The 52,776-nt window shown below is 46.3% G+C and carries 78 protein-coding genes, 1 tRNA gene and 1 pseudogene (1 of these 80 only partly in view); 54 read left to right on the top strand and 26 right to left on the bottom strand.

All coding sequences use genetic code 11. The features are described from left to right. The 5 genes from ACO0K2_RS18070 to ACO0K2_RS18050 all read left to right on the top strand — a co-directional run. Positions 1–716 carry the 3' portion of a DUF4747 family protein gene (locus ACO0K2_RS18070; RefSeq protein ID WP_423021424.1) on the top strand. Its footprint begins 166 nt before the window's first position, so the window shows 716 of its 882 coding nt (coding positions 167–882); its start codon lies beyond the left edge, outside the window; it ends in the stop codon at positions 714–716. Positions 717–720: 4 nt separating this feature from the next. Beyond that, the gene (locus ACO0K2_RS18065; RefSeq protein WP_423021422.1) at positions 721–1,275 is read left to right on the top strand and encodes a hypothetical protein; all 555 of its coding nucleotides are present in this window, start codon (positions 721–723) and stop codon (positions 1,273–1,275) included. A 538-nt stretch (positions 1,276–1,813) separates the two neighbouring features. Further along, the gene (gene dusA / locus ACO0K2_RS18060; RefSeq protein ID WP_423021420.1) at positions 1,814–2,866 is read left to right on the top strand and encodes a tRNA dihydrouridine(20/20a) synthase DusA; all 1,053 of its coding nucleotides are present in this window, start codon (positions 1,814–1,816) and stop codon (positions 2,864–2,866) included. A gap of 334 nt (positions 2,867–3,200) precedes the next feature. After that, positions 3,201–3,788 (top strand): hypothetical protein, encoded by a 588-nt coding sequence (locus ACO0K2_RS18055; protein ID WP_423021418.1) that lies wholly within the window; start codon positions 3,201–3,203, stop codon positions 3,786–3,788. A 96-nt stretch (positions 3,789–3,884) separates the two neighbouring features. Further along, positions 3,885–3,960: transfer RNA gene (locus tag ACO0K2_RS18050), tRNA-His, on the top strand. An 89-nt stretch (positions 3,961–4,049) separates the two neighbouring features. Here ACO0K2_RS18050 and ACO0K2_RS18045 read toward each other — a convergent pair. The 18 genes from ACO0K2_RS18045 to ACO0K2_RS17960 all read right to left on the bottom strand — a co-directional run bounded on the left by ACO0K2_RS18045 (position 4,050) and on the right by ACO0K2_RS17960 (position 13,508). Continuing rightward, a complete protein-coding gene (locus tag ACO0K2_RS18045) occupies positions 4,050–5,195 on the bottom strand; it encodes a hypothetical protein (RefSeq protein WP_423021416.1) in 1,146 nt (381 codons plus the stop codon). Beyond that, the gene (locus ACO0K2_RS18040; protein ID WP_423021414.1) at positions 5,137–5,364 is read right to left on the bottom strand and encodes a DUF4224 domain-containing protein; all 228 of its coding nucleotides are present in this window, start codon (positions 5,362–5,364) and stop codon (positions 5,137–5,139) included. Before ACO0K2_RS18040 ends, ACO0K2_RS18045 begins: the two co-directional genes overlap by 59 nt. Further along, entirely contained in the window at positions 5,361–5,825 is a 465-nt protein-coding gene (locus tag ACO0K2_RS18035) for a DUF551 domain-containing protein (protein ID WP_423021412.1), read from the bottom strand. The genes ACO0K2_RS18040 and ACO0K2_RS18035 overlap by 4 nt, the downstream gene beginning before the upstream one ends. After that, positions 5,825–6,202 carry a DUF1566 domain-containing protein gene (locus tag ACO0K2_RS18030; RefSeq protein ID WP_423021410.1) on the bottom strand — a complete coding sequence of 126 codons (378 nt, stop codon included), beginning with the start codon at positions 6,200–6,202 and terminating at the stop codon, positions 5,825–5,827. Before ACO0K2_RS18030 ends, ACO0K2_RS18035 begins: the two co-directional genes overlap by 1 nt. 52 nt (positions 6,203–6,254) lie before the next feature. Then, positions 6,255–6,470, bottom strand: coding sequence for a DUF7446 family protein (locus ACO0K2_RS18025; protein WP_423021409.1), 216 nt, complete (start codon positions 6,468–6,470; stop codon positions 6,255–6,257). Further along, positions 6,467–7,117 carry a hypothetical protein gene (locus tag ACO0K2_RS18020; RefSeq protein WP_423021407.1) on the bottom strand — a complete coding sequence of 217 codons (651 nt, stop codon included), beginning with the start codon at positions 7,115–7,117 and terminating at the stop codon, positions 6,467–6,469. Before ACO0K2_RS18020 ends, ACO0K2_RS18025 begins: the two co-directional genes overlap by 4 nt. Beyond that, the gene (locus ACO0K2_RS18015; protein ID WP_423021405.1) at positions 7,114–7,383 is read right to left on the bottom strand and encodes a hypothetical protein; all 270 of its coding nucleotides are present in this window, start codon (positions 7,381–7,383) and stop codon (positions 7,114–7,116) included. The genes ACO0K2_RS18020 and ACO0K2_RS18015 overlap by 4 nt, the downstream gene beginning before the upstream one ends. Next, entirely contained in the window at positions 7,384–7,539 is a 156-nt protein-coding gene (locus tag ACO0K2_RS18010) for a hypothetical protein (RefSeq protein ID WP_423021403.1), read from the bottom strand. Positions 7,540–7,546: 7 nt separating this feature from the next. After that, positions 7,547–7,759 carry a hypothetical protein gene (locus tag ACO0K2_RS18005; protein WP_423021401.1) on the bottom strand — a complete coding sequence of 71 codons (213 nt, stop codon included), beginning with the start codon at positions 7,757–7,759 and terminating at the stop codon, positions 7,547–7,549. Continuing rightward, a complete protein-coding gene (locus ACO0K2_RS18000; RefSeq protein ID WP_423021399.1) occupies positions 7,759–8,022 on the bottom strand; it encodes a helix-turn-helix domain-containing protein in 264 nt (87 codons plus the stop codon). Before ACO0K2_RS18000 ends, ACO0K2_RS18005 begins: the two co-directional genes overlap by 1 nt. Further along, on the bottom strand, positions 8,019–8,264 hold the full coding sequence (locus tag ACO0K2_RS17995) for a hypothetical protein (RefSeq protein WP_423021397.1): 246 nt from the start codon (positions 8,262–8,264) through the stop codon (positions 8,019–8,021). The genes ACO0K2_RS18000 and ACO0K2_RS17995 overlap by 4 nt, the downstream gene beginning before the upstream one ends. Then, a complete protein-coding gene (locus ACO0K2_RS17990) occupies positions 8,261–8,587 on the bottom strand; it encodes a hypothetical protein (protein ID WP_423021395.1) in 327 nt (108 codons plus the stop codon). The genes ACO0K2_RS17995 and ACO0K2_RS17990 overlap by 4 nt, the downstream gene beginning before the upstream one ends. 145 nt (positions 8,588–8,732) lie before the next feature. Beyond that, a complete protein-coding gene (ssb, locus tag ACO0K2_RS17985) occupies positions 8,733–9,185 on the bottom strand; it encodes a single-stranded DNA-binding protein (protein ID WP_423021393.1) in 453 nt (150 codons plus the stop codon). Between the two features lie 2 nt (positions 9,186–9,187). Further along, on the bottom strand, positions 9,188–9,436 hold the full coding sequence (locus ACO0K2_RS17980) for a KTSC domain-containing protein (protein WP_423021391.1): 249 nt from the start codon (positions 9,434–9,436) through the stop codon (positions 9,188–9,190). A 28-nt stretch (positions 9,437–9,464) separates the two neighbouring features. Next, positions 9,465–11,078 carry a YqaJ viral recombinase family protein gene (locus tag ACO0K2_RS17975; protein WP_423021389.1) on the bottom strand — a complete coding sequence of 538 codons (1,614 nt, stop codon included), beginning with the start codon at positions 11,076–11,078 and terminating at the stop codon, positions 9,465–9,467. A 15-nt stretch (positions 11,079–11,093) separates the two neighbouring features. Beyond that, positions 11,094–12,086 (bottom strand): hypothetical protein, encoded by a 993-nt coding sequence (locus ACO0K2_RS17970; RefSeq protein ID WP_423021387.1) that lies wholly within the window; start codon positions 12,084–12,086, stop codon positions 11,094–11,096. 460 nt (positions 12,087–12,546) lie between these two features. After that, the gene (locus ACO0K2_RS17965) at positions 12,547–13,095 is read right to left on the bottom strand and encodes a hypothetical protein (protein ID WP_423021385.1); all 549 of its coding nucleotides are present in this window, start codon (positions 13,093–13,095) and stop codon (positions 12,547–12,549) included. A gap of 32 nt (positions 13,096–13,127) precedes the next feature. Beyond that, a complete protein-coding gene (locus ACO0K2_RS17960; protein WP_423021383.1) occupies positions 13,128–13,508 on the bottom strand; it encodes a hypothetical protein in 381 nt (126 codons plus the stop codon). Positions 13,509–13,805: 297 nt separating this feature from the next. Between ACO0K2_RS17960 and ACO0K2_RS17955 the strand changes: the two are divergent. The 5 genes and pseudogenes from ACO0K2_RS17955 to ACO0K2_RS17935 all read left to right on the top strand — a co-directional run. Further along, positions 13,806–13,877 (top strand): annotated as a pseudogene (locus ACO0K2_RS17955) (zinc-ribbon domain-containing protein); the annotation flags it as partial. Between the two features lie 114 nt (positions 13,878–13,991). After that, positions 13,992–14,192, top strand: a complete 201-nt coding sequence (locus tag ACO0K2_RS17950; RefSeq protein WP_423021518.1) for a hypothetical protein — start codon at positions 13,992–13,994, stop codon at positions 14,190–14,192. Then, positions 14,189–14,680, top strand: coding sequence for a hypothetical protein (locus ACO0K2_RS17945; RefSeq protein ID WP_423021381.1), 492 nt, complete (start codon positions 14,189–14,191; stop codon positions 14,678–14,680). The genes ACO0K2_RS17950 and ACO0K2_RS17945 overlap by 4 nt, the downstream gene beginning before the upstream one ends. Before the next feature lie 53 nt (positions 14,681–14,733). After that, positions 14,734–15,528, top strand: coding sequence for a tetratricopeptide repeat protein (locus ACO0K2_RS17940; protein WP_423021379.1), 795 nt, complete (start codon positions 14,734–14,736; stop codon positions 15,526–15,528). Then, entirely contained in the window at positions 15,525–15,917 is a 393-nt protein-coding gene (locus tag ACO0K2_RS17935; RefSeq protein ID WP_423021377.1) for a hypothetical protein, read from the top strand. The genes ACO0K2_RS17940 and ACO0K2_RS17935 overlap by 4 nt, the downstream gene beginning before the upstream one ends. A 38-nt stretch (positions 15,918–15,955) precedes the next feature. Here ACO0K2_RS17935 and ACO0K2_RS17930 read toward each other — a convergent pair whose 3' ends face one another. From ACO0K2_RS17930 to ACO0K2_RS17920, 3 genes are all read right to left on the bottom strand, one after another. Continuing rightward, entirely contained in the window at positions 15,956–16,909 is a 954-nt protein-coding gene (locus tag ACO0K2_RS17930) for a LysR family transcriptional regulator (RefSeq protein WP_423021375.1), read from the bottom strand. Positions 16,910–17,252: 343 nt separating this feature from the next. Continuing rightward, entirely contained in the window at positions 17,253–17,615 is a 363-nt protein-coding gene (locus ACO0K2_RS17925) for a helix-turn-helix domain-containing protein (RefSeq protein ID WP_423021373.1), read from the bottom strand. A 76-nt stretch (positions 17,616–17,691) separates the two neighbouring features. Beyond that, a complete protein-coding gene (locus ACO0K2_RS17920; RefSeq protein ID WP_423021371.1) occupies positions 17,692–18,219 on the bottom strand; it encodes a helix-turn-helix domain-containing protein in 528 nt (175 codons plus the stop codon). Positions 18,220–18,890: 671 nt separating this feature from the next. Here ACO0K2_RS17920 and ACO0K2_RS17915 point away from each other — a divergent pair. From ACO0K2_RS17915 to ACO0K2_RS17860, 12 genes are all read left to right on the top strand, one after another. Beyond that, positions 18,891–19,073 (top strand): hypothetical protein, encoded by a 183-nt coding sequence (locus tag ACO0K2_RS17915; RefSeq protein ID WP_423021369.1) that lies wholly within the window; start codon positions 18,891–18,893, stop codon positions 19,071–19,073. A 193-nt stretch (positions 19,074–19,266) separates the two neighbouring features. Further along, complete coding sequence (locus ACO0K2_RS17910; RefSeq protein ID WP_423021367.1) at positions 19,267–19,671, top strand: recombination protein NinB; 405 nt, start codon at positions 19,267–19,269, stop codon at positions 19,669–19,671. Next, positions 19,668–19,976: a Ref family recombination enhancement nuclease gene (locus ACO0K2_RS17905; RefSeq protein WP_423021365.1), complete on the top strand. Its 309-nt coding sequence runs from the start codon at positions 19,668–19,670 to the stop codon at positions 19,974–19,976. Before ACO0K2_RS17910 ends, ACO0K2_RS17905 begins: the two co-directional genes overlap by 4 nt. Next, positions 19,973–20,344, top strand: coding sequence for a RusA family crossover junction endodeoxyribonuclease (locus tag ACO0K2_RS17900; protein ID WP_423021363.1), 372 nt, complete (start codon positions 19,973–19,975; stop codon positions 20,342–20,344). Before ACO0K2_RS17905 ends, ACO0K2_RS17900 begins: the two co-directional genes overlap by 4 nt. A gap of 76 nt (positions 20,345–20,420) precedes the next feature. Further along, positions 20,421–21,185 carry a DNA methyltransferase gene (locus tag ACO0K2_RS17895; RefSeq protein ID WP_423021361.1) on the top strand — a complete coding sequence of 255 codons (765 nt, stop codon included), beginning with the start codon at positions 20,421–20,423 and terminating at the stop codon, positions 21,183–21,185. Continuing rightward, positions 21,182–21,349 carry a hypothetical protein gene (locus ACO0K2_RS17890; protein ID WP_423021359.1) on the top strand — a complete coding sequence of 56 codons (168 nt, stop codon included), beginning with the start codon at positions 21,182–21,184 and terminating at the stop codon, positions 21,347–21,349. Before ACO0K2_RS17895 ends, ACO0K2_RS17890 begins: the two co-directional genes overlap by 4 nt. After that, a complete protein-coding gene (locus ACO0K2_RS17885; protein ID WP_423021357.1) occupies positions 21,346–22,077 on the top strand; it encodes a phage antirepressor KilAC domain-containing protein in 732 nt (243 codons plus the stop codon). Before ACO0K2_RS17890 ends, ACO0K2_RS17885 begins: the two co-directional genes overlap by 4 nt. Positions 22,078–22,111: 34 nt before the next feature. Beyond that, positions 22,112–22,873, top strand: a complete 762-nt coding sequence (locus ACO0K2_RS17880; protein ID WP_423021355.1) for a YdaU family protein — start codon at positions 22,112–22,114, stop codon at positions 22,871–22,873. Between the two features lie 34 nt (positions 22,874–22,907). After that, the gene (locus ACO0K2_RS17875) at positions 22,908–23,645 is read left to right on the top strand and encodes an ATP-binding protein (protein ID WP_423021353.1); all 738 of its coding nucleotides are present in this window, start codon (positions 22,908–22,910) and stop codon (positions 23,643–23,645) included. A gap of 190 nt (positions 23,646–23,835) precedes the next feature. Beyond that, positions 23,836–24,117 (top strand): hypothetical protein, encoded by a 282-nt coding sequence (locus ACO0K2_RS17870; protein WP_423021351.1) that lies wholly within the window; start codon positions 23,836–23,838, stop codon positions 24,115–24,117. A gap of 165 nt (positions 24,118–24,282) precedes the next feature. Continuing rightward, positions 24,283–24,456 carry a hypothetical protein gene (locus tag ACO0K2_RS17865; protein ID WP_423021349.1) on the top strand — a complete coding sequence of 58 codons (174 nt, stop codon included), beginning with the start codon at positions 24,283–24,285 and terminating at the stop codon, positions 24,454–24,456. A gap of 1 nt (position 24,457) precedes the next feature. After that, positions 24,458–24,835, top strand: a complete 378-nt coding sequence (locus tag ACO0K2_RS17860) for a hypothetical protein (protein WP_423021347.1) — start codon at positions 24,458–24,460, stop codon at positions 24,833–24,835. A gap of 378 nt (positions 24,836–25,213) precedes the next feature. Here ACO0K2_RS17860 and ACO0K2_RS17855 read toward each other — a convergent pair whose 3' ends face one another. Then, on the bottom strand, positions 25,214–25,633 hold the full coding sequence (locus ACO0K2_RS17855) for a type II toxin-antitoxin system HicB family antitoxin (RefSeq protein ID WP_423021345.1): 420 nt from the start codon (positions 25,631–25,633) through the stop codon (positions 25,214–25,216). A 92-nt stretch (positions 25,634–25,725) separates the two neighbouring features. Beyond that, positions 25,726–25,905 (bottom strand): type II toxin-antitoxin system HicA family toxin, encoded by a 180-nt coding sequence (locus ACO0K2_RS17850; protein WP_423021343.1) that lies wholly within the window; start codon positions 25,903–25,905, stop codon positions 25,726–25,728. A gap of 238 nt (positions 25,906–26,143) precedes the next feature. Here ACO0K2_RS17850 and ACO0K2_RS17845 point away from each other — a divergent pair, with 238 nt between their 5' ends. The 17 genes from ACO0K2_RS17845 to ACO0K2_RS17765 all read left to right on the top strand — a co-directional run bounded on the left by ACO0K2_RS17845 (position 26,144) and on the right by ACO0K2_RS17765 (position 38,661). After that, positions 26,144–26,659 carry a KilA-N domain-containing protein gene (locus ACO0K2_RS17845; RefSeq protein ID WP_423021341.1) on the top strand — a complete coding sequence of 172 codons (516 nt, stop codon included), beginning with the start codon at positions 26,144–26,146 and terminating at the stop codon, positions 26,657–26,659. Positions 26,660–26,866: 207 nt separating this feature from the next. After that, a complete protein-coding gene (locus tag ACO0K2_RS17840) occupies positions 26,867–27,592 on the top strand; it encodes a terminase small subunit (RefSeq protein ID WP_423021339.1) in 726 nt (241 codons plus the stop codon). Between the two features lie 2 nt (positions 27,593–27,594). Further along, positions 27,595–28,986 (top strand): phage terminase large subunit, encoded by a 1,392-nt coding sequence (gene terL, locus ACO0K2_RS17835; protein WP_423021337.1) that lies wholly within the window; start codon positions 27,595–27,597, stop codon positions 28,984–28,986. Between the two features lie 7 nt (positions 28,987–28,993). After that, positions 28,994–30,379, top strand: coding sequence for a phage portal protein (locus tag ACO0K2_RS17830; RefSeq protein WP_423021335.1), 1,386 nt, complete (start codon positions 28,994–28,996; stop codon positions 30,377–30,379). A 47-nt stretch (positions 30,380–30,426) separates the two neighbouring features. Next, positions 30,427–30,732: a hypothetical protein gene (locus ACO0K2_RS17825; protein WP_423021333.1), complete on the top strand. Its 306-nt coding sequence runs from the start codon at positions 30,427–30,429 to the stop codon at positions 30,730–30,732. A gap of 10 nt (positions 30,733–30,742) precedes the next feature. Beyond that, the gene (locus ACO0K2_RS17820) at positions 30,743–30,964 is read left to right on the top strand and encodes a hypothetical protein (protein ID WP_423021331.1); all 222 of its coding nucleotides are present in this window, start codon (positions 30,743–30,745) and stop codon (positions 30,962–30,964) included. A 1-nt stretch (position 30,965) separates the two neighbouring features. Beyond that, complete coding sequence (locus ACO0K2_RS17815) at positions 30,966–31,370, top strand: hypothetical protein (protein WP_423021329.1); 405 nt, start codon at positions 30,966–30,968, stop codon at positions 31,368–31,370. 8 nt (positions 31,371–31,378) lie between these two features. Beyond that, positions 31,379–32,740, top strand: a complete 1,362-nt coding sequence (locus ACO0K2_RS17810; RefSeq protein ID WP_423021327.1) for a DUF6582 domain-containing protein — start codon at positions 31,379–31,381, stop codon at positions 32,738–32,740. A gap of 71 nt (positions 32,741–32,811) precedes the next feature. Beyond that, entirely contained in the window at positions 32,812–33,801 is a 990-nt protein-coding gene (locus ACO0K2_RS17805) for a hypothetical protein (RefSeq protein WP_423021325.1), read from the top strand. Positions 33,802–33,863: 62 nt separating this feature from the next. Then, the gene (locus tag ACO0K2_RS17800) at positions 33,864–34,076 is read left to right on the top strand and encodes a hypothetical protein (RefSeq protein WP_423021323.1); all 213 of its coding nucleotides are present in this window, start codon (positions 33,864–33,866) and stop codon (positions 34,074–34,076) included. Positions 34,077–34,078: 2 nt separating this feature from the next. Further along, positions 34,079–35,023 (top strand): hypothetical protein, encoded by a 945-nt coding sequence (locus ACO0K2_RS17795; RefSeq protein WP_423021321.1) that lies wholly within the window; start codon positions 34,079–34,081, stop codon positions 35,021–35,023. Beyond that, positions 35,020–35,358 (top strand): hypothetical protein, encoded by a 339-nt coding sequence (locus tag ACO0K2_RS17790; protein ID WP_423021319.1) that lies wholly within the window; start codon positions 35,020–35,022, stop codon positions 35,356–35,358. The genes ACO0K2_RS17795 and ACO0K2_RS17790 overlap by 4 nt, the downstream gene beginning before the upstream one ends. Then, positions 35,358–35,963, top strand: a complete 606-nt coding sequence (locus tag ACO0K2_RS17785; RefSeq protein WP_423021317.1) for a hypothetical protein — start codon at positions 35,358–35,360, stop codon at positions 35,961–35,963. Before ACO0K2_RS17790 ends, ACO0K2_RS17785 begins: the two co-directional genes overlap by 1 nt. Before the next feature lie 7 nt (positions 35,964–35,970). Continuing rightward, positions 35,971–36,126, top strand: coding sequence for a hypothetical protein (locus tag ACO0K2_RS17780; RefSeq protein ID WP_423021315.1), 156 nt, complete (start codon positions 35,971–35,973; stop codon positions 36,124–36,126). Between the two features lie 119 nt (positions 36,127–36,245). Continuing rightward, entirely contained in the window at positions 36,246–37,778 is a 1,533-nt protein-coding gene (locus tag ACO0K2_RS17775) for a phage tail protein (protein ID WP_423021313.1), read from the top strand. A 58-nt stretch (positions 37,779–37,836) separates the two neighbouring features. Then, entirely contained in the window at positions 37,837–38,271 is a 435-nt protein-coding gene (locus ACO0K2_RS17770) for a hypothetical protein (protein WP_423021311.1), read from the top strand. Between the two features lie 93 nt (positions 38,272–38,364). After that, positions 38,365–38,661, top strand: coding sequence for a hypothetical protein (locus ACO0K2_RS17765; protein ID WP_423021309.1), 297 nt, complete (start codon positions 38,365–38,367; stop codon positions 38,659–38,661). A gap of 41 nt (positions 38,662–38,702) precedes the next feature. On the opposite strand, the gene ACO0K2_RS17760 is transcribed toward ACO0K2_RS17765, so the two are convergent. After that, positions 38,703–39,650 carry an HNH endonuclease gene (locus tag ACO0K2_RS17760; RefSeq protein ID WP_423021307.1) on the bottom strand — a complete coding sequence of 316 codons (948 nt, stop codon included), beginning with the start codon at positions 39,648–39,650 and terminating at the stop codon, positions 38,703–38,705. A 32-nt stretch (positions 39,651–39,682) separates the two neighbouring features. Next, a complete protein-coding gene (locus tag ACO0K2_RS17755; RefSeq protein WP_423021305.1) occupies positions 39,683–39,970 on the bottom strand; it encodes an Arc family DNA-binding protein in 288 nt (95 codons plus the stop codon). Positions 39,971–40,075: 105 nt separating this feature from the next. Between ACO0K2_RS17755 and ACO0K2_RS17750 the strand changes: the two genes are divergently transcribed. The 4 genes from ACO0K2_RS17750 to ACO0K2_RS17735 all read left to right on the top strand — a co-directional run bounded on the left by ACO0K2_RS17750 (position 40,076) and on the right by ACO0K2_RS17735 (position 42,355). Further along, positions 40,076–40,246: an Arc family DNA-binding protein gene (locus ACO0K2_RS17750; RefSeq protein WP_423021303.1), complete on the top strand. Its 171-nt coding sequence runs from the start codon at positions 40,076–40,078 to the stop codon at positions 40,244–40,246. Between the two features lie 72 nt (positions 40,247–40,318). Beyond that, a complete protein-coding gene (locus ACO0K2_RS17745; protein ID WP_423021301.1) occupies positions 40,319–41,248 on the top strand; it encodes a phage antirepressor N-terminal domain-containing protein in 930 nt (309 codons plus the stop codon). Between the two features lie 53 nt (positions 41,249–41,301). Next, positions 41,302–41,706, top strand: a complete 405-nt coding sequence (locus ACO0K2_RS17740; RefSeq protein ID WP_423021299.1) for a hypothetical protein — start codon at positions 41,302–41,304, stop codon at positions 41,704–41,706. Between the two features lie 163 nt (positions 41,707–41,869). Continuing rightward, complete coding sequence (locus ACO0K2_RS17735) at positions 41,870–42,355, top strand: hypothetical protein (RefSeq protein ID WP_423021297.1); 486 nt, start codon at positions 41,870–41,872, stop codon at positions 42,353–42,355. Here ACO0K2_RS17735 and ACO0K2_RS17730 read toward each other — a convergent pair. Beyond that, positions 42,352–42,594, bottom strand: a complete 243-nt coding sequence (locus ACO0K2_RS17730) for a hypothetical protein (protein WP_423021295.1) — start codon at positions 42,592–42,594, stop codon at positions 42,352–42,354. The two genes, ACO0K2_RS17735 and ACO0K2_RS17730, sit on opposite strands and share 4 nt — an antisense overlap. Positions 42,595–42,634: 40 nt before the next feature. Here ACO0K2_RS17730 and ACO0K2_RS17725 point away from each other — a divergent pair, with 40 nt between their 5' ends. The 11 genes from ACO0K2_RS17725 to ACO0K2_RS17675 form a co-directional block, all read left to right on the top strand. Then, positions 42,635–44,491 (top strand): hypothetical protein, encoded by a 1,857-nt coding sequence (locus ACO0K2_RS17725; RefSeq protein WP_423021293.1) that lies wholly within the window; start codon positions 42,635–42,637, stop codon positions 44,489–44,491. Further along, complete coding sequence (locus ACO0K2_RS17720; RefSeq protein ID WP_423021291.1) at positions 44,491–45,501, top strand: LysM peptidoglycan-binding domain-containing protein; 1,011 nt, start codon at positions 44,491–44,493, stop codon at positions 45,499–45,501. The genes ACO0K2_RS17725 and ACO0K2_RS17720 overlap by 1 nt, the downstream gene beginning before the upstream one ends. Then, entirely contained in the window at positions 45,494–46,615 is a 1,122-nt protein-coding gene (locus tag ACO0K2_RS17715) for a hypothetical protein (RefSeq protein WP_423021289.1), read from the top strand. Before ACO0K2_RS17720 ends, ACO0K2_RS17715 begins: the two co-directional genes overlap by 8 nt. Continuing rightward, positions 46,612–47,211 (top strand): hypothetical protein, encoded by a 600-nt coding sequence (locus ACO0K2_RS17710; protein ID WP_423021287.1) that lies wholly within the window; start codon positions 46,612–46,614, stop codon positions 47,209–47,211. Before ACO0K2_RS17715 ends, ACO0K2_RS17710 begins: the two co-directional genes overlap by 4 nt. Further along, entirely contained in the window at positions 47,211–47,642 is a 432-nt protein-coding gene (locus tag ACO0K2_RS17705) for a phage tail protein (protein WP_423021285.1), read from the top strand. The genes ACO0K2_RS17710 and ACO0K2_RS17705 overlap by 1 nt, the downstream gene beginning before the upstream one ends. Then, the gene (locus tag ACO0K2_RS17700; RefSeq protein WP_423021283.1) at positions 47,639–48,766 is read left to right on the top strand and encodes a baseplate J/gp47 family protein; all 1,128 of its coding nucleotides are present in this window, start codon (positions 47,639–47,641) and stop codon (positions 48,764–48,766) included. The genes ACO0K2_RS17705 and ACO0K2_RS17700 overlap by 4 nt, the downstream gene beginning before the upstream one ends. Beyond that, positions 48,766–49,497: a hypothetical protein gene (locus ACO0K2_RS17695; RefSeq protein ID WP_423021281.1), complete on the top strand. Its 732-nt coding sequence runs from the start codon at positions 48,766–48,768 to the stop codon at positions 49,495–49,497. Before ACO0K2_RS17700 ends, ACO0K2_RS17695 begins: the two co-directional genes overlap by 1 nt. Before the next feature lie 63 nt (positions 49,498–49,560). After that, complete coding sequence (locus tag ACO0K2_RS17690; protein WP_423021279.1) at positions 49,561–50,640, top strand: gp53-like domain-containing protein; 1,080 nt, start codon at positions 49,561–49,563, stop codon at positions 50,638–50,640. A gap of 10 nt (positions 50,641–50,650) precedes the next feature. Further along, positions 50,651–51,004, top strand: a complete 354-nt coding sequence (locus ACO0K2_RS17685) for a hypothetical protein (RefSeq protein ID WP_423021277.1) — start codon at positions 50,651–50,653, stop codon at positions 51,002–51,004. Between the two features lie 88 nt (positions 51,005–51,092). Further along, positions 51,093–51,353 (top strand): hypothetical protein, encoded by a 261-nt coding sequence (locus tag ACO0K2_RS17680; RefSeq protein ID WP_423021275.1) that lies wholly within the window; start codon positions 51,093–51,095, stop codon positions 51,351–51,353. Beyond that, positions 51,350–52,776, top strand: a 1,427-nt coding sequence (locus ACO0K2_RS17675) for a hypothetical protein (protein WP_423021273.1), incomplete at its 3' end; no start/stop codon positions are given. The genes ACO0K2_RS17680 and ACO0K2_RS17675, both read left to right, overlap by 4 nt.

Genomic DNA, 52,776 nt, shown 5'->3' with positions numbered 1-52,776 from the left:
TTAAAGATGAGCCATGGAAGGGACTAACAGGTGAGTTTTATCAATTTATCCAGTTGGATTCGAACGAGCCTTGGTTTGATTTGGATAGTAAAGATGAGGCTTCGACCGATGATCTGAAAAAAATTGTTATTCCGGAAAAATTAAAGCCACACTTAGCTCGGTTTGTGTTTATTTTTTTTCCGCGTGAGCACCGATTGTTTGTGCAGGTAAAAAGTGGTAGCCGGAGTCTTGGCCCCGCAACTGTCAAAGCAGTTATGGAGAGGTTGTTGGCTGATGATAATCTTGAAGAGTTTGGAACTATTGAAGTCACAGTTATTCCTGAATTTGATTCTGTGGACAAGATATTTGCACTTCCTTATCTTCGTACAATTAAAATCGAATTGGTTCGCCCAAACCCCGATGACCATGACGAAGCTGAAAGATTGCTATTAGAGCGATTGATAAGTCAAAACGCAAAAAAAATGACAGTGGAGCTAAATTCTAATAGAACTATGCAATTGACCCCGGATGATCAAACGAAGGTGCTCGCAAAGGTTGCGAGCACAAATGGTAGTGTGGTCGCAACTGGAAAAGATAATCACGGAAAGTCCGTTAAAATCTCAACCGTAGATACGCCGCTTCTTGAACGAATTTACTATAGCACCGCTATTCAAACGATGCATGCCGCTTTTTACGAGGCCGCAGATCGAATCAATAGACACCTTGTCAGAAAATAGAAAAATGTATCACGGCGTAGGGCAAATTTTAAAGCGATATTGGACAGCATATGGGGGATGGTCTGCATTCCTTCGATCCCCATATCTTCATTTTTCATTCGTCTTAACGATTTTGACCGCACATTTTTGGTTGACAGAAAAATGGTGGGATCAACCTATATCGGTAATACCCAATTTGCTTGGTTTTTCGCTCGGTGGTTTGGCGATGTTTTTAAGTTTTGGTGATGAAAAATTTCGATCCGAATTAATGGAACATAAAGATGGCGAAATTTCTTCTTATTTAGGTTTGTCCTCTACTTTTGTCCATTTTATTATTCTTCAGGTATTAGCACTTTCTCTCGCAATAGTTGCTAAAGGATTGGATTTCTACTTCTACTGGCCAACCTGCATTAGATCGATAATTGATATTTCTACAAAAATATTTTCTGGATTTGGATATTTAATATTTCTCTACTCTGTTATTTCAATGGTTGCTGCAACTCTAGGGATTTTTCGAGCTTGTTCTTGGTATCAGTTGATTCAAAATTCCAATAGAAATTCTCCCGATAAGAAAAATTAATAATTTATAAATCTGCGATCAATAGTAGGATTTATCTTCAACTCGTAACTGCCTTATTTTATTTAAGTATTTAGTTGCATCCCTAATGTCTACGTGCAGGGGGGGCTTCCGTCGTAGGGAGATAGGAGTTGCCATTACAGCGTTGAACTTGTACTGAGTTTCTTCCCGCGCCAATAATTTCGCAAATTTCTTGCACTGACAACACAGGTTTATTTTGGATAAATTCCCGACGGGAGCTACTGACGCAATCTCTGTGAGATAACCTTCGATCAATTTTTCAGATGAAATTCCGGTTCAGCTCCTGATACCTTTAAGTGCCAATATGTCAGTACTGGCTTCGATTTCGCGTGCCCACGCTAATGCTACAGACTTCGATTTATAGAATTTACTGATAGACTTACGCCCTTTGCGGCGAATATCCTCGTCTGATGAACCGTTGCATTGTCGACTTGATGCCATGACTTTCCCAATTTTCCATAATGGGACCGTATAAGACACCAATATTAATTAAGTTTAAATAAAATTGTAATTTTTAAAAATGAAACCTGTCATTGAGAAACTCCAAGTATTGCCAGCTAGACGGGTCTCCGTTGCTCCAATGCTCGATTGGACGGATCGCCATTGCCGTGAATTTCATCGCCATATTACCCGTCATACGTGGTTGTACACCGAGATGGTGACGACAGGTTCTTTGATGCATGGCGATGTACAGCGTCATTTAGAATTTAACCCGGGAGAGCATCCTGTTGCGTTGCAGTTAGGAGGGAGTGAGCCTGCTGATTTGGCACTCTGCGCAAAAATGGGAGAAGAGTGGGGCTACGATGAGATTAATCTCAATTGTGGCTGTCCTTCAGAGCGCGTTCAAAAAGGCGCGTTTGGTGCTTGTTTGATGGCGGAGCCGCAATTGGTCGCCGATTGCGTGAAGGCGATGAAAGATGCGGTCAGTATTGATGTGACCGTCAAGCACCGTATCGGTATCAATGATGTCGATTCGTATGAGTTTATGCGTGACTTTGTGGGGCAGATTGCGGAGGCGGGGAGCAAGACGTTTATCGTTCATGCCCGCACTGCCATTTTGAAAGGCTTGAGTCCACGCGAGAATCGTGAAATTCCTCCTTTGAAGTACGACTATGCGTATCGCCTTAAAAAAGAGTTTCCTGAACTCGAAATCATTATCAACGGCGGTATCAAAACCACGGAAGAGATGTCCCAACACCTCGCCCATGTCGACGGTGTCATGATCGGACGTGAGGCCTACCATAATCCCTATTTTATGGCGACGTTTGATGCACTGTTTTATGGTGATGATCGTCCCGTCAAAACGCGCGAAGAAATTCTTCACGCCATGATTCCGTACATTCATCGCCAACTCGAACTCTATGGTAACGGCGGCAAAGGCTTACGCGTCAATAGCATCATTCGGCATATGCTCGGCTTGATGATGGGGATGATCGGTGCGCGTGCGTTTCGCCAGACTTTGTCAGACAGTAAAAAACTAGCACTCGGTGACCCAGCTATTTTGCTTGAAGCTTTTGAGCGCATGCAAACCATCACCGCGTATGATCGCAGTGCACAGGAAGTCACAAGTTAATTCATTACTCATTCAATGACGATCATCTGAAGTGCTTCGTTCACTTGTGTCACATGATGCGTTTGAGTAAAAAAATGTAAAAAATGCATGGATTCGCAGTGGCTGCGGTTATAGTTCACCCGCTTCACTGCACACTCCTCTACTCACTTCACCGTGAGTTTGAACCCGCACTATCTGATAGTGTGGGTTTTTTTCTTTGGGCGTTAGTGGCAGATGGGGCGCGATGACGTTATGCAATAGTTCTATGCGCTTCGTTACGTCTAGTGGGATGCGGTGTCGCTTATGATGAGTGGAATCGCATTTTTGTTTTATTCGTCGTTTTAACGGGTTTTTTATGCAATTGCGCTATCTCAAAAAAATCATCCTTGCAGTTGGTACGGTCTTTGTTTTTTCAGCTGGAACAGCACATGCCATGTCTGCGATGGAATTTAGTCTCGATACGTTGTTACTGAATTCAGCACAAGTGAAAGCGTCGCTGAATCTCACCAAGAACCAAGCACTGCTATGGCAGCAAACAGAATCCAAACTTCGTGCCCTGGCGCATCAGCGAGGCGTAAGGCGAGAACACCTGCAGTTTGACATTCAAAAAAGTCTCAAACAGCCCAATCTCGAATTGCGTGATCTCGAAAAACAGATTGCCCAGGAAGAACAACTTTCCATCCAAGAGAATCAACAAATCCGTGAATGGTGCCTCACGTTCAACGATGCACTGGATGATAATCAGCGGCAACAAGTTCAAGCGTTTATATCCGAGCAATTATTGATGCAGGCCGATATGAAGAGGGATGCCCCAGAGGGTCGAGGCGACCGCCCCGCAGGTAATTCCGGCGGTCACTCGCGTGGTGGAGGTGGTGGCATGGGAGGGATGGGCGGCGGCGCGTCAGGCAGCATTGGCGCGAATGGCGGTAACGTCCAGTTCTAAGCAAATGCCTAACAAGGCTGGACTGTTGCTAAAAGCGGGAAAGCCTTGTATAATGCGTAGCTCTCTTGGTGCAGTATTGATCCAAGCGTTTCAGTGGTGGTCGTAGCTCAGTTGGTAGAGTCCAGGATTGTGATTCCTGTTGTCGTGGGTTCGAGCCCCATCGTCCACCCCACCGAATATGTAGTAGAAACAAGGACTTAGCGATTAATTTCACTAAGTCCTTTTTTTATTTTCCAACGAAAAGTAGGCATTTTCCAACGGCTATTCTGTTGCCTTCGCTTTTTTCTCTTTCCTTCGGTCATAGTTTTTGTGCGTCGTACTTGGGTTTGCGTGTGCCGCAAAATCATATGCATCGCTACTTCTTTGGCGCAATTTTGTTGTAATCGCCGCTGGACGAACATCAAGCAGTGAAAAATAAAGAGGGTGATCGATCAGCGTTTTGGCATCCACAGCGCTATCATTTGACTTCACCCAAGCAAGCATAGCATCCTGCCACACAGAACCCCATCCGCTGCGGCTATATGGCGACCCTAAGCGATTGGCGAATAAATAAAGACGATCAACTTGATGCGTCTGCTTTGCGCGCGCAACAACTACGCGTAGCCGTGTTGACCACTCCCTCACCTTCACAATCTCCTGCTCTCCCTTCTTTCTCTTGGCATTGATCACCTTTACGCCGTCTGCAGTCAATCCGCTCACATGGAACGGTCGTACTTCTGCAGCGCGAAAACCAGTTAAATACGTGAACATCGCCGCGCAGCCTAAATTCCTGAATGTTTGATGCTGCTTCAACGACCAGAGATAAAACCTAAGAATCTGACTTCTCGAAATGGTCCTAACGTCTTTTTCTGTTTTATTCTGCATCATGCCTACAAACGGGTTTGCTTCGATAACACCCCAACGTACAGCGTAATGACAGATAGTCGACAGCAAAGACAGCTCTTTATTTGCCTTGGCTGGAGCGCCTGCTTTTGCGCGAGCATCAAGGAATTGATATCCATGCACGGTTTTAAGTGAAGCAGGGGACATTTTACCGAAGAACCTAACAAGGTTGTCGTATGCTCCTTGCCTCACTGCTAGCCCATCCTTGGACTGATCTCGATAATGTGTGGGGGCGATATCTTTTTTGAATCGCTCGATCATGTCTGCCACCGAGCCTGAAATTATTTGACCTTCATTGATATCAAGGGCTTTGCGTTTTGCGGTGCGTTCTGCCTCGGCAATTTCCTGTCTGTTTCCAACCTCTGCAGTGGCTAACGTTTCACTTGAACCGTCTGCATACTGGTAGTAAAAAGAAACTTTTTTTACACCAGTGCGCTTGTATAGACGATCAATTCCCGTTCTCTCCTTACGCGAAAGCACCGAGGTTTGGAACTTCTGCGAACTTTTGTTTTTGGTGATCATCATTTATTCCCATTTTTCGATCATGGTAGGCTCTTGCCACCTTTGGGAGTCCCGATTTATCCAGCTCAAATCGCCACCGTCTAGTTTCCAGCCAAGCTTGCATTGTACGTTTTTGATTAGATTTGCATCCCACCAGCTCTGCTAGTTCGGATGCTGTTAAATATGGACTCATACCCCCTCCGGTGCTGTTGGTAATGGCATCCAATGCAAAATTTCATGCGAAGATATTGCTTCATAGTAACAATCATAATCATGATGTTCTTTTGCGCTGTGCCAGCCAGTGAATGGCCTTTCATAACCTTCCTCAGAGTCGTCTAACTCCATCTCATTAAGATACATAGCTGCAAAAACACGTGCCTTCCCACCATTTATTGATCGAGCATGAACAATAAATTCTTCACAATTGCCAGCTTTAACATCTGGCAGCCTATCTTTAGCATTTATCCACGAGGAACCGCTAAACTCTGGCGCGGATTCAATTGCACAGCGATAAATAGTTTCATTATCAGCTGAGCAGCATGAGCCAGACAAAGATTCAAAATCAGCAATATTTGCTAATTTAAAAAATTCTTCTGTCGGCTCAATCGGTACTACTTTATGCGTCTCAGTGTTGATTGTGATTGTCTTAATCATTATTCCTCCAGATAAATTCTGCGGACTGCGCGAGCGCGGTACTCGTACGACTTGTGGAGGATGTCCTGGAAGCCGTCGTCGAAATACTGCATCCAGGCATAGTCGGTGTAGTGGGCGGTCTGCGTATTTGACCAGTACCAGGCGCTGTCAAAATGCTCTTTACAGTTGGCGAATAAAAGTGATTGTTCGTTGCGTGTTGGAAGATCACCATCGACCGATTTTGCCCAATCCATTGCATCCGACCATGCCATGTTCTTGTTTGGCTTTGATGGTAGAAGTGCCAGGTGATAGTCGAGCTCGCCGTCTTTGCCTAAAATTAGGCCGGCATATATTTCATTGGGCTTCAGATTTTCTGCTAAAAATTGTGCTTTGCTCATTTTGCCCGCTCCCTTGCCAGTTTCATTTCGTCTGTAATTACGTATTCAGGCATTATTCCTCCGCTATTTTTGTCACGGTAATTTCGTACTTAACAACACCATTAACAGTGACTTGATGAGTTTGATTATCTCCAATCATTTCAATAATTGATCCGACACATTCAGATGTCACATCACGCAGCTTACCGACATACATCGTTCCAGCTTTGTTGAGTGTCCCTATGCGAATCCTTTTTGTTAATGGAGAGCAGCTTATTGCTTGTGTCATTTTAATAACTCCCTTGCAACATAAACAGCAGTTCCGTATGCTAGATATCCGTTTTCAATCATGCATGAATGGTCGTATTCATCTAACACTTGACGCAAACTTTCCTTCAGCTCCGCTACTTGCTTTTTCATCACATCAATTTCATTAAGTGCATCGCACACTTTATCTGCTAAATCGGTACATGCAATTTGGTCTTGCCCTTCTGGAGTTTCTGGTATTTCTACCATGCATTGAATTTCATATTTGTGGTCATGCGAATGAACTTCTCCCATGCCTGGTGAATGCCATTTAAGGCCATTATGAAATCTCCCATCAATTCGCAATTGAAGTTCGACTACTAGCTTTTCCAGTGACTCAACTGTCAAGTAATCATTGACAGTTTGTTCGCCTGTACTAATTGATGGCGGGGCGGCGTAAAGCGGGATATCAAAATCCTCCAGAGTTACACCTGGTATTTTTAAATCAGCCGCGACTATTGCTTTTGATGTTGGGTTCATCCATGCTAATGGCTCTTGCTCTGGTAGCTGTATAGCTCGGATATCTTCTGCGCACCACATAGCTTTGGTAGCGCCAACTAATGTTGCTGATTTATCGCGATGGGTATCGCAAATTTTTGCGCACATCTCGCGCAGTTCAATGAGTGTCATTTGTCGCTTCCTTTCAATTTTTCGCGCAACTTTGTTTCAACGCAGTACAACTGCAAGAACTCATCAACTACCGAAATGTCACCAGAGTAGAAACGCTTTCCCAATTCCGTCATGTGTTCACTGAGCTGTCTCAACATTTCAGCGTTTGCTGGATCAGATCTCTTTAGCACATTGACCGATTGCCCGAGTAGCCCGCTGTAATCTACGCGCATTCCTTTGTGATCTGGTGCCAGTTTCAGCGCTTCGAGTTCTTCGTTTGTCATCATTTACTCCATTTTTTCTATTTCTTCGTAAAGCTCTTCAAGATAATCAAAGCCACCTTGGTGATAAGTTTCTTTCTTCTTATCGTAATTTTTGTGAGCCATGTCGATCAAGTATTCACATGCAAGGAGTATTTCTTGTTTCAATTCTTCTTTTGTCATATCATCCTCACTTAGGTTTCTCAGCTAACCCGCGCCAAGGTAGGTTTTGGAAAAATGCGTCAGATGTAGCTAAATCTGCTTCTTTAATTGATCTTTTTCCAGCAAAAAAATATTTACCATCCCACTTACAATAAGCAAATCCGGCACTCCCATAATTACGCTCATAAACACCCACGCGAACAGGTTTAATGTCTCCGTCAATCCATGGTGTTAGTTTCATCACACCTCCCGCATATCTGCCAATACATCGCCAGACAAAACACTTTTTATGTACTCAATGCTCAAGCCCGTTGCATCGTAAATTTTCAAAATCATGTGAGCGCTAAATTGCAATTTTCCGGTGCGAATTAAGCTCATTGTTTTTGGGCTAATATCAAGCAATTTTGAAAGTGCTGAATCTGTTCTCACTCCCGCCTGCATCTGGATTAAATCAATCAGGCGAGCGTTATTTTGCGTATTCCGCGTGACTTCCAATGCTTTCACAATCCCTCCGACAGTATTTTTTTCATGTGACAGATACTAATGTCGGACAGCAGGTGAAGACGCACAAGCATGTTTGGACCGAGCTTGAGATTCCCCGTTCTGATCTTGCTAATTACCGGCGGCGCGACTTCGACAGCGCGCGCAAGGGCTGCATCGTTCTTCAGTCCTGTGACGTTAATCACTTCGGAGATCAGCTTTGAGTTACGCTCGGCGCTTTGTTTGATTTTGTGGAATGGGGTCATTTTGATCTCGCTTTTATCATTGCGTCGGCGCATTTATACGCATAGTGTGCATAATCATCGACGTTGCCAGCATACTCACTGTCAGCCAGCATTCCCGTCAAAGCCGCCATTGCGAATTCGTCTCGCAATGTTTTTTCTTGCGGTTTTTGCTCTTCTTCAGCAAGTGCGTATTCCAAAATATATCCAGGATGGGCGTCGTTATTCCAATCGTAAAAACTTGCTTCGTTAGATAAATGGGAAATATTTTTGCTTCTTGTTTTAATAAAAACCTGCGTATTCCCGCTTACAGGCATTTCATTGCCTACGTGCTTAATCCATTTCATTTTATTTCTCCAATAGCCTCTAAAACCTGCTGTTCACTAATCCCGAATCTTCCTGCCGTCCATTTGATAGCATTGATTCGAGATTCCATTTTTAAGTGGCGCTCATATTCGCGCCGAATTGCGACTTTGCTGATGATCATTTGCTTTAAAACGGAATATCGTCATCCATATCGGAAAAGTTCGGCGCGGAGTTCGACGCTGATGCCGGGCGTTGATCCTGGGCTGACGACTGACGTGAAGCTGGTGCTGCGCTACCTGCATCCGATCTTCCACCAAGCATCTGCATGCTGTCGGCTTTGATGTCGGTAGCGTATTTTTCAACGCCGTCTTTGTCGGTGTATTTGCGTGTCCGCAGACTGCCTTCGACATAGACCTGAGATCCTTTTTTTAGGTACTGGCCAGCGATTTCAGCGAGCTTGCCGAAGAATGTGATGCGGTGCCACTCAGTCTGTTCTCGTTTTTCTCCAGTTGCCTTATCTTTCCAGCTATCAGTCGTGGCGACAGTGATATTGGTCATTGCGTCGCCGCTTGGTGTGTAGCGGGTCTCTGGGTCTTTCCCCAAATTCCCGACTATGATGACTTTATTGACGGATGCCATGATTACGCAACCTTCACGAACGGAAACACGTCGCTCGCTGGCTTGATAACCTTGCCAAAGTGCGCACCGATAGACTCTGCGCCCTGAAACTCTGCAAACTGCTCAGGCGTGAAGTTTGAATAGTGGTAGATGCTTCCCGCTCCAGATTTCGACTTAAACTGTATCGCCAGAGTGTTTGTCTCTGCACAGTGACCGATTGCGTGGATCTGGGAGGACTCAACTTCAGTGAGTGGAATAGTGTTAGTTATCATGATCGTCTTTCGTGGTTTGTAAAATTGATTACGCTGCTTGCTGGTGGTTACGTGCGCCCTCGATATGAGCAATCAGCGTTGAACAAATATTTGTCCAGTCGCTTTCGCGGTAGAGAGTTGCGCCACGTTCACGGGCTGCAGGTTCAAAGCCGATGCCCCGGAGGAAGTCAGCAGTTAGAGCAAAGCCAAGACGTGCGCCGATCTTGCCCAGGGTGAGGGTAGGGACTTCGTTTTTAGCTTCGGCAATGTTCACTACCTCAGCGGCGGCGAATTTGACTGGCTGAACTGGCAGAGCAGGTGCTTCTTGCTTGGCTTGCTCAAGGCCCGTTTGATCCGCCGAAAGTTTTTCTGCTGCAAGTCGTTGCGCTTCGGCTTCTTTGTAGCGAGTAATGCGCAAATCAATCAAAGCCTTGAAGTCGTCTTCTTGCTTAAATATAATTTGTTGCAAATCGTTGAATAGAAAATCAAAATCGACAGTGTTTAATTTGAACCAGGCTAATTTCTTGCGAACGTCAGCAGCGATGCTATCGGCTGAAATTTTTGCGTTTGCCAAGGTCGTATCAACTGCCTCATGTAGTGATGCCAAAGTGCGTTTGTTTTTCATTGCAGCGGCAAAGTCAGGCTGCGTCAGATTTAATCGAATAGGCGCTGTTTCCTGCTCAAGGCTTGTCATATGCTCATGAAAACGTTCGCGGCCATTCATTAAAATTTCAGTCTTAATCTGTTCTTTTTTATTTTTGACGATAGCCGTCAGATCAAGGCGCTTGCGGCGCAATTGCTCTTTGATGTTGTCAACTGTACGCATTAATTCATCGATGCTAGATGTTTGTGCAATTGCCGCCGATTTCGCTAACTCAAGAGAACTCTCGGCTTTCTCGCAGAACTTGATCGTTTCTTCCGCATTAGCAAAATCTTCATCGGTAGTTGGGTCTGTTTTGATCGATGCGATGAAGAGTTCAGCTTTATTTTTGAACTCAGGCAAATTACTCAGCACAACTTCGCCACGAATTTGAACAGCCAGAGCAGGAAGTGCCATTATTGCTTCCGCTTGTGGCTTAACAGGCAGATCACGCGGAATGAAGTCGATTAAGTCTTTTTCAAACTGAATCCAGCCATTCAGGATACGTTCGAACCAGGACACATTAGGATAGATGTACATATGGACCATATTTTCTTCCGTTCCGTCTGAAACGACGAAGATTAGTCTTTTGGCGCGCGTCACCATTAAAACCTGTTGACATTGCGGCATGTACTCTTCAGGCAGGATGCCGTTTTTTACTGACTCTGCTAGCTCTCGATTCCACTGCTTATGCTCGAATGCTTCAGCCTCAGACATTGTTAAGCCATCGCATGATGCGGACATGCTGCCTTCAGAGCAGGTAACTGGATATAAATCATCCCCAATGATTTTTTCAACGATTGGACGAGCCAATGCCTCGACCTCGTGACCATGATCAAGAATGTTTTCCTGAACCCATTCGCTAAACTCTTTTGCTGTTCCGGTCGCTTTCATATGCAACAGTTCGTTGCGTTTTACTTTAGTGGAAAGCCCCAGCATGGCAGCGGCTTCACTTGCACCCCAATGATTGGCGCGGAACTCGTGCCACTCTTGAGTGCCTTGAATAAGTTCATGTATTTGCATGATGATTCCTTTGAATTAGTCGTTTTCGTGCGCCCAACTGTCGATCGTCAACTTCTGATTTTCAGTAAGCTTCGTTTTTGTTTCGATCATGGAAATCAGCGCTTTTACAGTCTTATTGCCGCCAATGATCTGATCGCGCCAATCCGCCTTTTTCTTGTTGAATTCTTCTTCAGTGCAAGTAGGAATGACTTTTGGCTCCGCTTTTGTGGCTGGTGCGGACTCTTGCCCTTGTTCGATTTCAAACCAATCCGAAGGAAGGCTCATTTCGTCGCTCAGGCTTGCATAAATGCGACGCAAAGAGACGACTTGAGCTGGTTGAATCGTGTCAAGACGGCGCTGGATACGTTTCTCAATCATTTCTTTGGTAACTTGGAATTCACTAAATTTGTCCAACATTCGTTGCATTGCTTCAGGACTTGTATCTGCGGTAGTCTTTAAAGTCACCGCAGCCTGATCCATAGCTGCGTCGACAACATCGCCAGGAATAAGGGCAAGAATGCATGCACGTGTCCGGCGTTGCGCTTGGTTAGCAATTAATTCATAGATGTCGCGTTCGTCAGTCAGCTTGTAGCCACCTTTTTTCGTGTCACGCCAGTGACGGACGATGAATTGCATAGGACGACGGGTTCGGTTTTCTAAATCAGTGCAGAATGACTCAACCTCGCTGAATGGAACACCGTCCGCACCTACACCTCTTGAAAGTTCACGGAAACCAAATTCAAGATTGCCCCATTGTTGAGCAATTGCTTCTGCTGCGCGAATACTTGGTCCGCAAATATCTGTGCCGCCACGCGCAAACTGATACTGCGCTTTTTCTGCCAGCGAAGGGCGAGTGAACGCATTCAGAATTTTGTCCATGTTGGCAACCACATTGCGAGGGAAGTGCTGCGCCATCATGTACTTGGATTGTGTCTCAGCCATTTCTCGATGCATGTTTTGCTTCGCTCCGGCTGTATCTGCAACCATTGTGCCTGGGCGACCAAATGGTGAACTGACTAAATCATTCATTTCCAACTCCGTTAAATAGTGTTCTTTGCCAGCTTCATTGCCGTGCGCCAGCTAAACCCGCGCTTCCGATACCAGATCAAATCCCGAATGAATTTCATTTGATCGGCGCTCCCCATTTTATAGTCAAGAAGAGGGCGTTTTTCACTGAGAAACCGGATGATCTCCAGTGCTTGTATGCTGCTAGCGGTTTGCGTCGTGTCATTTCAATCTCCAGTTTTTCGGCAATCAACAATCACTTCAAAGCTTCTGATCACATCGGTTTCTCCAGTAGTTCAATTCACCACAGTTAGCCAGCCTCACCTTTAAGATTAATTGGGTGTGAGTTGAAGGATGGCAAAGCTAGCTAACTGTGGTCTCTCACTTAAAAACTACGCTGGCAGAGAGTTACCAGCCGGATTTGACGGACACCGGAGTCGGAACAAGGCAGTTGTGAAGACTCCCCGTTCAAGGCGAGATCGAATTAAGTTTTTAAACTGAGCGCACTTGAATTTTCAACAATCAACGCGGTCAATTTGTCAGCAACCTGTGTCTTAATTTTTTCGGTAACTAAATGTTCGATATTTTTATGAACTTCAGTTGCGTGTTTTGTGACGTGTGCATCAACGAGCTTTTCAATATTTTTAAAGGCCATGAACTCAAACATTGAATATTTCGCGCCATATCCGTTAGCTGCACTACCATTTTCATTGAGAGTTTTTCGCGTTAATGCCGAATCAATAATTTCAATCAACTTTGATTCAAGGCTAAAATCTGCTTTCAATACACGTCCGTTTTCATCGGTTACAACGCGCTTCTCAAGCATTAATTCGGCAACGCGATTACTTACTTCTTTTGTTGCCGTTTCAAGAACCGCTGTTTCGATGCGCTGTTTAGCGCTTTCAATGATCATTTTTTGAAGATTGCCAGTAACATTTTTTTCAACATTACTGATGATTTGACGCTTTACCTCTTCGTCAATTGAGTTATCTTCTTCAATCCAATCAAGATCAATTTCAACGTTAAATTTCATGACTGCTCCAAGTAAAACCACTTAAAAAATAATTAAAAATCTTCTTCAGGAATAAAATTTTCGACGTTGCGCTCGGCTTTGCGCTTAATTGAATCGTCAAAAAGTCTTTTCATTACTCGCATCAATCCCGCTTCGTCATTCATTAACACGGCCTTAGCCATCATCGCTTCAGGAGGCTCGTTAGATGTCTCATTAATATTTCCCGTTGCATCGCAAAACAGATCAATGAGTAACTCTTGTGATTGAGCCCAAACTGTCGACGAGACTTTTAAGTCATAATTTGCAAACACAACGGCAGCAGAGCTATATTTCTGCGTGAGATCGTTTATTTCATCCACAACCGCACGCTCAAACATCAGCGCAATCGTGTCCTCGTCTTTTTTCCTCAAATGCGATGGCAATGTAAAAGTCATTTCAGCTCCAATCATTTAAAAAAAACAAAAACAAACTAGTTGTTGCTGCTGTTCGTTCTTTGTTTTGCTGCGATGGAGTAATAATATCCCGTAAATGGGATATATGCAATCCCGAAAATGGGATTTAGTAAAAAAACTATATATTCCTTAGTAATTAAGAATTTTGAATTTGCTTTTATTCGGAATAAGTCAATCAGGGCGGGGCTTTTATGTGTGATATACGCATTTTGTTTACATTGATGTAAACAATAGATAGCGTGATAATTGATTAAAGATTAATTAACTGATAGGTGCGCTATGGCTTTACAAAAGTGCCACGAATGTGGAAATGATGTTAGTTCGGAAGCTAAGAGTTGTCCGAAATGCGGTGCTGCCGTTAAATCCAAGTCAAATTCATTTAAGGCGGTTGTCACAGTCTTAATATTTGCTTGCTTTATTGCGTACTTCTATGGGGGAGGAGTAGAGAAAGACGCATCGAGGCAAATGGCAAATATTGAAGCAACGGTTGCTCAAGACGCTATCAAGCAGTACCAAATCGCCAAACGTAATGGCTCTCCCGCTGACGCTTGCGCATACGCCACCATGGTCTCTGCGGCCTTTCTTCAGGCTAAAGACGAGGCGTCGTACAAGCAATGGAAGGATGTTGAAAAATCCGATTGCGCAGCTGCTGGAGTTCCGCAGTGAAAATAAAGTGCTTATTATTTCTCGCTGTAGCTCCACTTCTTGCACTCGCAGGCGATCTACCAGATCCGCGACTAACGCCAGGATCGATCAATCCAGATGTAACTCAGGAGAACATCCAGCAGACCGTGTGCGTAAAGGGCTACACGAAGACGATCAGGCCACCAGCAAGTTATACGAACCGGATAAAAAAGAGCCAGATTCGGCAGTACGGCTACGCGGATACGAACCCGAAAGACTATGAGGAAGATCATCTGATCGCGCTATCGATTGGCGGCAATCCTACGGACCCGGCTAATCTCTGGCCACAGCCGCGCAAGAGTGAGTGGGGCGCCGACAAGAAAGATCAGCTTGAGTTCGTACTGTACAAGAGGGTCTGCGCAGGGGAGGTCAGCTTACAGGATGCGCAGCACGACATGGCTATGGACTGGATTAACGCCTGGAAGAAGTATGTATCAGGCAGCAATATAAAATTTCGGAGTGTTAATTAAGATTGGTGTATTGTTAACATTGGAATGAATCAGTTTATCTCGAGCGTTTATATATGATACAAATAAAACCAAAATTAAAAATTGAAAATCTTGTGCCTGAGATTTTGGAGATGTTTCAAAATCGAGTGCTTAATGAAATAAAAATTCAACGACATCGATCATCCGTATTAAAATTAATCAAGGATAGCGCTCCCGATCAAGCTTCTAATTATGTTGCCTTGGGTGTTCTGGACGCATTGCAAAACAAGAAAGACAATGCATACAAAAACCTTGAAAATGCAATATCACTCTCGCCGAGAGAGCATAGAGTCAGGTTGGTCTATTCGGATGTTTGCTCAAAATTTGGAGACTCCAGAAGGGCTATGGAATTAATTATGGAGTGCAGCCCCGCAAGCACAGGACAGAAGACTTTGCTTGAATGTGCTATCATTCGATGCAATCTCGCAGCACATCACTCATTATCTCTTGAGTTGATTCAGCAATACCAAGCAATCACAGTCAATGAACCTCATCATTTTAAACCAGCTATGATCGAACAACTTAAGCTAGTTCGAGAGCGCATTCAATCTTCTGGATACAGTGAAGAGGATATGTTGTTGCGTCTTGAGGTTGCAGTGGATGCGGTTTCCTCTGAATACGTCGTTGAGCAAACAAGTAAGCTTATATTGCGAAACGGGACATATATTCATCAAATCTATATTGATGCTGATGTCGATGTTTGTGCCGAAATGAATTTCAAAATTGCCGACGCAATCGTGGAGAAATTTCCAAGCGACGCCTCTGACATTGCTACATTTATGTGTAGACCTATCGCTTTTTTGGATAATTTGCAAAAGGTGATGCAATGAGCGTAACGCATCAAGATTTTGATAAATTCTCGCAGTCCGTTTCTAGCAGTAACGCTGAGTTTGATTGGCGAAATGCATGCTCTAGATCCTATTACGGCGCTTATCATTTAGCACTGAGCTACGCGCACATCTGTCCAGATCAGAATTTTAATTTCAAAATGGGATCTCATGAGCGTCTCAGCGAAAGATTTAAATCACATAAATCAATCAAAGCCAGATCTATAGCGACAATGTTGGAATGTATGAAAAAATATAGGCATATGGCAGATTACGAGATAGCTGACGGTTTCGATAGGAATTTTGTGTTAGAGCAGAACGCCACCTACAAGCGACTGGTTCAAAAACTCGATGAGTTGGCGCAATCTGAAAGTCAAGCCAAAGCAGTCTAAAAAATAAAAAAGACCCGCTTCGGCGGGTTTTTTGTTGTCTAAGCACTTCGCCCCTTCGTTGTTTTAAATTTCCTATGACGCTCACGTATTAGCCCGATGAACTGCGTTGCAAGCTGAGATGTGTTTGCGGGATCTGGAGTAACCAGGTAAAGGTCACGCTTCGCCCACTCTTCATTCAGAGTCACGATTTTAATTGACTGTGATAGCTGCGAGCTGTCACCGACGATCAAGTGTTCACGCTCAAACCTTCGGGCTACGCTCTCGAAGATAATTCCAACAGCCAGATCATTGTGAGCAATGATGTTCGCCTGCAGGTCAAAGTTACTGACTATCATCGCGTAATTCAGAACTAAATCTTGTTTTTTTGACATTGCCAAAAGCAGCGAAGATATTTGCCGACCTTCATGCGTCCCGATTAGTTTATATTTGGCAACCTCAGCGAGTGTTGCGCTCGCTTGGTGTGCTAATGGGTGTGAAATCGGAGCGAAGATACATAGCCGATCGGATCTGTATTTATGGAACGTGATACCGTGAATCTTGGATTTTTCCGGCACAATTCCAACATCAGCATCATTTTCTTGAATTTTTTTTAAAATTTCCGTCATTGAACCGCTATTTACAGTGATGAAAATATCGGGATTTCTGTCTCTTAAAATTTCCAATACTTGCGGAACATCTGAAAACATGATAGACGAATTACCAATAATTCTTAGGTAATTCTTTCCTTTTTTGATCAGCTCAATGTCTCTTTGAAAGTCGTCGTGCTCCTTCAGCACCGCGCTTGCCATCGCTAAAAATCTTTTTCCAGCCGCAGTGAGACCAAATTTACCACGCCGATAAATCACCGGAAGCCCAATGATTGTCTCGACCTTCTTTACTCTACGCGAGACGGTGCTGTCCTCAACGCCAAGCTTAGTGGCGGCAGCAGACATGCTTACGCTGGCGTCTAGCGCCTGCACTAAATAGAGATCGTCAATATCAAATTTGATCATTTCGCACATTCTCGTTGAATGCGCCAATATTGATCTATGGCAATAAATGTTGAAATGAAGAAATATTATTTTTAACAATTGTTGTATTTTAAGTTGCGCAATCGTCATCTAGAGATGCGCGTTGCGCAATGGCATTTCACAAAAATTAACGTATATTAGTAATTCGGATAGACATTGCTGCAACTAATTGAATAAGGACGTTGTATGGAAGTTGATACTGATCTAAAGCACCAAGAGGAAATACTTTTGAGGGATTTTCGATTGATGAACAGCAAGGGGAGGGAGTTTGTGGCTGGCTACGCAGCGAGCATGAAAATGAAGTTTCCAGCGAAACAGGGGAATATTATTCCTCTATCGGACCATCGCAAGGAGAAGTTTGCATAGCGACTTCTGCCGCTGTAAATATGGACAACTTGCCATCGGAGTCACACTGTCGGTACATGCTCAAAAGCTTTGCCTCTGTGCTCGTAATGTAAGCGAGTGCAACACTAATTTTTTCCGGTTCCTCGCCGGATACCAACCATTCGACTGACACTTTACAAGCCCTCGCAAGACTGTACAACGAGAGGACGTCAGGATGCTTAGCACGCCCACTGAGAATTCGATTTGTCGTTGATTGGGAAATGCCCGCAGCTCTTGCCATCTCGCTTTGATCGCGAAACCCAGCAGCGTGCATTGCCATATCTAATCGTGTTGAAATATCCATGCGCGAATTATGCATTTGCGCATATTTATTGCATATCGGTTATTCAGTTTAGCGTACTTTATGCTTTATTGCATAGCTATCCTGTTTTTCTGCCTGCGGAAGCATCACTGTTTTGTGTTGAATTTCTTACAATTTCAAGAGCGGATTCCAATGACGCCCGAATATCTGGATTTTTCACTCGAGCAATAGCGATATCAATATCCTGATCGCCATTGTCAATAATTCTCTTATTTAAAGAATATTGCGCCATCGCGTCTTCTACCGCATACCGCGCCCGCACTTTTCCCTGATCATCTGTTTTTAGCATCAAAGAGACGACAGTTTCAATTTCTGGGTGATGCGCTGGACGCTCTTGAATCGCCCCTTTCGTAATCAAGCTCGTCACCGACACATTAAATGCATCAGCAAGCGCTTCTAGGTTGGATATTGATGTAGAAACCTGATTCTTGCTAATTCTTTCTACGGTGCCCTTCCCAATTCCAGATCGCTTTGCGACTTTTTCATACGTGTTAAGCGTGCTGCTGCCTGCCATTAACTGGCTCAGATTTTCCGCGAGTATTTCGCCGATTAGTTGCTTATTTTCCATATCAGCACTATGAATCATAATAAATCCCATTTGTGGGCTTGTGCAAATCCCACTTATGGGATATTATCAAGCCATGAATACTCAAAATGAATCTAGAACAGCTTTCGTCGTGCGCAGATTGCGATCCGCAATGCCTAGCGCGTGGCAACGTATCGCCGATGAGTCAAAGGTTCCTTATAAGACCATTTACAAAATCGCATACCGATCAACCAAAGATCCACGCGAAAGCACGATTGAAAAACTTTATAGCTATTTCATGACCATCAAGGAGTAACACCCATGTGATCCCAAATCATTTCCATTCAACAAAACAATTTTTAAACGCTCCTGCAACACATTTTAAGGACGAAGAAATCATGAAAACTGGACACGACGTAATTGTAAAAAGCTATTTAGATGCAGACCTTTTTCTGGCAATGGAAGCATTGCGAACAAAGCGCCATGCATCCCAATCCGGATTGATCCGCGATTTATTAATCCGTGAGATTGAACTTGATTCAAAGCCATGTCCGCTTCCCGCCTTATCGCGACATGTTGATCATAGTCGATCAAGCATAAACAGAAACAGACCTAGAGTGGCACGGAAACGGGCCCAAGAGTTGCCAGCACGAAGCCGACCGCCCATCGCTTTTCATACGAGGCAATGAATCAGGCTGGGGTAGTTAACATTAACCAAGAGAAGGGTAGCAATGGAACGTAATGAAGAAAATTTAATTCAGTTCGCTGCGCTGCAAGCCAAAAATGTAACAGAAAAAAAGCGCAGCGTAATTGAGCTTAAGCGCCAATTAAAAGAAGCGGAAAGTGAACTTGTAATTGCGGAAAATATCATGTTCGCGGCAGTAGATCGCGTTAAGTCAGGGTGCCAGCCATGACATATTTTACATCACCCGCTGTCGTAGCCTCGCAGCACATCAAAAACCAAAAACTCCACATTACGCACGTGATATCCGCGACACGTTCGTGCCATGGACATCGTTGTAATGGTCGCCGCCGTTCGATTGCGCAGTTTTATGATCAGGACGGCAATCCGACCGAATCGCTTTGCAAGCTTTGCCGAGGTGTCAAATGATAAAAACGTTTGTCCTCGCGCACGATATTGCACGTTCCCGAGCTATCGAAGCGGTTAAGGCTGCTCCTCATGGCTTTGCGGTTCAAATTAAAGAACCAAATCGCTCTCTCGATCAAAACGCGGCGCAGTGGCCTATCCTGCAAGCATTTGCCTCCCAACTGTTGTGGCCTGTCAACGGGCAGATGGTCAAAATGTCCGACGAAGAATGGAAGGACGTTTTGTCCGCTGCATTCAAACGTGAGAGTGCTCGTATCGCCACGGGTATTGATGGTGGCGTGGTTATGCTCGGAAAAAGAACAAGCAAATTCACCAAGAAAGAATTTAGTGAATGGCTTGAGTTTCTTCATGCAATCGCCGCTGATCGTGGTGTCGTTGTTTATCCTGACGAGAGGGCCGCATGAAAGGCTCAACTCCAACAAAAGCAGAAAAGTTGCTGTGGTCGCAAATGGCTGCACTGGGCTGCATCGCTTGCGCACAGGACGGAATCAAAAACACGCATGTGTCCATTCATCATATCGATGGTCGCACAAAGCCTGGCGCACATAAAAAAGTACTTCCGTTATGCGCTCCACACCATCAACAAGATGACACCGACCCGATGCAACGTGTCGCCGTTCATCCGAACAAGGCCAGATTTGAACAGCAATACGGCACTCAGATCGAGCTTTTGCATCAGGTAATGCTCTTGATCGGGAGTGCAGCATGATTTCTTTTACGCTGCCATTCCCGCCGACCATTAATCACTACTACGGCATACGTGGCAAATCCCGCTTTATTCGTCCAGCTGGCGTGAAGTTTCGCGCTGTTGTGGCTGAGATTGTCGCTCAAGCCGGGCATAAAACGCTTGAGGGAAATGTAGGCGTCTTTATTCGCATATTCCCGCCAGATCGCCGCAAACGTGATCTTGACAACTTGTTAAAGGCATTGCAGGACTCTTTAACGCATGCCGGAGTTTGGCTTGATGACAGCCAGATTCAGGATCTACATATCGTCAGCGATGTAGTCATCAAAGGCGGTCAGACAAAAATAGTAATTACTGATTTAAAAGCAAAAAGCCCACTGCGCGAACAGTGAGCTTCTCTAACCACGTACTAAAGGAGTAGGAAATGGCTTGTCGAATTATAGGGCAAAAACAAATTGAGGTGAAATTATGACCCCAATCATTATTGGAAATGCAACGCTTTTTCACGCCGATTGCATGGATTTGATGCACCAATATCCTGATGGGCACTTTGATCTGGCTATTGTTGATCCTCCCTACGGAATCAATGCGCCAAGTATGAGCATGGGTCAAAATCTAAATCGCAATGATGGATTTTCCAGGGGTGAATCCACTGCAGTAAAGGCTAAAAAAGGTCGCCTCAATTCTGGTTCTGGAAAATTAAAAAATCGCCTTCTCAATACTTCAGATATTGATTGGGATGATGAGGTTCCACCCCCAGAGTATTTTGCAGAATTGTTCAGAGTATCAAAAAACCAAATTATTTTTGGTGGGAACTACTTTGATCTTCCTCCGACTCGCTGCGTAGTGTGCTGGGATAAATGCCAGCCATGGGAAAACTTTTCTCAATGGGAAATGGCATGGACTTCATTTGATAGGCCAGCGGCGCTGTTTTCATACTCAAACACTGGGGGCGCAAATAGCGAAACAAAAATTCATCCTACGCAGAAGCCTATCAAGCTTTACGAATGGGTATTAATGAAGTTTGCCAAGGATGGCGATTTGATTCTTGATACTCACCTCGGAAGCGGATCGATAGCGGTTGCTGCAAATAATCTTGGCTTTGAAATAGTAGCTAGCGAACTAAAGCAAAGCTATTTTGAGAATGCTGTTAAGCGCATTGATTCAGCATCTAAACAAACTAGCTTCCTTGTATCGCATCCTATTTCCCAAATTCAGGAGGTATTGTTATGACCCGCCGAAAAGCTCTCACGCGCGACCAAGTAAAGCAAATCCGCGCAGATCACGCAAGTCAACGCGGTCAAGGCTATTCATCACTGGCGAAGCGCTTTAACGTTGGTACGTCCACCATTCGCGATGTTGTTAAGTATTACACCTATGCAGGAGTGGGGCGATGACGACATCAATCATCACTCAAGACATGCTTACAATGAACAGTCGTGAGATTGCGGAACTGGTTGATTCCCGGCATGACCACGTTAAAACATCAATCGAGCGATTAGCAAAAACAACCTACAGCGAAGACGGAACTGTAAAAAGAAAAGCGGTAATCGGTATTCCCGCAATGGAGGAATACCTCGACACACTGGGGAGGAGGGCCACTCAGTATCGAATATGCAAGCGAGATACGTTCATCATTGTCGCTCAGCTTTGCCCTGAATTTACAGCTCGCCTGGTTGACCGATGGCAGGAACTCGAAGCCCGTCAATATCCCGCATTGCCTGATTTTACAAATCCAGCTATCGCCGCGCGCGCCTGGGCTGATCAGGTTGAGGAAAAACAGGTTATAGCCGCTCAGCTCGCCGCAGCAGCCCCAGCCGTCGAGTTCGTTGAAAAGTACGTCGATTCAACGGGCCTGAAATCATTCCGTCAGGTTTGCAAGCTTCTGAACGTCAAAGAAAATGACTTCAGAGCCTTCCTCATGGCTCGCAACATCATGTATCGCCTCGGTGGTGAATGGGTTCCCTATGCGTGTCACATCGACGCTGGTCGCTTCGTCGTCAAAGCTGGCACTTCTGAATCTGGCCATGCATTCAATAGCGCGAAATTCACAGCTAAGGGTGTCGAGTGGGTTGCGGGAGAGTATGCGAAATTTCAGATTCGTGATTGTGAGGTGGCGGCATGAATTCATATTTTATTAGTCGCGGGGATTTTCACTGATGCATTACTACGAACACAATATCGGTGATTACCGCAGAGATACAGGGCATCTGAGTCTTTTGGAGCATGGTATTTATCGCAGCCTAATTGACACATATTACCTGACGCAGCAGCCGCTTTGCTCGGACATTGCAAAGCTTATGCGGGCGCATTGCGTTCGCACTGCGGACGAACAAAAAGCGCTTGAAAACGTGCTTTCTGACTTCTTTGTTCTCACTGATCGCGGCTATGAGCACAGGCGCTGTGAGGCTGTTATTGCCGAATATGCAGAGAAATCAGCCAAATCCAAGAAGGCAGCAGAGGCTAGATGGGCTAAAAACAGCACAAACGATGCAGAAAGCATGCAGACGCAATGCGAACGCATACCGGACGCAATGCCAACCATAAACCATAAACCAATAACCATAAACCATAAACCATTAAAAACAACTACTAGCGCCGAAGCGCAAAAATTTGATTTTGCAAAATCCGTTATCGAACTCGGCGCAGATCCCAAAACCGTATCGGACTGGATGAAGGTTCGAAAAGCGAAGAAGGGCGCGAATACGGAAACCGCGCTTGCTGGCTTTGTCCGTGAAGCCGCCGCCTCGGGACTGAGTGTTGCCGACGCCGTTTTGCTCTGTGCAGAACGCAGTTGGGTGGGTATCAATGCCGACTGGCTCAAGCCGAAATCCCAAGCATCCCCCGTCAAGTCCTCAACGCATGTTGGCTTTGACAAAATCGATTACAGGGCAGGGGTGAATCATGACGGAAGTTTCTGAAAGCAACGTTTTTCAAAGAATCGGTGGGTTGGTCATGCCAAGCGAAATGCGCGTTTGCGGTTCCCATGGCGAATTTAAGGCTCACCAGTTCAGATCGCATTGGTCGGGCTGCCCAAAATGCCTCGAAGAAATCGATTTAAGGCACCGCCAAGCCGAAATCGAACGATTTGAGATGGAGCGTAAGGATCGTATGTGGAAATCGATTCTAGGGCGTTCTGCGATACCTGAGCGATTTTCGGAAAAGACCTTGGAAAACTATTTTCCGAAAACTGAGGGCGCAGAAAGTGCGCTTCAGATTTGCAGGGAATATGCCGCGAACTTTGAGGGAATTTTAAAAATCGGTCGTTCATTGATTCTTTGTGGTGGTGTCGGCACAGGTAAAACGCACCTGGCGGTCGGCATTGCAAACGCAATCATGAAGGAGGGAAAGCAGCCTGTTTTTAGCTCTGTATCGAAGGCCATTCGAAAAATCAAAGAAACCTACGCTCGGGACTCTGTAAAAACTGAGGACGAAGCGATTCAAGATTTTATCAAGCCTGACCTTTTGATTCTGGATGAAGTCGGCGTTCAGTTTGGTAGCGAAACGGAAAAGATGTATCTGTTCGAGATCATCAACGGACGTTACGAATTGCTTAAGCCTACGATTCTGATTAGCAACTTGGGCAGGGCTGAGTTGGAAAAATTCATTGGCACCCGCGTGATCGATAGGCTGCGAGAAGGTGGTGGTCGGATGGTTGTTTTTGATTGGGGCTCTTACCGGAGGGAGGCATGAAATGCGCCCACTGCACCCATTTGGACATAGACCAGCACCCAAGGCATTTCAAAGTTGGATTGGCACTATGCACCGGAGTTAAGCAGATCAGAGCTCGATTCGTATCGATCAGAAAAGACTCAGATTGTACCAAGTTTAAGCAAGTTGACGCGGCGGTTATTGAAAAACGGAGACAGAAATGGAGAAGCAAATGAACGTAGAAACTCAAGAAATTGATGAAAAGAAGGCATGCACGTGTTTGTTTCTCGCCGAAGACTTGACCGCGATTGTCGCCAGTCAATCAGAAGAAATAGCAATATTAAAAGAAATTAGTGTTAGGCAGGTAGAGATTATTTTTAAAAACAATCGGCTACTTGAGGACAAGGACGATCTAATTGAGCGCATGAAAGATTTAATGAAAAGCAAAGACGATCTGATCGAACGATTGAATATCGACCTCGCAGCGGAGAGGGGGAAATTACATGGTTTTTGAATCGGGACGGTATCGAGATCCGCTAGACCAAATGATCAGGCAGGAGGAAAAGACCTGTAAGGGCTGCCGGAATGAAGGGTGGGTTGAGGTAGGTGAGAGGCGGATTAAGGTCTGCAAACTTAACAAGAAATATGGGCGACGTTGTAAAAATTACGAGGAGCGGGAATGATTAAATATTTTAATATTTTTGTTGTGGTGCTACTGGTTTTGATTGGCGTCTTGGATTTCATGCTTTACGTAGTGAATGCAAAGCCCCCGACTTCTAGCTGGTTTTTTGAGAGCTTCTTGGCATTTTTGGGAGCATTGTTTTATTGGGCATTTATTGTGAAAGGGGAGTGACGTGAAAAGAGATATCCCAATCCATTACCACCAAACAACGCCGCTTGATATTTGCCTCGATCTCTGGGTTCAATGGTTACGCCGTGATGATAATGTGGGGTCAATGGGATTTAAGGGGCGCGATTCAATTTTGCGCGCTGATACCACTAAAAACTCAGAACAGCTTTACGATTCGCAAGACATGGAAACAGCTGAAGCCGTGGATGCGTGCGTAAGCAGTTTGAAGGCGCAGTATGCTTGGGCGATCAAGAAGCGCTGCAACGTTGCAAGCGTCTGGAAGTTTCCGCAATTAAACTTTTCTGACGTGCTGCCCGAAGCGGAAAGGGAGCTCGAAAAAAAGTTAAAAAATAACCTTGCAACTTGGTCTTATTTTACGTAATATAGTCGTCAGCCGGACTTCGCACGTCCAAACAAAAGCCCTAGACTAAAAATCCGGGGCTTTTTTACGTTTACACTCAATTTTTCGTGAGGCGCTTATGAAGTAATTCATTCCGTAATCTCACTCCCTGTCTGACACGTTCAGGCCGTCAAAAGGTCGGGCTTAGGCGCGGGCGTTTCGCGCATAGCATGGGTCTGGCAAACCCTTAATCGAGTCAATTAGCCTGATAAATGCGCAAGAGGATGAATTCCAGCCATAATCAGCTCAAATGGCTCCGGACGCTGTAACCGGAATTAATGCGCATGATGATTGCTCCGCTGATTCGTTGGCGGTAATCGACTTGCAAGTAGCAATCATCAGTCGTATTAAACTTTGCCGTTAAGCCAAAGAGACCGATAAATGCTTCCCGAGCGCCTGCGCAGCTTGTTCCACGAACTCCAATTTAGACGAATGGTGAATATCAAAAAGCCTATCAATCTGCGGCATGTGTACGTTTAATTTGCGCGCAAGATCTGACTTTCGGAGATTCTGAGAAAGCATTTCGTTCCAGACTAGAACTTTTGCGGAATCAAGCGCAGGAAGTGCAACGGTTTTTTGATTCTTCGCTGCCTTCGATGGCATCGGCACTGGACGTCTTTCATCGAAATAAATCTCTAGTGCGGTTTCTAGCGCATCAATGGCATTGATTAATGCCTCACTTTCGTCGTCGCCCACTGAGTTGGCTTCTGGAAAGTCTGGAAAGCTCACTAAAAGAGAGCCGTTAGTGTCCTGCGTTAAAGTTACTGGGTAGTTCAACATATATTGTCCTTAAAGTCATGATGCAAGTATTGCTTCCTGCTGGATATTTACGATACTTCGAAGTTCCCTAGAAAACCCCTTTCGGGGCTTCCTTATTTCAATCCAAGGTCTTTCTTAATTTTCTCTACTAGCCCCGTTCCTATTTCTTTTGCTCCGTGATCGGGGAAGACTGTAGATTTTCCATTAAGAGTTACCTTGTGATGGCTGCCTTTTCCGGGGGTGATTGAAGCACCTTGTTTAAGCAGCCACCTTCGGAACTCGCTGTATTTCATAAACCTCCTAATGTTTGTTGGTGTGAAAGTATTATGCAACAAATATGTTGTGTTAGCAAGGATTGATTGCAACAAATATGTTGTTTTTTGATTGTTTGATTATCGCCTCGCTATGCGGGGCTTTTTTATTTCATGACACGCTTAAATTGGCAGACGCCGAGCCGCAAGGTGCGAGTTTTGAGCTTTCAATGCAGGGCGATCTCTTAATTGGGGTCGCCCTTTTTTATTGGAGCTTCCGATGGATTCAATCGTTGTTTCAAATATTTTGGTCAAGCAAGATAAAAACGGTCGATTTTGCCTGAATGACTTACACCGAGCTGCAATGGGGCAAGGTAAAGCTACAAAATCGCATCGCCCTGGGTCATTCCTCAAGCGACCTGAAACAATTGCTTTGATTAACGCAATCAAAAAGAGATGCACTGCTGAGTGCATCACTCCAGTATTAACGGTCAAAGGTAACAAATCTGGCATCGAGCAAGGAACGTTTGTCTCGAAAACATTGGTTTATGCCTATGCCATGTGGATTGATGCAGATTTTCACTTGGATGTTATCGAGGCTTTTGATTCTTCCCATGAAGCACAAAAAAACCTTTGGCAGCAGATGCAAGCGCTGATCACCAAGGAAGTTAGCTCTCAGGTTCGTGCGTCGTTCGGGTCAAAACTCATGCTTAGCCGGAAGAAAGAAATTCCAAGACTCAAGAGCGAGCGCGATTTGATTGAGTCGAAGATTCAGCCAAGCTTATTGACGCACTAATCCTTTTTAGTTTCAAACGCGAAGGAGGTGATCTATCTGACCCGCTCAATAAGCGGAGACTAGAAGATGCTCGTTCGAATTTGCCCCGCCATGTGCGGGTTTTTTTACTTCTGCCGATTGATAAAAGACCATGATTGGGAACTGCCAAGGCGGGACAGTCAGCAGAAGTAATGAATAACCGTTTTCGCCATGGAGGGCGAGTGCCCTATGGGAAATAATCTTAATAAAAAGCAAAATGAATTCGTAAAGCAATATTTAATTGATTTGAACGGAACCCAAGCAGCAATCAGGGCTGGATATAGTGCCAATACTGCAAACGAGCAGTCATCGAGACTGTTAGCAAATGTTAATGTTCAAAGGGCCATTCAGGTTGCAATGCAAGAGCGGTCTGAGCGCACGAATATTACCGCTGATCAAGTCTTGAAGCTTTGGTGGGAGACTGCGACCCTTGACGTTAATCAGTTGATTGAGTATCGCCGAACTAATTGCCGCCACTGCTGGGGCATTGATCATCAATATCAGTGGGATGAGTCTGAATACCTAGAGGCCGTGAATGATGCTGAGTCCAAGGGTAAAAATCCTCCTAATTGCATTGGTGGGCTTGGCTTTGCGCAAAACGCTGACGCAAATCCAGATTGTCCGAAATGCTTTGGTGAGGGGCGAGGGCATATTCATGTTCACGATACCCGCAAGCTAAGAGGCGCAGCAAGACGCGCTTATGCTGGGGTCCAGATGTCGAAAGAGGGGCTTAAGGTGAATGTTGCGGATCGAGACAAAGCTTTAGAAAATGTTGCGCGACATCTTGGGATGTTCAACGACAAAGTATCGCTAACCATTCCGCAGGGCGTGAGCGTCTCCGCGACTTCAGCCATGGATCCTGGGCAAATGGAAGAACTTAGAAAGGCAATTAAGGATATTGCAGACAAGGTTTAGTTATGTCGCAATTTACTGCAGCCGAATTAGAGGCGGCAAAAATTTCTGCGCGCGAAGATTTTTATTTCTTCTGTCGCTGGATGTTTTTGCGTCAACGTAAGTATCAATGGATGAGGGCGCCGCATCACAAGATTATTTGCGATGCCCTTATGAGAGTGTTTAACGGGGAGATTAAGAGATTAATCGTCAACATTCCCCCTCGCTACTCAAAAACACAGATCGCTGTTGTCTACTTCATTGCTTGGGCGCTAGGGAAGGCGCCCGACTCCGAGTTTATTCACACTTGCTATTCAAGCGTTCTAGCCTCGAACAACTCGGGGCAAATTCGAGAAATTGTCCGCTCAGTCGAGTATCAAGAAATATTTCCACGTGTGGCTTTGCGTGACGATTCCCAAGCCAAAAATGAATGGAGAACTACTGACGGCGGCGTCATGTACGCGGTCGGCTCTGGGGGCACCATCACAGGCTTTGGTGCGGGCAAAGTGCGCAAGGGATTTGGCGGTGCAATTGTCATTGATGACCCGCACAAAGCCGACGAAGCGCGTTCTGATGTAGTTCGGTCTAGTGTTATTGAGTGGTTTCAAAATACACTTGAATCTCGCTGCAATAGTCCGCATACGCCGATCATCTGCATTATGCAGCGGTTGCATGAAAAAGATCTGGCCGGATGGCTGGCAGATGGTGGTAACGGCGAGGAGTGGGAGGTAATTAAACTTCCCGCGCTACGAGAAGACGGTACGGCTTTATGGCCTGAGAAGCATTCCGTTGAGCGTCTTAAGCAGATGCAGAGGGCAAGTCCATACACGTTTGCTGGACAATATCAACAAGAGCCAAGCCCGGGTGAGGGTAATATTTTTAGACCGGACAGCATCCCGATCATTAATGCCATCCCGCACGGCACAACTTTTGTTCGTGGCTGGGACTTGGCGGCAACGGTACCTGTGCCTGGTAAAGATCCAGATTATACGGTCGGCTTTAAGATTGGGAAGTTGCTCGATGGGCGCTTTGTTATTGCTGACATTGTTCGGCTGCGAGGTTTGCCGCACGAGGTCGAGGCAGCTATTTTAAACACTGCTTGTCGCGATGGTTTTGACGTAAAGATCAGTTTGCCGCAAGACCCCGGACAGGCAGGAAAATCTCAGGTTGCATCTTTTGCTCGTTTGCTAGCTGGTTTTAACTTCGGATCTTCACCGGAGTCTGGTGACAAGGTCACACGAGCGGAGTCGTTTGCAGCTCAATGCAACGTTGGCAACGTCTTGATGTTAAAAGCGCCTTGGAATGATGAATTAATAAGCGAAATGCGAGTCTTCCCGAACGGCGCTCATGATGATCAGGTTGATAGTGGTTCACGAGCGTTTAATGAAGCGGCAGGCGGCGCACAATGGGCATTCTAGGGAAAAAATGGAACAAAGAAAAAAGAGCTTATTTGCCAGAGTCGGGGATTGGGCGGGTTTAAAGGTTGCCCAATCAATCTGGGCTGGAAGAGCGCGAAAGGTGCCTGATCGCGAGACCACTGCTTACGCTCGAATTCAGAACGTAGGCGGCTGGAATCAAGGGAAAGACCGCCCGCTAATCAAGCCAACGCCTGCGAATCTACGGCGATTCTCGCGCAATCCATACGCACGAAAAGCGATTAATCGAATCAAAAACGCGATTGTGATGCGCGATTGGGAGATTCGAACGAAGGCTGGAGTTGAGTTGAATAGCGAGCTGAAACGGCAGATTGAGGTTGCGACCGCATGTTTTAAGCGACCCAATAACGACGATTCCGCGAGAACGCTGTTTGAGCAAGTGATCGAGGATTACCTCGTTGGCGGGGCTGGTTGTATTGAAAAAGAGATTAGCTCTGATAAAGACCGCCCGCTTTGGATGTGGCCCGTTGACTGCCTGTCTATTCAAATTTATGCAGGCTGGAATGGTTCAAATAAAACACCAAGATACATTCAGTCTCTTGGTTACGGAAATGTTGGCACAACGAACGGCATTAAGCTATTTAATGACCAGCTGATTTACATTCGCAAAGACCCGACAACCAACGATCCGTTTGGCTACGGGTGCTTAGAAGTCGCTTTCAACAGCATTAACCGGCTAATGACAACGGCTGAATACGCTGGCAACGTCGCTGGGAACGGTCAGCCTGAAAACATGCTGCAGTTTATCGACATGGAGCAGGCATCGCTTGATCGCATGAGGGCATGGTGGCGTAACGACATTGAGGGACAGGGGCAGACGCCTATCATCAGCGGCAAAGAAGCCAAGGTTCATAAGCTGCGCGGCACTAGCGACGAAGCGCTTTATCTGAAATATCAAGAGTTTTTGATTCGTGAGATTGCCACGGCATTTGAATTGAGTCCTCAAAACCTAGGCGTCGAAGCGGATGTGAATCGCAACACCTCGGAAGTCGCTGATGACCGCGACTATGAGGGCTGCATCATTCCCACCGCAAAGAATGTCGCGGCTTATTTGACCCGCGAGGCGATCGAATCAGGGCTGGGCTTCTCGCAACTTGAGTTTGCATTCCGCGGCTTAGAGCGTGACGATGAGCTGAATCTCGCGAACGTCTACGAAAAAGAGTACAAAAACAATGCCATCACACCTGATGAGTACCGAGCAAAACGTGGCTTACCTCCGATGCAGGGGCAGTGGGGTGGTATGACTGCAGCTGACGTGGCTATCGCTACTAATGCTGCACGAAGTCTCGAGGCTGATCTCGATCCTGATTTGCCCGATGATAATAGTAGCACCCCAACCCCGAGCGCCAAAAAGCGCGATACGAAAAACAAATGACCTGCTTCGGCAGGTTTTTTTATGGGCGATTGCCCGAAAGGAAGAAGATGTCCAATCCAATTCATACGATCGACGCAGTGAATAGCGGCTTCAGTCGTAAAGACAAAATTTTTATGGGCTTGGGAGCAAGCGTTGCCAATGCCGCGGGCGCAGGTGCTGGTGCCTCAGTCTCTACGAATGTTTCTGGTTTGTCCGGTTTGCCTTCAAGTTACGCCGTCGTGGTAAATCCAGGGCAAGACGCAACCTGGTACATCACGAATAAAACTTCGACCGGCTTTACTGTCGTGCTTACTCCGCGTTTAGCAGCCACTACGTTGGCCGCAGGCGCTTTTGATTATGTTGTTGCGGCATAACGAGGAGATTATGGCAACTTATCACACGGATATTAAGTCGGCGCGTATCAGTGCCGAGAAAGCGCTTTCGACTTCTCCTTCGCCTGCGAACGCAAAGCAACATGCTCAATTAAACCTGCTCGAAATTCGCGTCGCGGATTTAAAGGCAGCCGTCGCAAACATCAATGCAGCGGGCGGCTTACTTGACTCAGCAGCTAATACCGCTTTGACCAACCTTCTCTCATTACTCTGATATGGCTAAGATCAAAACTGACCAAACGACATCAAATGCTCAGGCTAACGATGTAGATAAAGATGAATCCGCTGCAGTTGCTGTAGATGCGGCGTCAAATGACGAGAGCACCTCTGCTGAATCCGAGGGTAATGTTTCCAGCGCCGATTCTGGAAATCTCAAAGCTGTAGTCACCACCGTTTCGGGTGTTGCGAGCGTCGGATTGGATAGAGTTTCATTGGGGGCATCTCACGCAGTGGCTGAGGCGACAAAAGTAGCTGAAGCGGCTGGCGATAACGTGACCCATGCTGCGCTGCATTCTGTGCACGTAGCAATGACTGAGTTTGCGAATCGCGTCAACGACGCTCTCAAGTCGGTTGAGGGTGAGGCTGCTGAGCTGTTGCAAGGCATCAAAAATCTGTTCTAAGGATAAACATGGCTGATCTAGACAAGGCGGCACGCGAGGCATTGCCTGACGACGATTTCGCCGTGCCTGATAAGCGTAAGTTGCCGATTCACGACGCTGCACACGCGAAATTAGCTTGGGGAATGGTTGACCGGACAAACGGTCTTTCATCCGAAGAGCGAAGCACGGCGAAGGCGCGCATCAAAGCCAAGGCTGAATCGCTGGGTGTCGACACAAAAGAGTGGCAACTGACGGCGGCAATGCACTTTGAGGCGATGGCGTTGGATATGCCGGAAGTCGGCAATCATCCTAACAAAATGCCATTCAAAGGCGTTCTGACTCGCATTGATCAGCCATCCGATGCGCCTCCAGGTGGTGCAAGCGGCAAGAGGACGTTAATTCCTCGCGCTGTTGCAGAGCAAGCGTTACCAACTTTGCTCGGTATGGCCGTTGACTTCACTCAGAAGTTTGACGGTCATGACGCGCAACAAAAGATAGGTTTAATCACTGGCGCCGAAATCGTCGGTGATGCAATTGAGATCGAAGGTTATTTCTACGCCAAAGACTTTCCCGAAACATGCAAAAAAATACGCGCTGAAAAGGGCGCATTGGGCTTCTCATTTGAAGCCGATGCCCGCATCCAGGACGCTAATGCGGATGTATGGGAGTTAAGTCACTGCGTTTTCACTGGTGCTGCGGTTCTTTATAAAGACCTCGCTGCCTACACGACAACATCATTATCTGCTCAGGCAGAAAAGGACAAAGAAATGGAATTGAAAGAAATTATGGAGGCTGTGCAGTCTATTTCTGCTGGCATGGCTACCCTGACTAAAGAAGTGGCGGAGGTTAAAGCAGGCAAGGGCGCGTCTCTGGCTGGTCCCATCATTGATCAAGTTACTCCGCACGTGAACGCCATCAATGCATGTGCGGACGCAATGGAAGCGTCCGGTATTGGCAGCGATCCTCGTGCTGGTCATGTTGGCACATTGCGCAATGTTGCTGCTCACATGGCTGCGGCTGCCGTATCCGGAAAAGTGCCGATGATCTACCGCGATCACGACTATTTGCCAGATGCGAAAGTTGAGGCTGCAAAGATCGAAGCGGCTGCAAAAGAAGCGACCAAGGCTTTAGAAGACAAAGTTGCTGCGCTGACCACTCAGCTGACCGACCTCAAAGCATCGGCGTTTAACAAGAAAGAAGAGCCGCAACGCTCAACCCTTTCACCTGAAGTTGCTCGCATTCTCGCCAAAGCTGGCATGACTGAAGAAGTCGCCGGCAAAGAGCTGACCGTTGAGACCATGGATAAAGCGCTCGAAGCGGCAGGCATCACAGGCCGCGCAGCTATCGAAGCGAAAATCAAGGCATCCATGTCTGGCGCACTGAAGCGCTAATCAGCAAGCTCGCCAAGCAAACAATTTAAGACCACCTTCGGGTGGTTTTTCCATTTTTGGAGAAGTAAAACATGTCCATTCAAGGCAAATCAATTGAAATGTCGGCAGCAGCTGACTATCTGGGTACAGGCGCAATCGAAGTTCCGGTGTTTGAGCGTGAGATTCTTGACGTCATTCGTCGCTCCTCAATCCCGTTGCAACGTTTTCGCCAAGTCAAAGCAACCGGTCATCCGCACCGTTACTTTGAACAAACAGCGATCGCATCCGGTCAATCTGTTGACCCGCGAAATCTGACTTCCACGGCTACAAGCCCAACTCGCGTTGAGCGCCCAGCGTTCATCAAAGCCACTATTGCTCAAAGTAGCCTGTCACTGTTCGACAAGGATGTCACTGAACAGCAAGGCCAGTTTGCAGGCGTCGTGGCAAAAGACATCGACGATATTGTGTCCGCCGTTGAAATCAATCGCGCTCAGATGGTTTGGGCGGGGAATGACACCAGCATGTCAGCACCAACGACTACTCAGTGGATGGGCGGCTTATCGCAGATCAGCTTGCAGGCAACATGCTCCTCCTCTGCGTCAATCATCGATGTTCTGAAAACCACCGTTGCTCAAATGGTTGCTAATCAGACATATGTAGTTCGCCCAACAGCAATCTATCTCAACCCATTGCTGGCCGATCTTATTGATCAAGAAGCGAAGGCATCCCGCATCACTCTTGATGAGGTTGATGTGGTTGCGGGCGTTACCGTTGCTGCAATCTCTACTCAGGTCGGTAAGCTGCCGCTGATTGGCGATCCTTTCATGCCATCTGCGACCGCAGCCGCATACGGCTTCGCAGCACCTCCAAACGGTCTGAAGAATTACTTTGCGGTCATCGTCATGGAGTCTGAAGTTGAGATTCCTTACATTTCCGGCGCAAGTGATGATCCAAATCCTCGCCTGTTCCAATTGGGCCTGACAGGTAATTTGGCTGGTCAATACATCGGCGTGAAGTTCGACACCATCATTTTCAAGGGCGCCAGTTACGCTCACGCGGTTGTTGCTGTTCAGCGTCCGTAATCAAGCAGTCGATTAGCATCAACAAAGCGCCCCTTAATTGGGGCGCTTTTCATTTGAAAACCATGAAAATCTATCAGCCAGGCTTACGCGGCAGAATCCCGCACTTCGTCCGTCCAGGTGTTGAATTTCCGGTGTCGCATTTTCTCGATGAAAACGGTCAGGCAAAAATGTTCACTGTAACGTTTGTGAACGGCGAAGCGGACGTTGAGGACACTTTGGGTCAATACATGATCGACAAGGGTGAAGCGAAATCTAGCCCAATTATTCTTTTATAAAAATGCCATCAGCCTACATTCAGCCAGCCGACTATTCAGCTTATGGACTCCCAGCCACGACGACTGCAGCGCAAGTAATTGCCGCTAGCGCGTTGATTGATGCGTATCTAGCGAGGCCAACAGGTCTTGTTTGGATGCCCGATGGTGCGGGAAATCCTGCTTATATGGCGGGGATGAATCCTGATCTGACCATGACGGCTAATGCTGCATTTAGTAGTGGTGCATCGGTCAGAGTTGCAGTCTCCGGTCCGGCGCAGATGCTGCAGGTCGGTGATTGTGTGGTGCTTGACCGCGCAAATCCAACAATTACTGAAACAGTGCAAGTGACAGGAATTGATGTCTCTACCGGAATGGTGATTCTCACGCTAGGCAGTACTGCTGCGAATCAGCCTCAAGGTGTTCAGTTCAATCATGCTCAAGGCTGCACGATTGAATCTGGTCTTGTAATCACTGAGTCTCGTTACGTTGCCAGTGGCAGAAGCGCCGTTATGCTTGGCTGCACCCCAACCGTTCGGGTCATTGGCGGTACTGGTCGCTATAGCTACGGACGGCGGGGTGATTCTGGTGCCTCGAATATGGATGACTTTAACTTACTGGCATCGATCAATAAGTTTGGCGGTCCTCCAGCATGGGAAATCTGGCCCGCTAATACATCAGCGGGAATTAACGTGCAAACAGGTGAGTTGTGGGTGCCAGCTGGAATGATGCTTGCGTACTACTCAGAAGTGAAGGTTCGTTACGTTGCTGGATTCAGCTACGCAAGTCTTCCGGCGGTCATCAAACAAGCGACGGCACAATTAGTCGCCGATCTGTCTCAGTCTGGTGCGCTGGCAAACTTCAAGACATACAAGGCAGCCGACACCCAGATGGAGCGTTTCGCATCATCAAATATCAGCGATGATGTGAAAATGATGCTTGAGCCTTACCGATCAAGGATATTCGCATGAGTTTTATCTATCCGCGCACCATCAACATTACGAGGCCACAAGTGCAATCGGGCGTGGGTGCTGTGGCTTACGGCGGCCTGATTGAGACCCAAGAATCGCAAATCGCACAAGACATTCCAGCCTCCATTCAGCTATCAAAACAAGGGAGGAGTGGCGCGGTAGGGCTTCCGGCAGATGGGAAGACAACCTGGTGGAAGATTCTTTTTCATGGGCCTCTTGGATTGGTGAAGGATCGAGACATCATCACAGATGATCTTGGTATTCGCTATCAAGTCGTTGCCCCTTACTGGAACTCACTCGGCTATAACTTATTGACGGAAAGGCTTGAAACATAATGGCTGGATTGTCAGATGTAAGTAACTATCTTGTTAATTTGATTGCTGGCATTTGCTATCCATCCGGTGCTTCGCAACCAAGCATCGTAAGTGGTCCTGTGAAAATCTATGCTGGCTGGCCACTGCCTGATGCGCTCGATGCTGATTTGCCAATAGGAGTGTCGCACATTAGTATATGGCCCCTACCTGGCGATAAGCCAACGACCGTCACGATGGGCGATAGTGAGTGGCAAGAGCAGTCAAACAACGGCGCTGTAGGCGCTTCCATACTTGAAGTTAGGCGACAAACTAGGAAGTACCAGATAACAGTTTGGGCGAATACTCCAACTGTGCGAGATGCGGTCGCCGATATCATTGACCCTCAGCTATCAATAAATAATCGATTCATTCTGCCTGACGGGTCTCAGGCAATGATGGTGTACGTAAATTCTTCTCAAATCGACAGTTTTCAAAAGCAGGGAATCTACCGAAGAGACCTGTTTTTCAACGTTAATTATGCAACGACACAAATCACGCCAGTTACCTACGCAATCCAGCACACAGCCGCCAATCTCACGATGTCGCAATCTGGTGTGGCGGGACCCACTACTACGTTAAACAATTAGGAAAGCTATGGAACTCGTCGTTATTCATCCGTTCGGCGGATATGAGGTCGGCACTCAGATTGCTGACGAAAAAGAGATTGCTCAGATTCTTGATTCTGACAATGCGGACAAGGTGGTAAAAATTTCTCCAAGCAAACCGGTCGTTAAAGTCAAAGCAAAATAAAAAAGAGAGGCGCGTTAAGCGCTTTTTTTACATCTGAGGGGTGCTAGGCGCTCCTTTTTCATTTTTAACCAAAGCCCTTCGAGCAATCGCCGGGCTTTTTTGTTTTTGGAGCTCGCCTCATGCCAGTAGTCCAACAAGGTTCAATCAATACCACCGCGCTCTGGGTGCCGGACGTATACACTCAGATCGTCGCACCGAATAACTATCTTCTCAACGGCTTACCTACCAATGTCATTGGCTTTGTCGGCACTGCTTCTTGGGGTCCGGTCAATGCGCCGACCAAAGTAAGCTCGATGCCTTCGTATAATCAAAACTTTGGCAACGTCATGCCGCGGCTGTACGACATGGGTACCGCAGTCTGGGCAGCGGTCCTCAACGGCGCAAACAACATTAACTGCGTCCGAGTAACGGATGGCACCGACACTGCAGCTACCGCTACACTGACCGCTGCGAGCGCTGCCGATGCCACCGCGATTGCTGCCGCTATTAATGCTGGCTCATCTGCGTTGCGCGGACCCTCTCAAGTTGTTGTTGCAAGTGCGTCGACGACGACAGTGACGATCACAGCTAAATACACGGGATCAACGGGTAACACAATTACAGCGAGCATTGGACCTGCTAGCAAGGTGTCGCAAACTCGCGTCGTGATCTCTTTGCCCGGCATGTTGCCGGAATCGTTCGATAACTTGGGTGCTGCGAGCGCTTCCCCTGCGAGTGTAACGCTGGCAGGCGGCACAGACGGTGCAACGAACATTACAAGCTCAGTCTTGGTTGGTGTCGACACCATTCCACGTAAAGGCATGTACGCGCTGCGCAATACAGGCACAAGCATTGCCGCTCTGGTCGACTGTTCCGATACAACGTCTTTCACTGCTCAGGTCGCTTACGGCCTGTCTGAAGGCACGTATATGGTCGGCGTTACCCCAGCGGGCGACACGATTGCAAATGCTGTCAGCACAAAAGCAACTGCGGGCATTGACAGCTATACGTTCCGCTACATGTTTGGCGATTGGATTTTGTTTAACGACACAATCAACAATGTCCAGCGCTTGATCTCTCCGCAAGGCTTTGTTGTTGGTCGTATGTCAGCACTATCGCCAGAGCAATCTCTGCTCAACAAGCCGATGCAGGGCATTGTCGCTACACAATCCACTTTGCAAAACAAAATCTACGCTGAAGCGGACCTGCAAACGCTGGCACAGGCTGGCATCTCGGTCATTACGAACCCGATCCCAGCTGGAAACATGTTCGGAGATCGTATTGGCTGCAATAGCTCAAGCAATCAGGTAATCAACGGCGATAACTATACGCGCCTCACAAATTACATTGCTTACACCGTGAATGCAGGCATGGGTCTTTATATCGGTAAGCTGCAAACACCAAAAGCCCGAGCAGATGCGCAGGGAACAATTAACGCTTTCCTTGGCGCACTTTGGAAGCAGGGCATGATCGGTGACGTGAATAACCCGACACAACAGCCGTTCAGTGTTCAATTAAATGCTGCAAATAATCCTGCTAATCGTGTGGCTCTTGGTTACATGCAAATTGACGTTGCTGTGACCTATTTGTCAGTGATCACGAAACTGATTCTGAATATTCAAGGTGGCCAGTCAGTCAGCGTGACTGTTAATTCAACCACTCCAGCGCGGTAATCAATCCAGTTAATCAAGCCCCTTAATCGGGGCTTTTTCATTTAGAGGAGTGACAAACATGTCACAAGCAGGATATTCGCTCGGCAAGGACGTGACGTTAGTCATCATCAAGCCCGACGGCTCGGTTTTAAACATCGGCAAAGTAACGAAATTTAGCTCCAAGCAGGATGATTCAACTCAAAAAATCAAGCCCCTCACTGGCGGCACGGATCATCTGCGATTCTTTGAAGGGTGGAATGGTTCTTTCGATGTAGAGCGCCAAGGTCCAGATCTTGATCAATACTTTGCTCAGCTGGAATCGAATTTTTATGCTGGTATTCAAGAATTGCCAGTAACCCTTCAACAGACAATCGTTGAGCCATCTGGCGCGGTATCTCAATATCAATATGTCGACGCCATTCTTCAGTACGCCGATGCTGGCGACTGGGCTGCTGACAAGTCGGTATCTCAAAAGCTGAACTTCATGGCGGCGCGGCGCATTCAGCAAGCGTAATCGTTTTTGTGCGGCTAGGCTTGCAACCGAAGGCGATGCGTACCCATTGCCGTGCCGCACACCCTTTTAGGTACTTTAAATATAGGAACGTATATGCAAAACCAAGAATTAAATGTAGGCGGTGTAAAGGTGGAGATCAAGGCATCAAATTCACCCACCGATGATGAGGTGGAGTTAAAAAGACTACTAACAAATACCTCACTGAGCAGGGCGCTGTGGTTGGTTTATAACCAACTGCCTATCCGTATTGCGTTCGAATGTTCAGATGAAGAGTTTTCTGAGTGGATTGCGGCAGATAAAGTGCGCCTAAAGTGGCTAGTAATTAAATTGAATGAGTTTAGAAGCGGCGAGTTTGATTTTAATACTTTAATATCTGCGGATCGAGAGTGATTGAAGGCGCGGCGATTATCACCGCACAGGTGTATGTGGGCTCATTGATAATTGACTTGAGCAGGCTTTCTTGTGTAGGAAACCATTCTCGCTCCCTTGGTGCGATTACATTTCCAGCACAATGTTTGCAAATTGCCCTCTGAGGTTACGCCACCTTTTGAAAGCGGGATGATGTGATCAATTTCTAATAGTAAATTTTTCTCTTCGCGTGTCGATAAATCGCAAATCTGACAAGTATATCGATCTCTGATCTTGATCTTCTCGCGAAGACTTGAGGTCATTAATGCGCGTTGCCCAGCAACACTATTTTTGAACTTCACCAAGTTGTTGAGGTAGGTGACAAATCTATCTAGATTATTAATGTCCAATCTTATCTCGCAGCTTGATGAGCTATTGCCGCCAGCAGACACGTATTGAAATGTATAGATGGGGAAATATAAATCACTCAAATCAATGCTATCAAAGCCTAATTCGTGGATGACTCTCTCGTGATTGAATTTTCTTATTATCCATGGAATGGATTTGCTGATACTTGAGACGATTGCGTCTCGCTCATTTTTCAATAAATTTTTACCTTGCTCGGCAGCAGAGAAGTTATTCAGCACTTCTTCGAATGTTGATAGTGTTTCTTCGTTCACTTTTATATTGAAATATTTGCAAAGATATTTGAAAGGCTGATCGTGGGCATTTTTGCAAACAGATAACGAGCAATTGTGAGTCCGATTGCTTTTAGCTGCATCAGCCCATTTTTTTCGCTTCATTTGGTAGTTGCTCTCGTCAGACAAACGACTTTCGCCGTAATCGTAGGACTCGACTTCAGAATATGACGATTTTAGATGCTCAATGTGGCTGTTCAGATCGTTGCAATTATCAGTGTGCTTTCGGATGCTAGATTTTACGGCTTGGAATTTTTTACTACCAAAATACAGGGCGACGTAGATCGTGTAAGACAAATATGTAACGAGAATAACAAGGGCAATCTCAAGCATTTTTTCTCCTTTTAGCGGTCAAACACTGCGCTTTAGACGCGCCCTTGTTTTTTATTTACCTTCTCTACATCTTGAATTTTTGCGTCAAGAAGCTCGCTTAGTTTTAGATTTTTAGCGATAAGATCATCGATGATTTTGAAAAACTCATGGATTTTCTCTTCGGGAGTATTTTCATTTTTATCGAAACTTTTCTCTAGGCGAGTAATGATCTCGGCATGCAATGATCGTCCGATTTTATTTGCTTCATCCTCTAGCTTTGAACGCAAATCTTCTGACATGCGCAATGGGTAGGGCGTTGATTGCTTAGTTTTATCTTCCATGTTGTCAATTATGTAGCGCGAGTCAAAAAGATTCAAAGAGTCTTATTGACTCAGACTCAAATAGACTCTAATATTGAGATGTAGTAATTCTGTAGAGGAGTAAAAATGGAGGCAAAGAATCAGCAAATGGCTTATCCGCTTCGGATGCCACCGGAGATAAGAAGTGATGTGCAAAAACTTGCACGTGAGAATGACCGAAGTTTGAACAGTCAACTAGTTCAGCTGGTTCGATTGGGATTGAAGGCAATGGAAGTAAAGCAAAATGCAGCGCAATAAAGAAAAAACCCCGAACAGCTTAGCGGCAGAGTCGGGGTTCTTGAATCAACAACCAATTAAGAAAGTCGAATCATGACGAATATTACCACAACACCATTAAGTTTCAACTTCCACGGCGATAGCTTGGTTTTAATTAATTTTAACGATCAACCTTATGTTGCTATGCGCAACTTGGTAGAGTCAATCGGTCTAGCTTGGCAGGCTCAGATTGTAAAAATTAAATCCAATCCTCGTTGGGGTGTCATGGAAATCATGACACCTTCAAAAGGTGGCAATCAAGCCACGTTATGTATGCCTTTGCGGAAGCTTCATGGCTGGCTAATGACATTAAGCCCCAACAAAGTAAAGCCGGAACTCCGCGAGAAAGTCATTGCATACCAGAACGAGTGCGATGATGCTTTATGGGATTACTGGAATAACGGCATCGCAGTGCGAACGCCATACGTTGCAAATCCAGATGATGTACTGACTGCTGCTCAAGCCGAAGAATTGCGCCTTGCACTTAAGAAAGCTTGCGAGAAGTTGCCTATAGACAAGCAGGCGGCATTCATGATCAAAGGGTGGTCAAAGCTTAAATCTCATTTCGGCGTGACTTACCGGAAGATTCCGCAGCGCGAATTTACCGAGGCGGTTTCGTTGCTAACCAGATACGCTACCGAATGGGAATTAGTGGACGACTCCCCAAAAACAGAAATTGCAGCGCAGCCCACTCAACCAGAGGTGAATTTCAATGAAAATCTCTCAGGAAAGCGCTGGATTTTAAGTTTCGCGAATGGCATTCCGCAAACTGTGCCGTGCCCTGATCGTGCGGTGATTGGGACGCCGATGGAAATAGTTGCGCTGATACGGGATAGAAAGAACTCCCCGTTTGACATGATGGACGTTGATGATGTCGCCGCCGCATGTCGTTCGCGTAAGCTCGGACAGCAGCTCGCGATTCTAGAAGAAAACGAGATGCTAAGAAAGTTGTTAGCTAAATGCGGCGCGCTTGCTGAGCACTGACGCGCATCAATTCATATCCCGCCCTCGGGCGGTTTTTAAATTAAGGAAAAGTCATGCAAGAGCAAGAGATAAATGTGGGCGGAGTAAAGGTTCACATCAACCCAAGTAATGCACCAAGCGAACAAATTATTAAGGCTGCAAAAGTAGAAGTGAACGTAGTCGATGGACTAGGTCGCAATATCACGCTGAAAAAAGCAGGCACTCTAGCTCAATACAGATTGGTCGAGGCGCTAGGGGCTTCCGCGTCAAATAGTACATACATGGCAATGGTATTTCCATTGATCTACGTTCACGCTATCGACGGAAGTATTGTTGCTCCGCCGTCATCAAAGGGAGAAATCGAAGCACTGATTCAGCGTCTCGATGATGAGGGCGTTAAGGCTGTAATGGAAGGCGTAAGTGGTAACTTTGGTAGTAAAAGTGAAAAAGAATCGATTGATCAGTTAAAAAACTCTTAAAGGCTACGGCGATCAGGGAGTGTCTTTGGTTGGTAAAGAATGGCATTCCCTTTGACGTAGCCTTCCAGCTGGATGATGTGACGCGCCAAGGTTGGAGCATCATGTTTTCAGAGATGGCCGGCAATCAATTTGACACCAGAACGATGACATTTGTGGAGCAAAAATGAACACTTATACTATTGAAGGTTTTATAGCTCGCCTTGCAAAAATGAGTGTTGACGTAGCTATCGGGCAGCATAAAGCGCTCGAGGCCGCCGCAAAATCTGTTGAGAGAAAAGCTAAATCAGAAATTGGCACATACCAAGAAGCAATCGGATCATTTGCAGGATGGGATGAGTTGATGGACTCCACGAAAGATGATCGCGTTCGCCAAGGCTACTCTGAGGACGATCCGCTTCTAAGGAATGGGAAGCTTCGCGACTCAATCAGTCACGAAACGAGGGCGCTTGAAGCGGTTATTGGATCGAATGAAGATGTTATGGTCTATCAAGAATTGGGAACGGACACCATTCCTCCTCGTCCGGTACTTGGCCCAGCTTTGCTAAGAAAAGAGGATCGAATTGTAAAGCTGCTAGGCAACTACACCGCAACAGCCATGCTTGACGGTGCGCCGTTCTCGCAAATCCCAACAATCGATGGTGATTTTTAGTGACTTGAAAGAAAAATTAGCAGAGAAATAAAAAGTCCCGAGATGATGATAATTACTAGTCCAGCAAGTAGGATAAAAAATCCAGTCGCCAATTTAGTCAGGAAATTTCCAAAACTATCTAGGTAAAAACCAGGTCCTTCCTTGAGTCCCTCTTTTTGAGATATTGGTCTTGGCGCTTGAATAAGATGAGTTAGCTTTGCCAAAAGCACTTGCAGGCGGTATGAGTTGGTTTTCTTCATAAATCCTCCAAATTTATTAATAATAAGGCAAAAGACACCTATGTTTGAAGCGTATAAAATTGGCGTAGCAATTAGTCTTACAAATCATGTCAGCCCAAGTCTGGCACAGCTTGCGCAGGATTTCGCGGCAACAAATAAAGAGGCTGTTTTATTTCAGAGGAGAATTGATTCAATAAAGTCGAGTCTTATTGGCGGATTAATGATAGCTGGGCTGGGTGCTGGATTGGCGTCTTTATTCAAAACTCCAATAAACAAAGCATTGGAATTTGAGCGAGCATTGCTCCGCATTAAGAATATCGGAGGAATAAACTCTGATGTTTTGTCTGGAGTTCGGAATGATGCACTATCTGGCAAATACAAAGGTATCGATGCCATAGAATCTGTCAACTTGTTTCGTGATTTGCACGCTGCCTTCGGTGATGCAGAGCATGCAAAGCAGTTTATGCCTCAATTTGTCGATATGGCGAGAATAACGCGAGGCATGTACGGCAAATCTGCGCTTGCTAGCGAACAGGACGTTCAAGCGATCGCAAAATTCGCTGAGCGTCGAGGCGGGACTGCTAGTATTGAGATGATGGGGTCTGCAATCGATACTGCGATGCGGATTCAGAACGCCTCGGGCGGCGCGGTAACGCCAAAGGATTTGCTTGCCTTCACTACGCGAATGGGGGCAATGGGCAATCAAATGAGCGACATTGGCATTTTGAAAATGTGGGCTCTAATGCAGGAGCAGGGAGGCTCTAAAGCTGGCACCGCACTTAACTCCGCCCAGCAAAACTTATTTAATGGGAAGTCAACTGAAAAGGCGGGATTCTGGCTTCATGAAATTGGGCTTGTTGATGAGGCGAAGAACAACAAAATGCTCGAAAAAATTCACGGAGCAAGTGCGTTCAAGCACAGAAATGAGGTTACCGGCAATTCCCTGATAGGGGCAGCGCAGGGGCGCGAGGATTTTGTTGGGTGGGTTGCTGAAACCGCGCTTCCAAAAATCGTGAGTTACGTGCACAAACAAGGTGTGACCGACGAAAAGAAAGTAAATTCAAAGGTAACAGAGATACTTTCAATGGCACTCAGCAATCGACTTGGTGCCGACGAGGTGAGCTTAATTGCTACGCAATTGCCAAGAATATTGAAGGATTTTCATTTGGCGGAAGATTCAAGTGGTCTCGCTGGCAGTAAAAAGGCGTACGACGAAAGTCCCCTCAAAAAGATGCAAGATTTACATTCAAATTGGGATACTGCATTAACAAATCTGGGGGAGTCGGCGTTACCAATTCTTATTCCAAACGTTAATAATCTCGCTGAGAAGTTTAAATCGCTCAACCAATTTGCGAGTGAAAATCCAAAGGTTATAGAGGGTGTTACAAATGGCCTCTGGGGAATGTCAAAAGCACTGCTTTCTATAGGCGCGTTAAAAGCGTTCAATGGCGTAATTAATTCTATAGGGGTAGGAATCGATTTATGGAAATCAAACTCGAAGGTTGCAAAAGTCGAATTTTATGAAGGAGCGAGAGGGCTTGGCCTCATTACAACCGCCGCCAATCTTGCGTCGGCTGCTTTTCTTGGCTGGCAATTAGGCACTTGGTTTAACGACACATTTATTGCTGGCACGAAATTTAGCAACTGGTTAGGCGAAACAATTGCAACTCTCTTATCGTGGGTTGGCTTTGGTGAAGCAAAGGAAGCTTTAGCTGCAAACAATAAGGCTAGCGGCTCTCCTTACGTAAAGCCCTCACATGGTCAGCCTATTCAAGTATCCACACAATTGAACATGGACGGTCGAAAAGTGGCTAGCTTGGTTTCAATGCACCAAGGGCGCGAGGCAGCAAGACCACTTGTCAGCGGTTCACAGTTTGATTCGAACATGAATTTACTCAGTCCTTCGTTTGGAAAATAATGCTCAAAGACACGACACTTACACTTGGCTCGTTTGAGTTCGGTCAGTATGAAGTGCCGGAGGAAATCCCATTTGGCGGCGTTCAACATACCGTTGCTCATACGCTAGTCGGCGGTAAGAAGATCATCGACGCAATGGGCGCGACCCAGAACGACATTCAATGGTCCGGCTTCTTCGTTGGCATTACTGCGATGGATCGAGCTTTGTATTTGGACGGTCTCAGGAAGGCAGGGCAGCCGCTTTTGCTTACTTGGGATCGCCTAAGCTTCAATGTTCTGATCAAAGAGTTTAAGTGCAATTTCAAGCGGTTTTACAGATTGCCTTACTCAATCACGCTTGAAGTGCTGGAAGATAAGACGGATCCAGTAACAAGCACGACAACGCCGGATTATGATGCGCTGATTAATCAGGACGCGATTGACGCCATCGCTGATGCGGAATACATCGACGCGCAAAATCAAGCGGCTTTGAGCTATTACAACTCAACAGCCCTCGCAAATCCAGTCTCGCTCGGGGCGATGATGGCGACCCTTAATGCTTCGATTATTGCTGTGAAGTCTTTTAAAAGTGCGCCGCAAAGCTCGCTGCAAGCAGTTCTGGGGCAGATCACAGCGGTCACATCAGCTGCAAATTTGATGCTCGGGAATGCTAGTTCTACGATCAGCAGCAATCCCGTGGTTGGTGCGTTGTCGACGTTTTCAACGGCTAGCAATCAGGCGGCGCAGTTAATGACGCTGATGAACGCAGTGCAGATATCCCCGCGCCTGCAAAGCATCATCGCATCACTCGGCAGGATCGCGGGAAACATTGCTCTTTTAAACGGTGGCACAAAAACAGTGACGCAGGCTGGTGGCAACTTATACACGACTGCTGCTACACAGTACGGCGATCCGATGGGATACACGGCGATCATGCAGGCGAATAACCTGAAAGATCCAAATATTTCGGGGGTTCAGACAGTAGTGATTCCACCCTTAACCAACAATACAAACGGGCTTTTGAATGTCTAACGTCAATACTTTACCTGTCTCGCCCTATGCTAGGCGACCACGCGGGGCAGTAAAGTTAAACGGTTCGATTGTAGAGGGGTGGGTAAGCTGGGAAGTCGAAAACAATGCGTACCGTTCGGCTGACACGTTTCGTATAGTGTTCGCAACATCTGATCTCCCGCCTGATTTCGATGCAAATTGGTTCTCAAATCAGACGCAGATCAACGTTGAGATTTTTGCGACGGATGATTGCCTGACTGACGATTATTCGCCAAGTGCTGACGATAGTCTGATTTTGGGTGCGACGGACGAGATCGATTACAACCCGTATCAGCGTGAAATTACGCTGACTGGACGTGATTACACAGCCAAATTCATCGACACCAAGACGACCGATCATTATCTTGGAAAGACTTCCAGTGCGATCGCTTCGCTCTTGGCGCAAAAACATGGCCTGACGACTACATTCATATCGAAAACATCCACTCAGGTCGGCTCGTACTATCACAATGAACACAGCCTTACCAACAGTGCGCAGAGTGAATGGGACATGCTGACCTACTTAGCGCATCAAGAGGGTTTCGATGTTTTCGTTGACGGTAATGATCTGCACTTTGAGCCCGAATCTCAGTTCACAGACAACTATCTGATTCAATGGGAAGAGCCTGATAGTAATTTGGCTTATTCGCGATCAAATGTTATTACGCTGGACTTCACGCGAAATCTAACGATTGCGGGCGGCGTGACAGTGCAAGTAAGAAGCTGGAATCAAGCGTCTGGCAAGACATTTGTTGCGAACTATCCTTCGCCAGCTAAGGGAATCAAGCCTGGGCAGTCTGAATCAAAAGTATTGCAGTACAAGTACAACATCCCCGGACTTAGCCGGCAAGCTGCACTGGACCGCGCGCAAAAGATTTACGCGAATATCGTTCAGCATCAAATGAAGATGACTTGCTACATGCCGGGTAACAGCGATCTTGATTGCTCAATGACTGTGACGGTCACTGGGACGGGTACCGCGTTTGACCAAGTTTACTACCCAGAGCATGTGGTGCGCACGATGAGCATTGATGAGGGCTACCGTATTAATTTACGAGCCAAGAACACAACACCAGAAAGCGAGGAAGCATATTGAACTCAATGGCACGCTTACTGAATGCGCAAAAGTCGATAGCTGAAGAGGTTGGTAAGAATAGGGCGATGACACGTCAGGCGGTTATCACTAGCTACGATCCGCAAACGTACTCGATTCAGGCGACACTCCAGCCGGATGGCGTATCTACCGGTTGGATGCCGCTCAAGTCTACATGGATTGGCAACGGTTGGGGCATGTTCTGCCCGCCATCCATTGGAGACACGATTGAGGTTTCCTACCAAGAGGACAACGGCAACGTCGGTTCTGGTGGCTGGCGATTTTATGACGTGAATAATCGACCACTTCCTTGTCCCTCCGGCGAGTTTTGGCTAGTCCATAAGTCGGGTGCAGTTTTCAAGCTTCTCAATGCTGGCGGCGGTGTATTTTCAGATGGAAGTGGCGCAACACTCTCCCTTGATGGCGCTGGTAATGCGACTTTAAAGGCAAAAACGCTGACGATAAATGCAACAAATATCAACAGCAGTGGCACTTGGGATCACGAGGGTGGCATTACAAATAACGGGGTGAACATTGGTAGCACTCACGTTCACTCAGGCGTCGTCCGCGGCGGTAGTAACACATTCGGACCTCAATAATGACAAATCAACCAGTTGACCTGTTCCACTATATCGGCTCGGATTTATCTGCGTCGAATATCGGGGATTTGCAGTCGGTAAGCGGAACGGTAAAAGGGCAGCAGCGTGTTTTGCGCCGCTTGCTCACCAACCCGCAGACCTTCGATGCAAGCGGAAAGCCGCAAACATCGGGCGATTACATTTTTCACCCTGAATACGGGGCGGGACTACCTTCGTATGTCGGTAAGACGATGGATATTCCGAAAATCACGGCGGTGATCCGAGGGCAAATGCTTCTTGAGTCATGCGTTGCTAAGAATCCGGCGCCGATTATCAATGTCAGCCCGATTAACGGCGGGTTCACTGGCGGCTTGTTCATTCAGATTCAATATGCTGACGCAATCACCGGTGATCCTGTTTCCTTTAGTTTTAATGTATCCGCGCCCAAATGACGACACTAAATACAAAAGATTTCAATACATTGGTAAGCAATGCCGCGGCAAACGTTCAAGGCTCAAGCAATCAGCTTGTTGATCTGACTGTAGGCAGCATTTTACTAGCGGTCATCGAGGCAGTATCAGCGGTCGCCATGTGGCTGCAAGGCTTGATCATTCAGCTTTTGACGGTGACAAGGGCGTCGACCTCAACCGGTGCGGATCTTGATTCTTGGTGTGCTGACTACAATTTTTTCAGGTTGGCGGCCACAAACGCAACGGGCATGGCGACTTTTGCTCGATACACAGCGACGTCGCCTGCAACCATTCCGGTTGGCACGATCGTTCAGACGGCGGACGGTACGCAGCAATATAGTGTGGTGGCAAATACAGCAAGCCCACTGTTCAACGCGACAACAAACGCTTATGTGATTCCATCTGGCACGGCCTCAGCGGCAATCAATGTTCAGGCGGTTACGGCTGGCACTGGCGCAAATGCGATTGCAGGGGCTATCAACTCCCTAGGTCAATCAATACCATTCATCGACACCGTAACGAATGCGGCGGCGTTCACGAATGGCTTTGCAGCCGAAACAGATTCAGCAATGCGTATTCGGTTCGTCGCATATATTTCTTCGCTCTCCAAAGCGACGAAAGGGGCGATTCAGTATTCTGTTTCTTCAGTGCAGGCGGGTTTAAGTGACGTACTAACTGAGAACTACAACTACGCTGGCCAGTATCAACCAGGTTATTTTTATGTGTGCGTCGATGATGGTACAGGCTATCCGAGTGCGACATTGCTATCAAATATTTCTAACGCAATCGACGCGGTGCGGGGCTTCACAGTGTCTTTTGGGGTATTTCCTCCCGTGGTCGTGACAGCAAACGTCAATCTAACGATCGCGACTGCTGCTGGATATAACCACTCAGTTCTGTGCGGTCAGGCGCAGGCGGCGATTGCCAATGCGATTAACTCACTAGGCCTTGGCAATAGTTTGTCGATCACTCGTTTGGCGTCGATTGTTTATTCTGTATCGCCGGGCATTACGAACGTGACTGGCGCCCTGATCAACGGTGCTAATTCCGACTTGGTAGCAACTCAACAGCAAAGCATTAAGGCTGGAACGGTAACGGTGAACTAATGGCACGAGGCGACCAAAAAGATATGCTTTCGCGGCTTCTTTCAGTGATGCCGCGTTGGTTTGCGGATAGCTCGCCAACACTGAATGCGCTATTTAACGGACTCGCTTATTGTCTCGCTTATGTGCATCAGTGGTACTGTTTTGCAAAGCAGCAGACGCGTATTAAGACGGCAACGGGTAGCTTTCTGGATCTGATTGCATTGGATTTCTTCGGTTTGTCGCTTCAACGGCAGCCGGGACAATCTGACGCGCAGTTCCTGAGCAACATTCAGATCAACATGTTCCAGGAGCGCGGCACCAGAAAAGGCGTGTCGCAGATATTAACTAACCTGACAGGACGAGCGCCGCTAATCTTTGAGCCATCCCGCCCAGCCGATACCGGAGCTTACGGGTCAAATAGTATCGGCTACAGTCTCAGTGGCGGCTATGGATCTTTATCATTGCCTTATCAGGCATTTGTAACGGCATATAGACCTATTACATCAGGAATTCCTTTTGTAGGTGGTTATGGGACTCCCGCTGCTGCGTATGGAGTGGCGAGTGCGACGGAGTATGCGGACGTAAAAATGCTGCAAACACCGGTCACTGATGCTCAAATTTATCAAGCATTGGACAGTGCAAAATGTGAAGGAACGGTGATATGGGCCCAGATTCTGCCCAACCCTGCTCAAAATACTGTGCCGACATTGTTGAGTGTAAATTTTTTATCAGGTAGCTCGGTACTTCAGTAATTTCGTTTTTAAAATCAATACAGGCCACTCTACAAGGTGGCTTTTTTATTTTGGAGCATTAAATTGGACCGTCAAATTGTCTACCCAGGCGCTATCCCTCTGGAAACAGATTTACTCAATACGAATAAGTTTTCAATGATTGGATTAGCAAAGCTTGCTGCAGCGTTGCTTGGAACGTCCACCACAGTTAACGGCTTCACCTGCGTGCCGATGACACCAGCAAATATGTCAGTGCAACTCACACCAGGCGAAATATATAGTCTTGCTCCTATTGATAGCACGCCCTATAGTTCATTGCCATCGGATGCGACTCACCAAATTCTAAAGCAAGGCATTCTCATGGACGCTGTTACTCTCGCATGTCCAGCTCCATCAACTTCGGGTTTTAGTATTAATTATCTTATCCAAGTTCAGTACTCCGATTCCGACACAAATCAATCAGTACTGCCGTACTACAACGCAAGCAACCCATCACAAGCATATGCCGGACCTTCAAACTCTGGTGTTGCGCAGAACACTATCAGGAAAGGAGTCGTATCCTATCAAGCTAAGGCTGGGCTTGCTGCTGCGACAGGGAGTCAGGTTACACCAACTGCAGACTCCGGATATACCGGGCTGTTTGTAGTGACAGTTACCAACGGTCAAGCGAGTATTACATCTTCAAACATTGCACTTGCAGCGAATGCTCCGTTCATCATTTCTAATGCAGTGGTTCAGTCCTTAATCGCAGGACTTGCTCCACTAAATAGCCCAAATTTTATTAATAATCCAACCGCACCAACTCCTGCGCTAAATTCAAATAACACTGCGATTGCAACAACGGCATTTGTCAAAAGCCTCATTGCTTCGCTGTTTAGTGGATCGCTTGCCACAAATGGGTACATGAGCTTGAATGGGTTTATTGTGCAATTGTGTCAAGCAGTGGGACCATCCGCATCCGGTGCCACATCCGCGGTTACTTTTCCAATATCGTTCCCAAATAATTGTTTCAATATTCAATTAACGATTATTGGTGCGCTTGGGCTTACTGGAGACAATGGTCCAGTTACCGTCTCTGCATTTACAAATTCTGGTTGCACCATCTATAGCACGAACGACCCTAGTGCAATTAGTAATGTTTTTGTTTTAGCTTTTGGCAACTAATGAGGATCTCATGAAATTTTATTCAAAATCTGCGCGCGGATTTTTCGACTCTGATGTTCACGGTAAAGTTATTCCAGAAGACGCGGTTGAAATCACGGATGAGGAACACCAATCTTTACTTGCTGGTCAGGCATCGGGTAAGACAATTGGCCACGAAGAGACGGGCAAGCCAATATTGATTGATCCCAAGCCAATGACAGATGCGCAAATCAAAGATCGTGATAACGCAAAGGTTATTGCGCAAATAAAGGCGCTTGAATTAGGAAGTCATCGAGCTTTGAGGGAGGCGCTACTTGGAATTGGCGCGGAAAAATTAAAGCAGATCGATGACCAAATTGTAGATCTTCGAAAGCAAATAAAGTAACAAAATATGACGTGATTTACCAAAGAAATCACGAATAACAATGAAGTGCCATGGATATTGTCCGTGGCGTTTTTTATTGGGAGGAAATATGTCGATCATCACATTTCAGCCTGGATCGATTTTATTTGCAGAGCAGCTAAACGCCGCATTTGAACAGGTTTATAGCAACGCGGTGAATGCGGTAAATCAGTCGCTGGCAGCAAACGCAAGTTGTCAATCAACAGCTCAGCGCCCCTTGCCAACATACATCGGTCAACCATGCCTTGATTTGCAACTAGGCTATGTAGTTTACGCAAGACAGTTAAATCCACCAATTTGGCAAAATGCCGAGGGAGTTTATCCATTATGAAAAAAATCATCGCTCTTGTGACGGCGCTATTTTTAATCGCGACAAATGTGAGTTTTGCACAGTCATTTTCAAGTTCTGCCATCCCGATGGGGAATATTAACGTGCTGGGTACCGCTACTTTAGCGACTCCATTGTCTGAGGCATCTGGCGGCAGTGTTTATGTTAATGCTGACAAATATGCGTCTCAGGGATTGCAAGCCGCCATCAACGCTACTCCGTGCGGTGGCACCCTGTTTATCGGCAAAAACGGATTTAACGCCAAGACTTCGCAAGCAAATAGTTCAAACGAATTGGTTTTAATTCAGGCTTGCGTTAAAAATATAGAGTGTTCGGGCTGGGATGCGCCGATTACCGTGACCAATGATGCGTCGTGGCCAGCAAATATTATTCGCGTAGCGGGTCCGAGTAATGGTCAGAAGATTCATAGTTGCTACATAAAAAATGCGAGCGCACCAGGAGCAACGAATACGCTAACGCTTGACGCTACATCGACATATGAAGGGTCAAACATCATTGATTATTTCAAGATCGAACACAATAAGTTTGATAATTTTGGCGGATTGGGAATTAACGTTGTTTTTCCACTGCCATATCTAAATGGCGTGTTCGACGGAAATATTCAATACAACTTTATCAATGGTGGGATCTCTCTAAACCGTGCGGGTGATAACAATGTGCTTTCTCACAACCTGATTACAGGAGCGGGACCTGGCATCTACATGAACTCTGTTATCGGCGCGAATACCAATGTCATCGCGAACAACACTATTGTATCGTGTAACGGAAGCATCAAAATCGACTACGCGATGCATCCCGTCATTATCAACAATGAATTGGAGCCTCAGAGTGGATGCGCCTTAGAAAGTAACGGCGCACTGCTAGATTTGAACGGCAGTGCTGCAAATCCGATTACAAACGCAATTATTAAAAGCAACCAAGTGACGATGCAGCCTGGTACGGCGACATCGGGTATTCGCGTGAACTATGCGCAAAATACTCAGCTTGACAATACTGTGATGACCGGCAATGCGACGATGACGCAGAACTTGATCACAGCAAATGCTTTAAACACCGTACTGTCAATGACAGACGTTGGTGATGGCAGCGGTATTCAAACGCAAGTAAAAAATTTTAGTGCGACAACAGCAATCAAGAACACGGTACGCGGATCTGAGTATTTTCTGACCCCTGAAAATTTTTATAATTTGCAGCCAGGTGGGGCGACTGTCGTGACCATGATCAATGGTAACGGTCAGAACGGATCAACATATCCACTGTCGCTTTACAAAACTCAGCTGGCGTTACCGGTATTCACTGGCACATTGAATGATTTGACTGCTGGTGGGTTGTATAACGCTGGATTTAGTGCGACATACTGCGTTGTTATTGATTCGGTGGGCGCAGTAGATACATTCAAGTGGGG

It is taken from the genome of Undibacterium sp. MH2W, from assembly GCF_049340215.1.
Lineage (GTDB): Bacteria > Pseudomonadota > Gammaproteobacteria > Burkholderiales > Burkholderiaceae_D > Undibacterium.
This window is presented reverse-complemented; position numbering and strand designations above follow the sequence as displayed.

Coding starts and splice junctions, on each gene's coding strand:
- ACO0K2_RS18065 (WP_423021422.1), top strand. CDS start 721: ATGTATCACGGCGTAGGGCAAATTTTAAAGCGATATTGGACAGCATAT.
- dusA (WP_423021420.1), top strand. CDS start 1,814: ATGAAACCTGTCATTGAGAAACTCCAAGTATTGCCAGCTAGACGGGTC.
- ACO0K2_RS18055 (WP_423021418.1), top strand. CDS start 3,201: ATGCAATTGCGCTATCTCAAAAAAATCATCCTTGCAGTTGGTACGGTC.
- ACO0K2_RS18045 (WP_423021416.1), bottom strand. CDS start 5,195: ATGATGATCACCAAAAACAAAAGTTCGCAGAAGTTCCAAACCTCGGTG.
- ACO0K2_RS18040 (WP_423021414.1), bottom strand. CDS start 5,364: ATGAGTCCATATTTAACAGCATCCGAACTAGCAGAGCTGGTGGGATGC.
- ACO0K2_RS18035 (WP_423021412.1), bottom strand. CDS start 5,825: ATGATTAAGACAATCACAATCAACACTGAGACGCATAAAGTAGTACCG.
- ACO0K2_RS18030 (WP_423021410.1), bottom strand. CDS start 6,202: ATGAGCAAAGCACAATTTTTAGCAGAAAATCTGAAGCCCAATGAAATA.
- ACO0K2_RS18025 (WP_423021409.1), bottom strand. CDS start 6,470: ATGACACAAGCAATAAGCTGCTCTCCATTAACAAAAAGGATTCGCATA.
- ACO0K2_RS18020 (WP_423021407.1), bottom strand. CDS start 7,117: ATGACACTCATTGAACTGCGCGAGATGTGCGCAAAAATTTGCGATACC.
- ACO0K2_RS18015 (WP_423021405.1), bottom strand. CDS start 7,383: ATGATGACAAACGAAGAACTCGAAGCGCTGAAACTGGCACCAGATCAC.
- ACO0K2_RS18010 (WP_423021403.1), bottom strand. CDS start 7,539: ATGACAAAAGAAGAATTGAAACAAGAAATACTCCTTGCATGTGAATAC.
- ACO0K2_RS18005 (WP_423021401.1), bottom strand. CDS start 7,759: ATGAAACTAACACCATGGATTGACGGAGACATTAAACCTGTTCGCGTG.
- ACO0K2_RS17995 (WP_423021397.1), bottom strand. CDS start 8,264: ATGACCCCATTCCACAAAATCAAACAAAGCGCCGAGCGTAACTCAAAG.
- ACO0K2_RS17990 (WP_423021395.1), bottom strand. CDS start 8,587: ATGAAATGGATTAAGCACGTAGGCAATGAAATGCCTGTAAGCGGGAAT.
- ssb (WP_423021393.1), bottom strand. CDS start 9,185: ATGGCATCCGTCAATAAAGTCATCATAGTCGGGAATTTGGGGAAAGAC.
- ACO0K2_RS17980 (WP_423021391.1), bottom strand. CDS start 9,436: ATGATAACTAACACTATTCCACTCACTGAAGTTGAGTCCTCCCAGATC.
- ACO0K2_RS17975 (WP_423021389.1), bottom strand. CDS start 11,078: ATGCAAATACATGAACTTATTCAAGGCACTCAAGAGTGGCACGAGTTC.
- ACO0K2_RS17970 (WP_423021387.1), bottom strand. CDS start 12,086: ATGAATGATTTAGTCAGTTCACCATTTGGTCGCCCAGGCACAATGGTT.
- ACO0K2_RS17965 (WP_423021385.1), bottom strand. CDS start 13,095: ATGAAATTTAACGTTGAAATTGATCTTGATTGGATTGAAGAAGATAAC.
- ACO0K2_RS17960 (WP_423021383.1), bottom strand. CDS start 13,508: ATGACTTTTACATTGCCATCGCATTTGAGGAAAAAAGACGAGGACACG.
- ACO0K2_RS17950 (WP_423021518.1), top strand. CDS start 13,992: ATGGCAAATATTGAAGCAACGGTTGCTCAAGACGCTATCAAGCAGTAC.
- ACO0K2_RS17940 (WP_423021379.1), top strand. CDS start 14,734: ATGATACAAATAAAACCAAAATTAAAAATTGAAAATCTTGTGCCTGAG.
- ACO0K2_RS17935 (WP_423021377.1), top strand. CDS start 15,525: ATGAGCGTAACGCATCAAGATTTTGATAAATTCTCGCAGTCCGTTTCT.
- ACO0K2_RS17930 (WP_423021375.1), bottom strand. CDS start 16,909: ATGATCAAATTTGATATTGACGATCTCTATTTAGTGCAGGCGCTAGAC.
- ACO0K2_RS17925 (WP_423021373.1), bottom strand. CDS start 17,615: ATGGATATTTCAACACGATTAGATATGGCAATGCACGCTGCTGGGTTT.
- ACO0K2_RS17920 (WP_423021371.1), bottom strand. CDS start 18,219: ATGATTCATAGTGCTGATATGGAAAATAAGCAACTAATCGGCGAAATA.
- ACO0K2_RS17915 (WP_423021369.1), top strand. CDS start 18,891: ATGGAACGTAATGAAGAAAATTTAATTCAGTTCGCTGCGCTGCAAGCC.
- ACO0K2_RS17910 (WP_423021367.1), top strand. CDS start 19,267: ATGATAAAAACGTTTGTCCTCGCGCACGATATTGCACGTTCCCGAGCT.
- ACO0K2_RS17905 (WP_423021365.1), top strand. CDS start 19,668: ATGAAAGGCTCAACTCCAACAAAAGCAGAAAAGTTGCTGTGGTCGCAA.
- ACO0K2_RS17900 (WP_423021363.1), top strand. CDS start 19,973: ATGATTTCTTTTACGCTGCCATTCCCGCCGACCATTAATCACTACTAC.
- ACO0K2_RS17895 (WP_423021361.1), top strand. CDS start 20,421: ATGACCCCAATCATTATTGGAAATGCAACGCTTTTTCACGCCGATTGC.
- ACO0K2_RS17890 (WP_423021359.1), top strand. CDS start 21,182: ATGACCCGCCGAAAAGCTCTCACGCGCGACCAAGTAAAGCAAATCCGC.
- ACO0K2_RS17885 (WP_423021357.1), top strand. CDS start 21,346: ATGACGACATCAATCATCACTCAAGACATGCTTACAATGAACAGTCGT.
- ACO0K2_RS17880 (WP_423021355.1), top strand. CDS start 22,112: ATGCATTACTACGAACACAATATCGGTGATTACCGCAGAGATACAGGG.
- ACO0K2_RS17875 (WP_423021353.1), top strand. CDS start 22,908: ATGCCAAGCGAAATGCGCGTTTGCGGTTCCCATGGCGAATTTAAGGCT.
- ACO0K2_RS17870 (WP_423021351.1), top strand. CDS start 23,836: ATGAACGTAGAAACTCAAGAAATTGATGAAAAGAAGGCATGCACGTGT.
- ACO0K2_RS17865 (WP_423021349.1), top strand. CDS start 24,283: ATGATTAAATATTTTAATATTTTTGTTGTGGTGCTACTGGTTTTGATT.
- ACO0K2_RS17855 (WP_423021345.1), bottom strand. CDS start 25,633: ATGTTGAACTACCCAGTAACTTTAACGCAGGACACTAACGGCTCTCTT.
- ACO0K2_RS17850 (WP_423021343.1), bottom strand. CDS start 25,905: ATGAAATACAGCGAGTTCCGAAGGTGGCTGCTTAAACAAGGTGCTTCA.
- ACO0K2_RS17845 (WP_423021341.1), top strand. CDS start 26,144: ATGGATTCAATCGTTGTTTCAAATATTTTGGTCAAGCAAGATAAAAAC.
- ACO0K2_RS17840 (WP_423021339.1), top strand. CDS start 26,867: ATGGGAAATAATCTTAATAAAAAGCAAAATGAATTCGTAAAGCAATAT.
- terL (WP_423021337.1), top strand. CDS start 27,595: ATGTCGCAATTTACTGCAGCCGAATTAGAGGCGGCAAAAATTTCTGCG.
- ACO0K2_RS17830 (WP_423021335.1), top strand. CDS start 28,994: ATGGAACAAAGAAAAAAGAGCTTATTTGCCAGAGTCGGGGATTGGGCG.
- ACO0K2_RS17825 (WP_423021333.1), top strand. CDS start 30,427: ATGTCCAATCCAATTCATACGATCGACGCAGTGAATAGCGGCTTCAGT.
- ACO0K2_RS17820 (WP_423021331.1), top strand. CDS start 30,743: ATGGCAACTTATCACACGGATATTAAGTCGGCGCGTATCAGTGCCGAG.
- ACO0K2_RS17815 (WP_423021329.1), top strand. CDS start 30,966: ATGGCTAAGATCAAAACTGACCAAACGACATCAAATGCTCAGGCTAAC.
- ACO0K2_RS17810 (WP_423021327.1), top strand. CDS start 31,379: ATGGCTGATCTAGACAAGGCGGCACGCGAGGCATTGCCTGACGACGAT.
- ACO0K2_RS17805 (WP_423021325.1), top strand. CDS start 32,812: ATGTCCATTCAAGGCAAATCAATTGAAATGTCGGCAGCAGCTGACTAT.
- ACO0K2_RS17800 (WP_423021323.1), top strand. CDS start 33,864: ATGAAAATCTATCAGCCAGGCTTACGCGGCAGAATCCCGCACTTCGTC.
- ACO0K2_RS17795 (WP_423021321.1), top strand. CDS start 34,079: ATGCCATCAGCCTACATTCAGCCAGCCGACTATTCAGCTTATGGACTC.
- ACO0K2_RS17790 (WP_423021319.1), top strand. CDS start 35,020: ATGAGTTTTATCTATCCGCGCACCATCAACATTACGAGGCCACAAGTG.
- ACO0K2_RS17785 (WP_423021317.1), top strand. CDS start 35,358: ATGGCTGGATTGTCAGATGTAAGTAACTATCTTGTTAATTTGATTGCT.
- ACO0K2_RS17780 (WP_423021315.1), top strand. CDS start 35,971: ATGGAACTCGTCGTTATTCATCCGTTCGGCGGATATGAGGTCGGCACT.
- ACO0K2_RS17775 (WP_423021313.1), top strand. CDS start 36,246: ATGCCAGTAGTCCAACAAGGTTCAATCAATACCACCGCGCTCTGGGTG.
- ACO0K2_RS17770 (WP_423021311.1), top strand. CDS start 37,837: ATGTCACAAGCAGGATATTCGCTCGGCAAGGACGTGACGTTAGTCATC.
- ACO0K2_RS17765 (WP_423021309.1), top strand. CDS start 38,365: ATGCAAAACCAAGAATTAAATGTAGGCGGTGTAAAGGTGGAGATCAAG.
- ACO0K2_RS17760 (WP_423021307.1), bottom strand. CDS start 39,650: ATGCTTGAGATTGCCCTTGTTATTCTCGTTACATATTTGTCTTACACG.
- ACO0K2_RS17755 (WP_423021305.1), bottom strand. CDS start 39,970: ATGGAAGATAAAACTAAGCAATCAACGCCCTACCCATTGCGCATGTCA.
- ACO0K2_RS17750 (WP_423021303.1), top strand. CDS start 40,076: ATGGAGGCAAAGAATCAGCAAATGGCTTATCCGCTTCGGATGCCACCG.
- ACO0K2_RS17745 (WP_423021301.1), top strand. CDS start 40,319: ATGACGAATATTACCACAACACCATTAAGTTTCAACTTCCACGGCGAT.
- ACO0K2_RS17740 (WP_423021299.1), top strand. CDS start 41,302: ATGCAAGAGCAAGAGATAAATGTGGGCGGAGTAAAGGTTCACATCAAC.
- ACO0K2_RS17735 (WP_423021297.1), top strand. CDS start 41,870: ATGAACACTTATACTATTGAAGGTTTTATAGCTCGCCTTGCAAAAATG.
- ACO0K2_RS17730 (WP_423021295.1), bottom strand. CDS start 42,594: ATGAAGAAAACCAACTCATACCGCCTGCAAGTGCTTTTGGCAAAGCTA.
- ACO0K2_RS17725 (WP_423021293.1), top strand. CDS start 42,635: ATGTTTGAAGCGTATAAAATTGGCGTAGCAATTAGTCTTACAAATCAT.
- ACO0K2_RS17720 (WP_423021291.1), top strand. CDS start 44,491: ATGCTCAAAGACACGACACTTACACTTGGCTCGTTTGAGTTCGGTCAG.
- ACO0K2_RS17715 (WP_423021289.1), top strand. CDS start 45,494: ATGTCTAACGTCAATACTTTACCTGTCTCGCCCTATGCTAGGCGACCA.
- ACO0K2_RS17705 (WP_423021285.1), top strand. CDS start 47,211: ATGACAAATCAACCAGTTGACCTGTTCCACTATATCGGCTCGGATTTA.
- ACO0K2_RS17700 (WP_423021283.1), top strand. CDS start 47,639: ATGACGACACTAAATACAAAAGATTTCAATACATTGGTAAGCAATGCC.
- ACO0K2_RS17695 (WP_423021281.1), top strand. CDS start 48,766: ATGGCACGAGGCGACCAAAAAGATATGCTTTCGCGGCTTCTTTCAGTG.
- ACO0K2_RS17685 (WP_423021277.1), top strand. CDS start 50,651: ATGAAATTTTATTCAAAATCTGCGCGCGGATTTTTCGACTCTGATGTT.
- ACO0K2_RS17680 (WP_423021275.1), top strand. CDS start 51,093: ATGTCGATCATCACATTTCAGCCTGGATCGATTTTATTTGCAGAGCAG.